46 protein-coding genes and 2 pseudogenes are annotated in these 47,779 nt (G+C 51.8%); 28 read left to right on the forward strand and 20 right to left on the reverse strand.

Annotated features, from left to right (window positions below; translation table 11 throughout):
• Nucleotides 1–201 precede the first annotated feature (201 nt).
• The gene (locus tag ACMV5I_RS23055) at nucleotides 202–663 is read right to left on the reverse strand and encodes a tyrosine-type recombinase/integrase (RefSeq protein WP_414825329.1); all 462 of its coding nucleotides are present in this window, start codon (nucleotides 661–663) and stop codon (nucleotides 202–204) included.
• Between the two features lie 280 nt (nucleotides 664–943).
• On the opposite strand from ACMV5I_RS23055, the gene ACMV5I_RS23060 reads away from it, so the two are divergent.
• The 4 genes from ACMV5I_RS23060 (at nucleotide 944) to ACMV5I_RS23075 (ending at nucleotide 2,973) form a co-directional block, all read left to right on the forward strand.
• Nucleotides 944–1,168 (forward strand): hypothetical protein, encoded by a 225-nt coding sequence (locus tag ACMV5I_RS23060; RefSeq protein WP_414825330.1) that lies wholly within the window; start codon nucleotides 944–946, stop codon nucleotides 1,166–1,168.
• 40 nt (nucleotides 1,169–1,208) lie between these two features.
• Nucleotides 1,209–1,631, forward strand: a complete 423-nt coding sequence (locus ACMV5I_RS23065) for an antiterminator Q family protein (RefSeq protein WP_414825331.1) — start codon at nucleotides 1,209–1,211, stop codon at nucleotides 1,629–1,631.
• A 376-nt stretch (nucleotides 1,632–2,007) separates the two neighbouring features.
• Nucleotides 2,008–2,406 (forward strand): hypothetical protein, encoded by a 399-nt coding sequence (locus ACMV5I_RS23070; RefSeq protein ID WP_414825332.1) that lies wholly within the window; start codon nucleotides 2,008–2,010, stop codon nucleotides 2,404–2,406.
• Between the two features lie 369 nt (nucleotides 2,407–2,775).
• Nucleotides 2,776–2,973 carry a phage holin family protein gene (locus tag ACMV5I_RS23075; protein WP_414825333.1) on the forward strand — a complete coding sequence of 66 codons (198 nt, stop codon included), beginning with the start codon at nucleotides 2,776–2,778 and terminating at the stop codon, nucleotides 2,971–2,973.
• Between the two features lie 8 nt (nucleotides 2,974–2,981).
• Here the strand turns inward: ACMV5I_RS23075 and ACMV5I_RS23080 are convergent, their stop codons facing one another.
• Nucleotides 2,982–3,479, reverse strand: coding sequence for a hypothetical protein (locus tag ACMV5I_RS23080; RefSeq protein WP_414825334.1), 498 nt, complete (start codon nucleotides 3,477–3,479; stop codon nucleotides 2,982–2,984).
• A 687-nt stretch (nucleotides 3,480–4,166) separates the two neighbouring features.
• Nucleotides 4,167–4,646 (reverse strand): hypothetical protein, encoded by a 480-nt coding sequence (locus tag ACMV5I_RS23085; RefSeq protein ID WP_414825335.1) that lies wholly within the window; start codon nucleotides 4,644–4,646, stop codon nucleotides 4,167–4,169.
• 234 nt (nucleotides 4,647–4,880) lie between these two features.
• Here ACMV5I_RS23085 and ACMV5I_RS23090 point away from each other — a divergent pair.
• The 7 genes and pseudogenes from ACMV5I_RS23090 to ACMV5I_RS23120 form a co-directional block, all read left to right on the forward strand.
• Nucleotides 4,881–5,095, forward strand: a pseudogene (locus tag ACMV5I_RS23090) (anti-CBASS protein Acb1 family protein); the annotation flags it as partial.
• Between the two features lie 157 nt (nucleotides 5,096–5,252).
• Nucleotides 5,253–6,125, forward strand: a complete 873-nt coding sequence (gene cho / locus ACMV5I_RS23095) for an excinuclease Cho (RefSeq protein WP_414825336.1) — start codon at nucleotides 5,253–5,255, stop codon at nucleotides 6,123–6,125.
• Between the two features lie 308 nt (nucleotides 6,126–6,433).
• Complete coding sequence (locus ACMV5I_RS23100) at nucleotides 6,434–6,913, forward strand: anti-virulence regulator CigR family protein (protein ID WP_414825337.1); 480 nt, start codon at nucleotides 6,434–6,436, stop codon at nucleotides 6,911–6,913.
• Nucleotides 6,914–7,134: 221 nt separating this feature from the next.
• Entirely contained in the window at nucleotides 7,135–7,557 is a 423-nt protein-coding gene (gene umuD / locus ACMV5I_RS23105) for a translesion error-prone DNA polymerase V autoproteolytic subunit (protein ID WP_368444044.1), read from the forward strand.
• Nucleotides 7,557–8,828 carry a translesion error-prone DNA polymerase V subunit UmuC gene (gene umuC / locus ACMV5I_RS23110; RefSeq protein ID WP_414825338.1) on the forward strand — a complete coding sequence of 424 codons (1,272 nt, stop codon included), beginning with the start codon at nucleotides 7,557–7,559 and terminating at the stop codon, nucleotides 8,826–8,828. The genes umuD and umuC overlap by 1 nt, the downstream gene beginning before the upstream one ends.
• 90 nt (nucleotides 8,829–8,918) lie before the next feature.
• On the forward strand, nucleotides 8,919–9,734 hold the full coding sequence (locus ACMV5I_RS23115; RefSeq protein ID WP_260514566.1) for a VanW family protein: 816 nt from the start codon (nucleotides 8,919–8,921) through the stop codon (nucleotides 9,732–9,734).
• 173 nt (nucleotides 9,735–9,907) lie between these two features.
• Entirely contained in the window at nucleotides 9,908–10,450 is a 543-nt protein-coding gene (locus ACMV5I_RS23120; RefSeq protein ID WP_414825339.1) for a fimbrial protein, read from the forward strand.
• A gap of 406 nt (nucleotides 10,451–10,856) precedes the next feature.
• Here ACMV5I_RS23120 and ACMV5I_RS23125 read toward each other — a convergent pair whose 3' ends face one another.
• The 3 genes from ACMV5I_RS23125 to ACMV5I_RS23135 form a co-directional block, all read right to left on the reverse strand.
• Nucleotides 10,857–11,840: a hypothetical protein gene (locus tag ACMV5I_RS23125; protein ID WP_414825340.1), complete on the reverse strand. Its 984-nt coding sequence runs from the start codon at nucleotides 11,838–11,840 to the stop codon at nucleotides 10,857–10,859.
• 64 nt (nucleotides 11,841–11,904) lie between these two features.
• The gene (locus ACMV5I_RS23130) at nucleotides 11,905–12,225 is read right to left on the reverse strand and encodes an AzlD domain-containing protein (RefSeq protein WP_021806744.1); all 321 of its coding nucleotides are present in this window, start codon (nucleotides 12,223–12,225) and stop codon (nucleotides 11,905–11,907) included.
• Nucleotides 12,225–12,893 carry an AzlC family ABC transporter permease gene (locus tag ACMV5I_RS23135; RefSeq protein ID WP_414825341.1) on the reverse strand — a complete coding sequence of 223 codons (669 nt, stop codon included), beginning with the start codon at nucleotides 12,891–12,893 and terminating at the stop codon, nucleotides 12,225–12,227. Before ACMV5I_RS23135 ends, ACMV5I_RS23130 begins: the two co-directional genes overlap by 1 nt.
• Before the next feature lie 113 nt (nucleotides 12,894–13,006).
• Between ACMV5I_RS23135 and ACMV5I_RS23140 the strand changes: the two genes are divergently transcribed.
• The 4 genes from ACMV5I_RS23140 (at nucleotide 13,007) to ACMV5I_RS23155 (ending at nucleotide 17,569) form a co-directional block, all read left to right on the forward strand.
• Entirely contained in the window at nucleotides 13,007–13,555 is a 549-nt protein-coding gene (locus tag ACMV5I_RS23140) for a helix-turn-helix domain-containing protein (protein WP_021181074.1), read from the forward strand.
• A gap of 480 nt (nucleotides 13,556–14,035) precedes the next feature.
• The gene (locus ACMV5I_RS23145) at nucleotides 14,036–14,965 is read left to right on the forward strand and encodes a sugar ABC transporter substrate-binding protein (RefSeq protein ID WP_414825342.1); all 930 of its coding nucleotides are present in this window, start codon (nucleotides 14,036–14,038) and stop codon (nucleotides 14,963–14,965) included.
• Between the two features lie 76 nt (nucleotides 14,966–15,041).
• The gene (locus ACMV5I_RS23150; protein WP_121607093.1) at nucleotides 15,042–16,526 is read left to right on the forward strand and encodes a sugar ABC transporter ATP-binding protein; all 1,485 of its coding nucleotides are present in this window, start codon (nucleotides 15,042–15,044) and stop codon (nucleotides 16,524–16,526) included.
• 17 nt (nucleotides 16,527–16,543) lie between these two features.
• On the forward strand, nucleotides 16,544–17,569 hold the full coding sequence (locus tag ACMV5I_RS23155) for an ABC transporter permease (protein ID WP_024485369.1): 1,026 nt from the start codon (nucleotides 16,544–16,546) through the stop codon (nucleotides 17,567–17,569).
• A 53-nt stretch (nucleotides 17,570–17,622) separates the two neighbouring features.
• Here the strand turns inward: ACMV5I_RS23155 and ACMV5I_RS23160 are convergent, their stop codons facing one another.
• Nucleotides 17,623–18,087, reverse strand: a complete 465-nt coding sequence (locus ACMV5I_RS23160) for an NlpC/P60 family protein (RefSeq protein ID WP_065685572.1) — start codon at nucleotides 18,085–18,087, stop codon at nucleotides 17,623–17,625.
• Between the two features lie 610 nt (nucleotides 18,088–18,697).
• Between ACMV5I_RS23160 and ACMV5I_RS23165 the strand changes: the two are divergent.
• From ACMV5I_RS23165 to ACMV5I_RS23175, 3 genes and pseudogenes are all read left to right on the forward strand, one after another.
• A pseudogene (locus tag ACMV5I_RS23165) lies at nucleotides 18,698–20,038 on the forward strand (nucleobase:cation symporter-2 family protein); the annotation flags it as partial.
• Between the two features lie 108 nt (nucleotides 20,039–20,146).
• Nucleotides 20,147–20,974 carry a carbon-nitrogen hydrolase family protein gene (locus ACMV5I_RS23170; RefSeq protein WP_414825343.1) on the forward strand — a complete coding sequence of 276 codons (828 nt, stop codon included), beginning with the start codon at nucleotides 20,147–20,149 and terminating at the stop codon, nucleotides 20,972–20,974.
• 93 nt (nucleotides 20,975–21,067) lie between these two features.
• The gene (locus tag ACMV5I_RS23175) at nucleotides 21,068–21,589 is read left to right on the forward strand and encodes a hypothetical protein (RefSeq protein WP_121607090.1); all 522 of its coding nucleotides are present in this window, start codon (nucleotides 21,068–21,070) and stop codon (nucleotides 21,587–21,589) included.
• Nucleotides 21,590–21,646: 57 nt separating this feature from the next.
• Here ACMV5I_RS23175 and ACMV5I_RS23180 read toward each other — a convergent pair whose 3' ends face one another.
• The 9 genes from ACMV5I_RS23180 to ACMV5I_RS23220 form a co-directional block, all read right to left on the reverse strand.
• A complete protein-coding gene (locus ACMV5I_RS23180; protein WP_414825344.1) occupies nucleotides 21,647–24,559 on the reverse strand; it encodes an HD domain-containing phosphohydrolase in 2,913 nt (970 codons plus the stop codon).
• A 224-nt stretch (nucleotides 24,560–24,783) separates the two neighbouring features.
• Entirely contained in the window at nucleotides 24,784–25,236 is a 453-nt protein-coding gene (locus tag ACMV5I_RS23185) for a hypothetical protein (RefSeq protein ID WP_202671386.1), read from the reverse strand.
• A complete protein-coding gene (locus ACMV5I_RS23190) occupies nucleotides 25,223–25,942 on the reverse strand; it encodes a hypothetical protein (protein WP_414825345.1) in 720 nt (239 codons plus the stop codon). The genes ACMV5I_RS23185 and ACMV5I_RS23190 overlap by 14 nt, the downstream gene beginning before the upstream one ends.
• 87 nt (nucleotides 25,943–26,029) lie before the next feature.
• Nucleotides 26,030–26,482, reverse strand: a complete 453-nt coding sequence (locus ACMV5I_RS23195) for a hypothetical protein (protein WP_414825346.1) — start codon at nucleotides 26,480–26,482, stop codon at nucleotides 26,030–26,032.
• The gene (locus ACMV5I_RS23200; protein WP_414825347.1) at nucleotides 26,469–26,843 is read right to left on the reverse strand and encodes a hypothetical protein; all 375 of its coding nucleotides are present in this window, start codon (nucleotides 26,841–26,843) and stop codon (nucleotides 26,469–26,471) included. Before ACMV5I_RS23200 ends, ACMV5I_RS23195 begins: the two co-directional genes overlap by 14 nt.
• 33 nt (nucleotides 26,844–26,876) lie before the next feature.
• On the reverse strand, nucleotides 26,877–27,155 hold the full coding sequence (locus ACMV5I_RS23205) for a hypothetical protein (RefSeq protein WP_414825348.1): 279 nt from the start codon (nucleotides 27,153–27,155) through the stop codon (nucleotides 26,877–26,879).
• Nucleotides 27,155–27,496: a hypothetical protein gene (locus tag ACMV5I_RS23210; protein WP_414825349.1), complete on the reverse strand. Its 342-nt coding sequence runs from the start codon at nucleotides 27,494–27,496 to the stop codon at nucleotides 27,155–27,157. The genes ACMV5I_RS23205 and ACMV5I_RS23210 overlap by 1 nt, the downstream gene beginning before the upstream one ends.
• Complete coding sequence (locus tag ACMV5I_RS23215; RefSeq protein WP_414825350.1) at nucleotides 27,489–28,421, reverse strand: DUF4123 domain-containing protein; 933 nt, start codon at nucleotides 28,419–28,421, stop codon at nucleotides 27,489–27,491. Before ACMV5I_RS23215 ends, ACMV5I_RS23210 begins: the two co-directional genes overlap by 8 nt.
• A 30-nt stretch (nucleotides 28,422–28,451) precedes the next feature.
• Nucleotides 28,452–30,485 (reverse strand): type VI secretion system tip protein VgrG, encoded by a 2,034-nt coding sequence (locus tag ACMV5I_RS23220; RefSeq protein WP_414825351.1) that lies wholly within the window; start codon nucleotides 30,483–30,485, stop codon nucleotides 28,452–28,454.
• Nucleotides 30,486–30,832: 347 nt separating this feature from the next.
• Here ACMV5I_RS23220 and aegA point away from each other — a divergent pair, with 347 nt between their 5' ends.
• From aegA to ACMV5I_RS23235, 3 genes are all read left to right on the forward strand, one after another.
• Nucleotides 30,833–32,842, forward strand: coding sequence for a formate-dependent uric acid utilization protein AegA (gene aegA / locus ACMV5I_RS23225; RefSeq protein WP_414825352.1), 2,010 nt, complete (start codon nucleotides 30,833–30,835; stop codon nucleotides 32,840–32,842).
• A gap of 20 nt (nucleotides 32,843–32,862) precedes the next feature.
• Nucleotides 32,863–33,390: a 4Fe-4S dicluster domain-containing protein gene (locus ACMV5I_RS23230; protein ID WP_414825353.1), complete on the forward strand. Its 528-nt coding sequence runs from the start codon at nucleotides 32,863–32,865 to the stop codon at nucleotides 33,388–33,390.
• A 206-nt stretch (nucleotides 33,391–33,596) separates the two neighbouring features.
• Nucleotides 33,597–35,228, forward strand: a complete 1,632-nt coding sequence (locus ACMV5I_RS23235) for a mucoidy inhibitor MuiA family protein (RefSeq protein WP_414825354.1) — start codon at nucleotides 33,597–33,599, stop codon at nucleotides 35,226–35,228.
• A 123-nt stretch (nucleotides 35,229–35,351) separates the two neighbouring features.
• Here the strand turns inward: ACMV5I_RS23235 and ACMV5I_RS23240 are convergent, their stop codons facing one another.
• The gene (locus tag ACMV5I_RS23240; RefSeq protein WP_414825355.1) at nucleotides 35,352–36,329 is read right to left on the reverse strand and encodes a LysR family transcriptional regulator; all 978 of its coding nucleotides are present in this window, start codon (nucleotides 36,327–36,329) and stop codon (nucleotides 35,352–35,354) included.
• A 145-nt stretch (nucleotides 36,330–36,474) separates the two neighbouring features.
• Here ACMV5I_RS23240 and ACMV5I_RS23245 point away from each other — a divergent pair, with 145 nt between their 5' ends.
• On the forward strand, nucleotides 36,475–37,638 hold the full coding sequence (locus ACMV5I_RS23245; RefSeq protein ID WP_414825356.1) for a mandelate racemase/muconate lactonizing enzyme family protein: 1,164 nt from the start codon (nucleotides 36,475–36,477) through the stop codon (nucleotides 37,636–37,638).
• Between the two features lie 34 nt (nucleotides 37,639–37,672).
• Here the strand turns inward: ACMV5I_RS23245 and chuY are convergent, their stop codons facing one another.
• Nucleotides 37,673–38,296, reverse strand: coding sequence for an anaerobilin reductase (chuY, locus tag ACMV5I_RS23250; RefSeq protein ID WP_414825357.1), 624 nt, complete (start codon nucleotides 38,294–38,296; stop codon nucleotides 37,673–37,675).
• A 12-nt stretch (nucleotides 38,297–38,308) separates the two neighbouring features.
• Entirely contained in the window at nucleotides 38,309–39,646 is a 1,338-nt protein-coding gene (gene hutW / locus ACMV5I_RS23255) for a heme anaerobic degradation radical SAM methyltransferase ChuW/HutW (protein WP_414825358.1), read from the reverse strand.
• A 425-nt stretch (nucleotides 39,647–40,071) separates the two neighbouring features.
• Between hutW and ACMV5I_RS23260 the strand changes: the two genes are divergently transcribed.
• From ACMV5I_RS23260 to ACMV5I_RS23275, 4 genes are read left to right on the forward strand one after another with little or no spacing between them, the layout of a single operon-like run.
• Nucleotides 40,072–41,187, forward strand: a complete 1,116-nt coding sequence (locus ACMV5I_RS23260; RefSeq protein WP_414825359.1) for an RNA ligase RtcB family protein — start codon at nucleotides 40,072–40,074, stop codon at nucleotides 41,185–41,187.
• Complete coding sequence (prfH, locus tag ACMV5I_RS23265; RefSeq protein WP_414825360.1) at nucleotides 41,184–41,801, forward strand: peptide chain release factor H; 618 nt, start codon at nucleotides 41,184–41,186, stop codon at nucleotides 41,799–41,801. The genes ACMV5I_RS23260 and prfH overlap by 4 nt, the downstream gene beginning before the upstream one ends.
• A gap of 50 nt (nucleotides 41,802–41,851) precedes the next feature.
• Nucleotides 41,852–42,565: an RNA ligase family protein gene (locus ACMV5I_RS23270; RefSeq protein WP_414825361.1), complete on the forward strand. Its 714-nt coding sequence runs from the start codon at nucleotides 41,852–41,854 to the stop codon at nucleotides 42,563–42,565.
• A complete protein-coding gene (locus ACMV5I_RS23275) occupies nucleotides 42,553–43,668 on the forward strand; it encodes an AAA family ATPase (RefSeq protein ID WP_414825362.1) in 1,116 nt (371 codons plus the stop codon). The genes ACMV5I_RS23270 and ACMV5I_RS23275 overlap by 13 nt, the downstream gene beginning before the upstream one ends.
• Before the next feature lie 86 nt (nucleotides 43,669–43,754).
• Here ACMV5I_RS23275 and ACMV5I_RS23280 read toward each other — a convergent pair whose 3' ends face one another.
• Complete coding sequence (locus tag ACMV5I_RS23280) at nucleotides 43,755–44,333, reverse strand: YiiX family permuted papain-like enzyme (protein ID WP_414825365.1); 579 nt, start codon at nucleotides 44,331–44,333, stop codon at nucleotides 43,755–43,757.
• Nucleotides 44,334–44,611: 278 nt separating this feature from the next.
• Between ACMV5I_RS23280 and ACMV5I_RS23285 the strand changes: the two genes are divergently transcribed.
• Together ACMV5I_RS23285 and ACMV5I_RS23290 are read left to right on the forward strand one after the other, a co-directional pair.
• Nucleotides 44,612–46,516, forward strand: a complete 1,905-nt coding sequence (locus ACMV5I_RS23285) for a methyl-accepting chemotaxis protein (protein ID WP_414825363.1) — start codon at nucleotides 44,612–44,614, stop codon at nucleotides 46,514–46,516.
• 235 nt (nucleotides 46,517–46,751) lie between these two features.
• Nucleotides 46,752–47,663: a transglutaminase domain-containing protein gene (locus ACMV5I_RS23290; protein ID WP_414825364.1), complete on the forward strand. Its 912-nt coding sequence runs from the start codon at nucleotides 46,752–46,754 to the stop codon at nucleotides 47,661–47,663.
• Nucleotides 47,664–47,779: the final 116 nt, after the last annotated feature.

Raw genomic sequence — 47,779 nt, forward strand, 5'->3', positions numbered from 1 at the left:
AAACTAAAGGATGGAAAACGAAGGTATTGAGAGGTTGATTTTGATGGATTATGAAGTTATCACATTGAATTTTATAGCTTTATTTATAAATGGACACATAAAGGAATCGTACTCGGTCTTTTTTTATTTTTTTGATTTATAACGATAAACTCCGTATAACTCGAATTTTACTCGAATTTCTATACTCGGTCTTTTACAACATCACGTATTCTTTCCCCTGGTGTCGAGGTATTTTTCCGTCATTTTTACCGACTTATGCCCTAGTAATTTCATCGCAAACTCCTTCCCTTTTTCCTTCTCATACAGTCGCCCGGCCAAGCTTAGGATCTCATGGAACGTTGGCGGCGAATCCTCAAGAACGAGCCCAGCCAGTTTCCTGGTCTTCACAAATGTTTTTGTTAAGCTGTCAGGATTAAGGGAGCTGTCCAGGCTGTTTTTCCTGATACCAGAACTGACCATAAAACCTGTGGCGCTGGCCTGCCTGCATCGTTCAATAACCGCTTCCAGTTTTAGCCCCAGTGCACACAGCTCCAAATCCAGAGGTACAGAGATCATGGCGCCAGTTTTTCCCTGGGTGATCTGCAGGTGACCATCAACAATATGTTCGAACCGGATTTGCGCCACGTCCTCCCGACGCTGGCCGGTGATCAGCGCGAGATCCATTGCAAGGCCAAACCAGGTGGGAGTGTGGCAGCTGCTTCACGGATCGCCATGTATTGCTCAAGCTCCAGGCGTTCACGCTTCACTGTAACTGTGGCTGCTCGTGTTGGTGTCACTGGGTTGCTATCGATATGGCTTTCAACAATTCACGTGCGATCGAGGTGTGCACTTTATAGGCCTCATTAACTGTTACAGCCTTGCTGATCGTGTCAGCGACTTTGGTCAGCTTCTCGTCCAACTCCTCGCGTAATCGGGTATGGATCAACACCAGCGGAAATCCAACATGTACGTGATGGCCAGGGAGCAGGGCAACACGCCACACACTTCGAAGTTCTTCCCCTATGCCCAAATCACCACCGAATTGGTGGTCATGGTGTTGCCGTACATGCGGGGCGGAAAACTTGGGAAAAAAATTACGGTACCGAGCGCCACCTACTGGCGCAAGTACTGGCAGAACTGGAGAGCAGCTATGAATACTGATGGCTTGAGGCTAACCGCTGCGCATTAATCATGGTTGCAACCCTGGCTATCACGCTTGGGGGACGTGGGTGTATACCGGGCGCCTTGAAAAGAGGCAGAGCAGCATTATTGCCGAGTACATGGCAACTGTAGAGCTGCGCAACTATCCAGACCGCCCGATCTGCAATGACGATGACGGCATGCTGATCTGTGGTGTTCTCGATGTCCTTTATGAGATAGACCGGCGCGCATTTGGCATGCTCCTGCTGCGTTATGTGCATGGGTCTTCAGATCGGGCTATTGCTCGGCATTATCACGCGACAGCAAAACCACGGCTTAAGGTGCGTAGAAATGGGACGGAAAGCTACCGGGTGCCATCGCATATAACATGCAGAAGGGAGGTGGCAAAAATCCTTTGCGCAACGGAATACCTAATCTATCAACCGTTGCAAGATGCGTTTATAAAACGCAAAAAAGAAAGAAAATGCAGGGAAGTGGTGCAAACGCGTTGACTTTGATGAACCAATGAGCCAGTGTTTCGATATACATTGCCGTATGTGTAAGCGTATTTAGACTAAACCCGCCAATAGTGCGGGTTTTGTGTTTCTGGAGACAGTCAATGCCACAGCATGTTATCGAAGAACTCACTTTCGGACCTGCCAGAGAATTACTAACAGCTGACCTTGATGGAAGAGACGTTTTAGTCCTCAATCCACATGATGGAGGGCATGGAAGCGAAAGAGCAGGTTAAGCAGCTTTTAATGCAGTTTGCTTCCGAGAAGGTGGAGGTTCACTGGCTAGTCACTTTCACCAAGAGTAGCAGGTTCCATATTGTAAGTTATTAACGTATTATTTATGCTAGATTTTTATTGAATAATGGAACTAATAATGAGTGAGTTTGATATCATTGTAGTGTCTTCATTGGTTATCACTTACATACCTGCTTTCTGGTTTTTGGGTATGAATGTTACAGCTCAGAGTATCGCGGAAGAGTTCGGTTATGACAAAACCTATGTGCGGTGGCTTATCCCTAAATGGGCAAGTAAATGCGGCGGTTTTGCTATTGCAATTCACTACTGTTTTGTACTGCTCACTCTTTTCTTAATGAACTGGGTATATGGGCTGGCGGCGTTTGGGGCTGGTGTAATTCCGTTTATACTTTTCCCTTCTATGGCGAAAATGTATCGCGGAATTTTTCGCAGAGGCGCATTCCGTGCTTACAAAATTGATCCAGCATCGGGAAAATTTTTGTTGGAAATATTGATGAAAACCAGAAAGTTTCGATAGAACACAAATCGTATCAAGTCAAAAGAACCCGCCTCTGCATAGTCCGGGGCTTTTTATTATGGGCTCACTTCGGTGGGCCTTTTTCATATCTACCGCCCGGCGTTTGCTGAGCGAACAAAGGAGTAATTATGAGCGAGCCGATTTCCGGTATCGGGGCAGCGGTAGTAACTGGCGTGACAATAGTAGGAGGTTTCCAACCTTGATCCTGTTGTTTTCGTCGGCTCCTTCGCAGGAGCGGTAGTTTTCGTTTTGTCCTCGAGTGACCTCTCGAACTTCAAGAAAGTATGGATGTTCGCCTGCTGATGTACCTCATCGCCAAATCTTCTGATCCAACTGCACTGGACAAAATTACCAGGCGAGGGGGAGTCCGTGAATGAATACTTGCTGGCGATTAACGCAATTGCCTGCGTTGCAACAGCCTTCCGCCTGATGGCCTATCGCCGGAACGGGGCAACGCATCGCCCGATGGTTACGGTCTTCGCCTGGTCCATGCCAGTTTTTCCTTTTCACGGCTGTGGTTACTGGATTGCGCCGATACTGAATAAAGTTGAGGATAAGATGAAGTAGGTATGATACTACTTATCACAAGATGAAGGGCCAACTCCGATCCCAAATAAAAAGGTTTGCCCTGTTCTATCGTAATATGTGATTCCAATCACCTTATTTTCTCTTCTTGCCATGATAAAACCTGCATCTGGTGTGTTCGGTGACACTGGTTCAAGTCCGCTATATTTGCAATATATTTCAGTTAATTTTTCATTTGTCAAATCAATAACTTCTATTACATTTTTAAGCGAATAGAAGTCATCATAAGAAAGCTTCATGCTTTTTGCGCTTATCTCTATTTTTTTCTTATCCTCGTAACCATAAAATAAACGATAGTCTAAATTTGAACCTCCAGCATGTTGAGCTATGGGCACTATGTATTCATTAAAAAAAGAAGCGTTAACACCAGAGATTTCGATTACGTCATCGTTAAGCTTCTCTTTTATTACCCCAATTAATGGGTAACTTGCAAAACCTACGCATAAAAAAGTTATGGCTATGGTGCAGCTTTTCTTGCTTATCTTCATTATCCTAACCCTGGGCTCATAAGTACAAGTAGCAAATAAGGTACCCTTAAGCGTAAAAACGAGCAACCCAAACTATTCCCACAACGGGACTTCTCACAGCAAGGAGGTGATCACTATGGCAAAGAAACAATACGGTATCATGCTACCATTCCCCAAGATGGTTGCCATGATGCGCAGTTCTGACAATCGGCACTTTGCCTACGGGATAGACTGACTAAGGCAATCACCATTTACCGTCACGGTGCTTACGAAATAGTGCCTATAGAAAGGGTGAGGTTTGTCGAGCCAACAGAAGAGGAAATGGAGTTATTGAACCAATCTGATAGCAGATTGTGACGCTCAATCCATAAGCTCGTTTCCGCATAGGCAGATAGTCAGGAATCGTTAATCCTGCTACCCCCTGAGTCAGTATTCACCTCCGGTGAACGCTCCGTGTTGCAGGGCAACACATGGGGGACGCAGTCAGCTATACGTTGCAGCCAAAGGTTGCACTTATGATTTGTGCGGGGTAGGTTAATATGCTCAATACTTGGAGGAATGGATTAGAAAATGGCCTTTCTAAATAATTATCTTTGCATTATGGCAGGCATTTTTTGCCTGCCATAATGAACTAGTATTTTTTGTGAACACCTCTTTACAGGTTTGAATATCGCTGAGTAACCGACAGACAGCTTTGTTTCCATTTTATTATTTTTTATTGACATCATCGTTCATGGTGAAATTTATTTTTTCTAGAGTGATCTCTGCTGAAATACTAATAAGTTCATGCTCAATGCTTTCGATTTTATTTACAGCTTTAACTAGATCTTCATAGAGTATTAATTCGTTTATTTTTTTATAACTTCCAATGGCTTCATCATAAACTCTATCTTCGGGTTCTTCATAAAAAACGAGGAATAAAGGGTTGTGAGCAATAAGGTTTCTCATGTCAATAAGCTCAATGATTGAGTCCATGCATGCTGTATAGCGTTGTGAGTACTTGTGATTAACGAATATATTACGTAAAAATTTAATTCTTGTTTTGAAAGGTAAGTTTGATGTGTATTTTAGAACTATTGGCTCAACATGTTTTTTCAGTAAAATATATGTGTGATGCTCTAGGCTTCCGAAGCCTAGAACGAACTTTCCAACTACAGGGGCCCATTTTTCAGTGTCAACGATGTTCATTTTTATCCTTTTAGTTTTCGTGGGGTGGGTATTTTTAATATGGTCTGCTACAGGATAATAACATCCCAGTAATGAATAATAGTAAGAAAAATAATTTCGAGTTTTTCATACTACTATCTATTCAATATCCTATTAGTAATATCAACTTTTTCGTGCATTCAATCAAGCATCACAAAGCAGCTTTTCTAGGTTGTTGCGTAATGTGCAAGTAAAGCCATCAGCAACACCTATTGGCTGGGCACCACGCAGTTGATCCACAAGGCGCACCTGCGGACATACAGCATTAAAAGGGCTGCGCAAGATTCTGGCGACCGGCGGCACGATGGAAGAAGGCCTGATGAAACATATGGATATGCTCCGCGAGTTTCAGACCATCGGAGGCATGACTCTAATGGACGAAGAAGATGAATTCCAGACGCACAGTTATTCGTTTGCTGGTATCGCCGACGTTATCCTGCGCTTTACCGAACAGGTTACCTGCATCCTCCTGGGGCTAATCCCCGTCTGGGTTCAGTACTGGCGACGGTGATCTGGAAAACTACTTCCCCCTTCAAACCCCCACCCAACACCGCTATACTGTATAAAAAATCAGTATGGAGAGTACGATTGACCAGACGTTCTGCCGCACCAAGGCTCGAGTTTGAAGCAGAAGCTATTTACCAATACCCGGAACACCTTCGCCAATGGCTTGAAGACTTGCCTGCTTTACCTGGGGTGTACCTGTTCCACGGTGAGTGCGAAACCATGCCGCTCTACATCGGTAAGAGCGTGAACCTTCGCAGCCGGGTGCTTTCACATTTGCGAACCCCAGACGAAGCGGCCATGCTGCGCCAGGCCCGGCGTATCACCTTTATCAGAACGGCGGGTGAAATAGGGGCGTTGTTGCTGGAAGCGCAACTGATTAAACAACAACAACCGTTGTTCAATAAGCGCCTGCGCCGCAACAAGCAGCTCTGCGCATTGCAACTCAATGATGACAAACCCACGGTGGTGTATGCCAAAGAGGTGGATTTTGCTCGGCACGCTGGGTTGTTTGGCCTTTTTGCCAACCGGCGGGCGGCACTACAAGCGCTGCAGTCTATCGCCGATCAGCATCAGCTGTGTTATGGGCTGTTGGGGCTTGAACCATTAAGCAAAGGCCGCCCTTGTTTTCGTTCTGCACTGAAGCGTTGTGCCGGGGCTTGCTGTGGTAAAGAAAGCCTGGCCGATCATCGGCAGCGCTTGGTCTCTGCTCTCGAGCAAAGCCGAGTGGTGTGCTGGCCGTGGCGTGGTCCGATAGCCTTGCGAGAGCAGGGGGCTGATATGGCGCAGTACCATATTATTCACCACTGGTTATGGCTGGGTGCAGTAGATAGCCTGGATGAAGCGAGGGAGTTAATGATTGCTGCGCCGGGCTTTGATAGCGATGGCTATAAAATTTTATGCAAACCCGTGATCGGTGGAGAGTATGAGATTATCGATCTCTACGAAAAAACCTGAGTTAACGGCTTCGCTCCAGCCAGCAGGCCTGCGCGGATGTTTGCATCAAAGGCGGACGCCAGAACCGATACCAATAGTGGCCGTTGAACGCCCCGAACTACCGCCAGAGCCAGAAACACTGACTGAAGTGCATCCTGCCAGCAGGATGACTAAAAGGGTACCTGCAATAATTTTCATAAAGCCCGCCTGATTAGCCCCGCAACGCATGAATCAACTTAGCACAAACCCACTATAAGATGAATCCATATTGCCCGGTAGTCAGGGGAGGGCTAGATTGATCGGGTATCCCCTCATTGAGGTTAGTTAAAATGCTCAAACATCGCTGGTCTGCCCTCGCACTTGCGTTGATCGTGTTCACATCCTCAGCCTCCGTTATGGCCAATCCAGGGAATGGTAACGGTAATGGAGGTGGGCATGGTAATTCTGCTAACCATGGAGACAATCCTGGGAAGGGTAATTCAGGCAAAGACCATTCAGACAAAGGCAAAAAAGCCAAGGGCGGTCATGACGATCTGGTTACCGTGAATATCAATTATGACCGCGTGCGGCCCCTGGCGGTAAACTATGGATTAACCGGGTATCAATCTTTACCTCCCGGCATTGCCAAGAACCTGGCACGGGGCAAGCCATTGCCGCCGGGGATCGCCAAGAAAATGGTGCCAGCTTCAATGCTGGGACAACTGCCATCTTATCCTGGTTATGAATGGTGTATCGCCGGGAATGATTTAGTTCTGGTGGCCTTAAGCACGGCTATTGTTGCCTCTGTTATCAATGGGGTATTTGACTAGTTACCGGCCAGCCTTGGGTAATTATTTCAACAATAGTTACCCAATAAATCAATTAGTTCCATGTCAGCGGCGCCTAGCTTAGCCGATGATGGGTATGGGAAAGAGAGGCCAACTTTCTTTCCTTACCGATCATAGCCATATCATTCACGGTGAAAATCTCTCTTCCTCCCATCATTCGGTATATCTATACTGTATAAAAAAACAGTATAGAGACATGCCCCATGAAACACTTTGCTCCAACACCAACTCCAGAGAAATTGTATCTGCCGCTGTTTTCCGATCGGGTGCCTGCTGGCTTCCCAAGCCCGGCGCAGGACTACGTTCATGCCAGGATCGATCTCAACGAATATTGCATCAGCCACCCGAATGCCACTTACTTTCTCTACGCCTCCGGTGAAAGCATGCTGGAGGCGGGCATTACCGATGGCTCGATGCTGGTGGTCGATTGCAGCATTGGGGCCGAACATGGCGATATCGTGATCGCCAGCGTGGGTGGTGAGTTCACGGTAAAGCGGTTATGTCTGCGGCCAGTCGTGCAGCTCGAGCCGATGAACCCCAACTACCAGCCAATCCCGCTACATGATGGCGCTGAAGATTTAGATATCGTCGGCGTCGTGGTGTCGACTATTACGAGGCTGAAGTAATGTACGCGCTGGCCGATGTGAACAACTTTTATGCCAGCTGTGAAATGCTGTGGCGGCCCGATCTGCGTGGCCGCCCGGTGGTGGTGTTATCAAACAATGATGGCTGCGTGGTGGCCCGTAACCAAGAGGCCAAAAAATTGGGGATGGCGATGACCGGGCCGTATTTCAAGGTCAAGCAGCAGTTGGAACGTGCGGGAGGCGTCGCTTTTAGCAGCAACTACGAGCTGTATGCCGATATGTCAGCTCGGGTGATGACGGCATTGGAAGAGTTGGTCCCCCGCGTTGAGATCTATTCTATCGATGAAAGCTTTCTCGATCTCTCCTCGGTGCCTAATTGCGGCAATCTGGAACTGTTTGGGCGGCAGATCCAGGACAAAGTGCGGAGCGAGACGAGGCTAAAGATCGGGGTCGGGATTGCGCAAACCAAAACGCTGGCCAAGCTGGCAAATTTTGCCGCCAAAAGATGGGTGAAACAAACCAACGGTGTGGTCGACCTTTCCAGCCTGGAGCGGCAGCGTAAGCTGATGAATAAGGTGCCGGTAGAGGAAGTCTGGGGCATTGGGCGGCGGATAGCAAAAAAGCTGAACGCGATGGGCATAGAAAGCGCGCTGCAACTGGCCGATGCCAGCAATACCATGATACGTAAACGCTTCAGCGTGGTGGTCGAACGAACGGTGCGGGAACTGTGTGGTGAACCTTGCCTGGAACTGGAAGAGTTTGCGCCAACCAAGCAGCAGATTATCAGCAGCCGCAGCTTTGGCGAACGCATCACCGAGTATGAACATATGCATCAGGCGATTTGTTTATATGCCACACGAGCGGCAGAAAAACTGAGGGCAGAACGGCAGTATTGTCGGCACGTTAGCGCCTGGATCAAAACCAGCCCGTTCGCCATTCACGAGGCTTATTACGGCAATTCGGCCAGCGTCAAATTGAATACGCCAACGCAAGACACCCGCGATATTATTGCCGCCGCGATGCGCTGCCTGGATGCCATTTGGCAACCCGGTCATCGTTTTGATAAGGGCGGCGTGATGCTGCAGGATTTTTTCAGCCAGGGCGTTGCACAGCTCGACATGTTCGATGAGTATCAGCCTCGGCATGGCAGTGAAGAGTTAATGAAGGTGATGGACTCCATCAATAACTCGGGCCGGGCCAAACTGTGGTTTGCTGGCCAGGGAACGCAGCAGGTGTGGTCGATGAAGCGTGAACTGCTGTCACCGGCTTATACCACCAGGCTGAGTGATTTGCCCCGTGCTCGGGTATACTGAGCGGCGATTTTCCCTGACCACTACGCCATAACGTGGTATTTAATTTTTTTGTTATTTTATCAGTAAGTTACTAGCTAATGGATTAACGCTATGCGCAGGCCTCTATCATCTTATCACCCGCTGCTTTATTGGCTGCGAGTTCGGCAAAAGCGGGTTTTTCGCCATCTTGCGTGGCAATGGTCATCGCGCCGGTACGCTAGTGAGAGAACGCCGGATCAGCGGCTGGATCACCGTTTTATCAAGCACACCTCGAAGCTGATCCGCAAGCTGGGCAATAGCGATATTGGCTTGCAGCACAATAAAGTGATTAATCTGCGGCTGGCGGTTGCGGCAACCAGCGGAATTATTATCAAGCCGGGTGAGTATTTCTCGTTTTGTAAGCTGGTGGGGAAACCGACTCGCGCGCGTGGTTTTGTTGAAGGGATGGAGCTGTCGTTTGGCGAAGCGCGTAGCGGTATTGGCGGGGGTATTTGCCAGCTCAGCAATTTAATCCACTGGATGGCAATCCACTCACCGTTGGTAGTGGCCGAACGGGCAAATCACAGTTTTGATCCTTTCCCGGACGAAGGGCGGATCTTGCCTTTTGGCTCAGGAGCCGCCATTTTCTACAACTATATCGATCTGGTGCTGCATAACCCGACTCAGGATAGCTTTCAGCTGGTGTTCAACGTTGCGGAACACCAGTTGGAAGGTGAGTTGCTGTGTTCGGCCCCCCGCACGGTGAAATATCATATCTACCAGAAATCCCACCGATTTATCCGTCGGCAACAGCGTGTCTACCGGCAGAATGAAATCTGGCGTGATATCTCCACCAAAGGGCAGGACTCGGTGGTGTTACATTCTGAACGGCTATACCAGAACGATGTGGTGGTAAAATATGATGTTGAAGAACATAGGGTTGAGTGAATATCGTCAAGCACGCGGAGCCTCAGCGCCTTGCCATTGACAGCACAACGGTAACAGAAGGAACCCTTATCATTAAGTGGGTAATATTTAGTTAAGCAGAACAAACCCTGCGAATTAAATCAGATGAAACATCAGTTTCACTCTGCTCTCTTATTAGGATAAGGATATTTACCATGAATAATACCGTCAATGGAACCATCAATTTTGCTGGACAAATCGTTGCCCAAAGCATGGGGATTGAAGAGGGTGGCATTATTTTACAGCGGCCACGCAATGCAGGCCTCACCGTCAGCGTTAACGGCAGCGAAACGCAAAATGGCTACGTGCAGCTTGGTGCAGTAAGCGAAGTGCAGCTGGCAAACCCGGGTGCTCAGGCCCAGGCAACCCGCTTTGACATCCGTGTTGCGGGCATCTCGGATCAATATACTCACGCTTTGGTGTTTTTTGAGGGGGGCGCGACGGTTGATGCTGCCACCGGCGGCCTGATTAATATGGCGGAGGCGGGGAACGTGCAGATCCAACTGCGTAACCAGCAAGGCGATATTGTTCAGGCAGGGAGTAACTCTCAACTGGTCAGTTCGGCGTTTGTCCCGGTGATGGATGGTGAGGTTTATGCCTCCTTTGCCGCAAACTTCTGCAGTACCGGCCGCGCAACGCCGGGCAATGTGGCGAGCAAGGTTGATTACACGCTCTACTTATTTGAGCTGGCTGCCTGATTGATCAATCGCGCTATCTAACCCACCGTTCGGTGGGTTTTAGACTGCTTTCCCCTCACCCCGACCCTCTCCCAAAGGGCGAGGGAGCCAGTGCGGAGTTGTGGTTAGGTGCAGGAATTAATCTGCGGCAAGTTTGGTCCTTTCTGGTGTAGAAACTGGGCACGGAAGCCAAGATGTGGCACGTTCGATCCCCTCTCCTTGGGGCTGTCTCTTATACACATCTCAAATTGCGGTCAAATGGCCGTAATTTGAGAAACATAGCAGGCTGATTTTAAAGAGAATTTTTTCGAGCAACAAATTGATGTGCTTAAAATAATTTCCTTAAAAAACAGAAAGATGCCGAGTTGTGTATAAGAGACAGCTCCTTGGGGAGAGGGTTAGGGTGAGGGGCAACTCGGGCCTACATTTATTGCGCCGTCAAACCATCAGTCTTCACCCAGCCCGTGGTTTTATCGCCGGTTTTGGGATGAAGATAACTCACAAACAAAAATCCCTTATAAGCCTGCCCGTGCGTGGCGGTAACGCTATCGCCATTGACGACAAATTTCCCGCCCTCATCCTGGCAGAGCTTATCCGGCGAGTCGTAAAAATAGAGTTTCTTGCTCTTCACCAGAAACTTCGCCGCAGGCGAGGCCGCTTTGCTTATTGCGGATTCGGCGCTGGTCTGCGCATCGTGGCAAATCTCGTCGAGCGGGGCCAGACGATCAACGTTGATCCAGCCGGAGGCATTGCCATAACCGACTAACAAATAGCCATTTTTCTCGCCTTCGACGGGCTCAAGCGCGGCATAACCCACCACTTGCACCTTGTCATCCGGGATCACAAATTGAGATTCATTGACGCACTGCTCGGTGGGGGCGGCGTGAAAATAAGCCCGGCCTTTACCACGCACCACATATTTAGGGGAATCGGCAATGATGGCGCCTAATTTCATCTGGTCCAGAATGGTCGCACAGCGCTGCTCTTTCTGTAGGCATTGCTGATATTGCTTGCCGTACTGTGGATTAAAGGTGAGCGGTTGCGGATGCTGTTCGTCGGCGCTGTTATCCAATAGCTGCCCGGTTTGCGGATCGTACATGACCCAACCAAGATGCCCGGCCCCTGGTGAATCAGGTGAGGCTGGCTTTCGGCTATCGAACAGCTGAATGGCCTGTATGCCGTTGGCCCGTGGTTCAATATTGATTTCCAGCTTGTCCGCTGGCACTTTCTCCGCCCGGATCAACGCCTGATTGCTGCTGGCTAACAGCTTGACCAACGGGGTCTGGCAGTCAAACAGCGAAGCTGGCCGCTCGGGGGTAAAACCCGGGCCCACAGGTGTCACGGCCTGTAGCGCTGTCCAAGGCGCAAGCAGCACTATTCCAACTACGGCTAAAGTGGCGAGCTTCTCCATTTCTATCCCATCTCCGGTGAGGCAGCATACCTGCCGGCCGCCATCATACCCGGCCAGCAGTGAGTTATGCCACACCGGCTACCCGCAACAGCGCCGTCACTGCCGCCGCAGCCAGCAGCACCACGATTAGCGGCGTTTTCCGCCAGGCTAATAATGCTCCCACGGCCACACCGCCTAAACGGGCATAACCGGCAAAATGTTGCCCTTCGAACAGTGTCGCGATCACTGCTACGGCCAGCAGCAATGTGGTGGCAGAGTCGGCGAGCAAGGCCTGAACCCGGTCAGAAAAGCTCAGGCTGCGGCCCAGCAGGAAACCGGCAAAGCGAAACGCAAAGGTGCCGCTGGCCAGGAGCAGAATGCCGATGATGAGTGTTTGGTTATCCATTATTTTTCTCGCTTTCTGATCAGTAAACCCAACAGTGAAAACAGCACCGGCATGCCAATCGGTACCAAGGGCACGCTAGCCAGGGCAATCAGGGTGCCGGAGCAGGCAGAAATGCTGGTGCGTAGTTTTTTCAGCGAACCAACAATCAAGGCCAGCAAAATGGTGGGGAACACGGCGTCCAGCCCGATGGCATTGATATCGGGAATAAAGCTACCGATGGTGCCACCAATCAACACGCCCAACGGCCAGCAGGCGGCGATCCCCAACCCACAGAGCCAGTAGGCTGCCCGTTTTTTGGTCAACGTCGGTTGGGAAATGCCGAACACCACGCTTTCATCATTCATGATATGGCAACCCAATAACTTAAAGCGGCTGCGCTCGATCACCTCTTTCACTGCCATACCGAACGGCAGGTGGCGTGCATTAACCAGCAGCCCGGCAGCCGCCGCAGCAAAGGGGCTACCACCGCTGGCTACGATGCCGATAAACAGAAATTCAGAGGCACCCGCCAACACCAGCAACGACAGCATCAGTGGGACCCAGAGCTCGAAACCCAGGCCGGTCGCCAATGAACCATAGGAGATCCCCACGATGCCGTCTGCCAGGCAGACCAGCGCGATCCCTTTGATCACGCCCTTATCGAGCGGGGGGAAAAAGTGTTTAGCCATACTATTTTTCTCACTGCCTTTCTCAAAACGAACGGTTGTTCTATTATAATGAACACTTCAATCTCGATTTACAAGTCGAACGATCGTTCGTTATAATGTGAGTTACGCAGCCTATGAAACAACCCATCAATATCATTGCGGAAGCTCTGGTGCGCGAGCGCCAGCGTACAGGCCTCTCGTTGGCAGAAATTGCCCGCCGGGCAGGAATTGCCAAATCCACGCTGTCACAACTGGAAGCGGGGAATGGTAATCCGAGCCTGGAAACGCTGTGGGCACTCTGCGTTGCGCTGGATATCCCCTTTGCGCGTTTGATGGAGCCGCAGCAGAGTAAAACGCAGGTGATCCGGCGCGGGGAAGGGGCTGCGGTGGTGTCGGAAGTGGCTAACTATACGGCAGTGCTGTTGGCAACCTGTCCGCCTGGCGCCCGGCGGGATATCTATCTGCTGACGACCCAGCCGGGAGCCGACCGTCTTTCTCATCCGCATCCGTTAGGCTCGGTAGAACACATCGTCATCACCCAAGGGCGCGCCTTGGTCGGGCTGGTAGAAGAGCCTGCCGAGCTGAATGCCGGGGATTATATTTGCTACCCAGCCGACCGGCCGCACATCTTCCGCGCCCTGGAGCCGGATACGCTGGCCGTGCTGGTCTCAGAACAAAACTAGCTCCGGCAAAAGCTTCCACCGATTCGCTAATTCCTCATGTAGGGCGCCACTTGTGCGCCCGCCCCGCTAACCCCAACCGTAATCCCTTCGAGCAAACGCTGCCAAACCAGACAGAACGGCGGTTACTTTGCGTCCATTTGTTAGATCCCTGTCATATTTTTGTTATTTGCTCATTCCAAAACGCACGTTTCGCTTGTTTGGGTTAAAAAATTTCATTAGTCTCATTTTTGAAATAAACGTTTAACAACTGAATGGGGTATTTAACAATTACATCAGGATTTCATTTCAACGCATTGTTTTAAAGTTAGTTTTTAATTATTTACAGGCATCTCATAACCAGTATTAACTGATGAGATGCCACGTGGAACAGGGTTTTAAGGCGATAATAACGAGCGGATTGTTGTTTGAATGTAAAAAATATTTTTCATTAGCCGTCAAATCAACAGGCCTCTTCATTCTAACGATTAAAGGGTACAGAACATGAAGCTGAAGAAATTGATCGTCACCTCGCTACTGATGTGCATGCTGCCAGCCTCGGTGTTAGCCAAAGATATCAAGATCGGCGTGTCGATGGCCTACTTTGATGACAACTTCCTGACCATCCTGCGTCAATCCATGCAGAACAAAATGAAGCAGGAAGGTAACGTCAGCGGCCAGTTTGAAGATGCCAAAGGCGATATCGCACAGCAGATCCAGCAGATAGAGAACTTCGTCAGCCAAGGGGTCGACGCCATCATCCTTAACCCGGTGGATACCCAGGGCGTCAAGCCAATGATCAAGCTGGCGGAGAACGCCCATATTCCACTTGTGTTCGTCAACCGCCGGCCAGAAGCCACCCTGCCAGCGGGTATGGCCTATGTAGGTTCAGATTCCAAACTGGCGGGCAAGCTGCAGATGGAAGAGCTGGCCAAGCTGATGAACGGCAAGGGCAACGTGATGATCCTGCTCGGTGAGCTCTCCAGCGAAGCCACTCGTGACCGGACCCGCGGCGTTGAGGAAGTGGTGGCCCAATATCCGAATATTCACATTATCGATAAGCAAACCGCCAAGTTTTTCCGCAAAGAGGCGGTTGACGTGACGACCGACTGGATCCTCTCCGGCCAGCAGATTGATGCCATTGCTTCCAACAACGATGAGATGGCGGTCGGTGCCATTCTGGCGCTGAAACAGGCGAAGAAAACCGGCGTGCTGGTAGCGGGTGTCGACGGCACCCCGGATGCCCTGGAGTTTATCAAGAAGGGGGATTTGAGCCTCAGCATCTTCCAGGATGCCAAAGGCCAGGGGGAAGGGGCTGTACAAACGGCCATTCAACTGGTCAAGGGCGAGAAGGTCGAAAGCAGCGTCATGATCCCTTACCAACTGATCACCAAAGCCAATTACCAAGACTTTGCCGACAAGAACAAAAAGTAATGACCAACCGGTCCCTTGCCTAACGTGAGGGGCATCGTTCACAGCTATCGGCAGGATAACGGCGGAGGTTATCAGTATGTATCCTTATGTGCTGGAGGCGGAAGGCATCAGCAAGCAGTTCCCGGGCGTTAAGGCGTTGGATAACGTGTCGCTCAAGATCAAACCGGGCAGCGTGCATGCGTTAATGGGGGAAAACGGTGCCGGTAAATCAACGCTGATGAAGTGCTTAATCGGTATTTATCGGCCCGATGCTGGCACCATCAAGGTCAAAGGGCAGCCGGTGACGTTTAACGATACGCTGGCGGCCTTGCACTCGGGCATCTCTATGATCCACCAGGAACTGAACTTGGTGCCGCATATGACGGTGGCAGAAAATATCTGGTTGGGGCGTGAACCCGCCAAGCTGGGTTTTGTCAATCACGAGGAATTAAACCGCAAAACCCGTGAGCTGTTGGCGCATCTCAAGATTAAATTAGATCCGGAAACCCAACTAGGTACGTTGAGCATCGCCAACCAACAGATGGTCGAGATTGCCAAGGCGGTGTCTTATAACGCCGACGTATTGATCATGGATGAGCCGACCTCGGCATTAACGGAAGGGGAAGTGGTGCATCTGTTTGCGATCATTCGTGAACTGAAGCAGCAGGGCAAAGGCATTATCTATATCAGCCACAAAATGGATGAAATCTTTGCCATCACCGACGAGGTGAGCATCTTCCGCGATGGTACCTCGATCGCCAGTGATAGAACCGAGAATCTGACCAAACAGTCGCTAATCACCATGATGGTGGGCCGCGAGCTGACCCAGATGTTCCCCAAGTTCAATAACAATATCGGTGAAGAGGTGTTGCGTGTGGCCGGGTTGCGGCGCAGCGGCTGGTTCCACGATATCTCCTTTGCGGTTAAGCGTGGGGAAATCCTCGGAGTTGCCGGGCTGGTGGGCGCAGGGCGCAGCGAAGTGATGGAGAGCCTGTTTGGTATGCACCCGGCCGAGGGGGGCGAGATTTATATTGAAGGCTTGCCGGTAAAAATAGATTCCCCCTCCAAAGCCATCGAGCAAGGGCTGGCATTCCTCACCGAAGACCGTAAAAAGTCTGGTCTGTTTCTTGTGCTATCGGTGGTGGAGAACATGAGCATCGTCAACCTTTCCGCCTATACCAGCAAAAACGGCTTTGTCAGCCAGACGCAAATGGCTAAAGACTGCATGGAGCAAATTAGCAAACTCAATATTAAAACCCCGACGATGGATCAGATTATCAATAACCTCAGCGGCGGTAACCAGCAGAAGGTCTTGATTGCCCGCTGGCTATTGGCGCAGCCGAAGATCCTGATCCTGGATGAACCCACGCGCGGTATCGACGTGGGGGCCAAGGCAGAAATTTATCGTCTGATCAGCGAATTGGCGCACCGCGGCGTCGCCATTATTTTGGTTTCGTCTGAACTGCCGGAAATACTCGGCATGAGCGATCGCGTCATGGTGATGCACGCCGGACGCATTACGGGGATCCTGGATAAAGATGAAGCAGACCAGGAAAAAATCATGGCGTTGGCCTCGGAATAACGCAAAGGTAAAACATAATGAATAACGTCAAAGTGGAAACTCAGCCAGTCAAAGCCTCGCTGTTTGCCGGTTTTAGCGGCAAGCTGCCGAAAGATACCGGCATCTTTATCGTCATGATCGGTATTGCGCTGATTTTTGAAATGCTGGGCTGGTACGTGCGCGATCAGTCGTTCCTGCTTAACCCGAACCGCCTGCTGCTGATCGTCTTGCAGGTGGCGATCATAGGCATCATCGCCGTTGGCGTCACCCAGGTCATCATTACCACCGGTATCGATCTCTCTTCTGGCTCGTTGATTGCCCTGACGGCGGTGGTGGCGGCCAGCCTGGCGCAAACCTCCGAAAGCATTTCGCCAATGTATCCGGGACTGCTGGATCTGCCCGCCGCGATCCCCATCGGGGCCGGGATTGGGGTGGGTATTATTTGCGGATTTATCAACGGATTTTTGATCACCCGCACAGGCATTCCACCGTTTATCGCCACCTTGGGGATGATGGTTTCTGCCCGTGGTTTGGCACAGTATTACACCAAAGGTAACCCTGTCAGTTTCCTGTCGGATGGCTTCACCTCGATTGGCCAAGGTGCCATGCCGGTGATTATCTTCCTGGTGGTGGCGGTGATTTTTCATATCGCCCTGAAGCACACCCGTTATGGCAAATACGTGTATGCCATCGGCGGCAACATGACTTCGGCCAGGGTCTCTGGGATCAACGTCAATAAATACCTGGTGACGGTCTACACCATTGCGGGTGGGTTGGCAGGATTAGCGGGCGTAGTGCTGGCGGCACGAGTCAGTAGCGGGCAGTCGAGCATGGGGGTGTCTTATGAGTTGGACGCCATTGCCGCAGCGGTCATCGGTGGCAGTAGCCTGATGGGCGGAGTGGGGCGCATTACCGGCACGCTGATCGGCGCGGTGATCCTCGGCCTGATCAAAAGTGGCTTTACCTTTATTGGTGTGGATTCCTACATTCAGGACATTATCAAAGGCATGATCATCGTGGCCGCTGTGGCTATCGATATGCGCCGTAACCGCAAGAAGCTGTGATCCTCGCCTTGGCCGCCGGTGTGATGACCGGCGGTTTGGCCTGGTGGGCAGGTTTATGCATCGCTACCATTGATACGCCGGGCCAGTTCGTAACGCTCGCCCCAGTACTGGTTATCCAGGCTGGAAACGGTGACGCCCATACTGGTAGAGGCGTGAATAAACTCACCTTCTCCGATATAAACGCCGACGTGGCGCTGACGGGGTGAGGTTTTGAAAAACACCAGATCGCCAGTGTTTAATTCACTTTTAGCTACTCGCGAGCCCAGTTTCATTTGTTCACCAGTGCTGCGTGGCAAACTGACGGCAAACTCATCTTGAAACACGCGCTGCATATAGGCTGAACAGTCGATGCCTTTGCGCGAGTTACCCCCGAATTTGTATCGAACTCCTTCCCATCGGTCATAATGCGACAGGATTTTTTTTAGCTCCTGAGTATTATTGTGGCCGGAACTGGCTGAAGCGGAAAAGCTCATGCAAAAAGCTGAGCAAGTGAGAAATACGGCAAAAAATTTAAGCATAAAAGATTTCTGAAAGAGCAACTGAACGTCTATCCCTGTAATGGAGTGGCCGGATCGCCTGACTCATTCCTTGTGAGTGATGGTAATATACACAGTTGTTGCTCAAAAATAAACCAAAAACAGGTTAATTATTAACCGTCACTATGCGGTTATCGGCTTGTTACTTTTGATGGCGTGTCTCTGGTTGGCTGTGGAAACCCAGGAAGGACGGGCAATCAAGGAATTAGCTACCGGTGGAAGATTTTGCCAACCAAAATTGCAACATGCGCTGCTATCGGTTTATCGGCTGGGTACGGTGGTGGGATCTCAAATTGAGACGAATCATATTGGTAATTTTATCAATTGCGCCATTTTCGCCGATGGTGAGTGTTATTTTTTATCTAATATAATGTTAATTAAATCGAAATAAATTAAGCCTCATCTGTGATGGTTTTCGCATTTAAAACTATCCCCTGCACAATACCACCTGAGAACAGCCCACTCTGCACACAATATGCATGCCCGGAACTCGTGCCGTACATCCATTATCAGGGGGGTTATCAGGCTGTGCCCTCGAATCGTAGCCATCAGGAATGACAACCTGATCAAGGCCGTACAGGAGTGAGGTTCCATGACCAACTTGAATACTATTTTGCCCGGAGAAAAGGCGCAGACGACTGAAAAACCGATTGATAAAGTTGAAGAGATTTTACCCATTGCCCATCTTTTTACCCTGGGGCTTCAGCATGTCCTGGTGATGTATGCGGGGGCGGTTGCCGTCCCATTGATGATCGGCGGCAGCCTGGGGCTGGATAAGCTGCAGATTGCTTATCTGATCAGCTCCGATCTGTTTTGCTGTGGCGTGGTGACGCTATTGCAATGCATCGGGATTGGTCGCTTTGCTGGTATTCGGTTGCCCGTCATCATGTCCGTCACCTTCGCTGCCGTCACGCCGATGTTGGCCATCGGTGCCAACCCCGAAATCGGCCTGACCGGTATCTTTGGCGCCACCATTGCGGCTGGAATTATCACCACGTTGCTGGTGCCGTTGGTGGGCCGTTTGATGCCGCTGTTCCCAACCCTGGTGACGGGGATTGTGATCACCTCAATCGGCCTTAGCATTGTACGGGTCGGGATAGATTGGGCCGCCGGGGGCAGGGGCAATGCCAACTACGGTAACCCGGCCTATATTGGCGTCTCGTTGCTGGTGCTGATTTTTATTTTGCTAATCACCCGGTTTAGCAAAGGCTTTATCTCCAATATTTCCGTGCTGTTGGGGATTGGCTTTGGCTTTGTGGTGGCCTTGCTGATGGGAGAAGTCAGTTTTTCTGGTCTGGATGATGCCGCCTGGTTTGCCATCGTGCGTCCCTTTGCCTTCGGTTGGCCAACCTTTGATCCGGCTTCGATTATCACCCTGACGATCGTCATGCTGATCGTATTTATTGAATCCATGGGCATGTTTATGGCGCTGGGGGAAATTGTCGGCCGCCCAACCACCAAGCAGGATGTGGTCCGTGGGCTGCGGGTTGACGGCCTGGGAACCATTATCGGCGGTATTTTCAATACGTTCCCGCATACCTCGTTCTCCCAGAATATTGGTTTGGTCAGCGTTACTCAGGTGTCCAGCCGCTGGGTGTGCGTGATGGCAGGCTTGATTCTGGTGCTGTTCGGCCTGATCCCCAAAATGTCTATTCTGGTGGCCTCGATCCCGCAGTTTGTCTTGGGGGGCGCGGGTATCGTGATGTTTGGCATGGTGCTGTCTACCGGCATCAAGATCCTGACCAGGGTCAACTTCAATACCAATCGCTATAACGCCTATATTGTCGCCATCAGCCTCGGGCTTGGCATGATCCCGATCGTGGCGGCTGATTTCTTTAACCAGATGCCAGCGAGCCTGCAACCGTTGCTGCACAGCGGCATTTTGCTCTCTTCAGTGGCGGCGGTGCTGCTGAATCTCTACTTCAATGGCTATCATCCGGAGGAATAACGCTGCCGTTTATTGATGATCTCCGTTAACAGTGGCTTGCCAGCCAGTGGCGATAACAGGTAAAAACACTGTTCGACTTAAAAGGAGTAATCAATGCGGATAACCTTGGCCCAATTTACCTGCCGTGAAGGGGACATTGCCCATAACCTGGCCGCCGTGCTGGCGCAAATTGAACGTTGCAGCGGCCAAACCGACCTGTTGGTGTTGCCAGAAACGCAGCTTACCGGTTTTACCCATCCTGATGGCGATACGGACTACGCGCTGCAACTGCAAGGCCCGGAGCTCGCGCAAGTGGTGGTGGCAAGCCAGCGTACGGGTATCGCCGTCGCAGTGGGTTTTCTTGAGCAGGATGGCGCGCAGTTGTTCAACAGCTCGGTGCTGATCACGCCGGAGCAGGGTATCTATCTGCATTATCGCAAAAGCCATTTATGGACCAACGAACGCGTCGAAGCACAAGCGGGCGATCGCCTGGTCTGCGGGCTGTGGCGTGGGCGGCGTATTGGTTTACTGATCTGCTACGACATCGAATTCCCAGAGGCATCACGAGCGTTGGCCCTGATGGGTTGCGATTTGTTGCTGGTTACCGATGGCAATATGGACCCCTATGGTCACGTGCATCGTAACGCTTTGCTGGCTCGCGCTCAGGATAATCAGATGTTTGTGGCGATGGCCAACCGCGCCGGGCATGGATGTGGGATGCAGTTTGCCGGTGAAAGCCTGGTTGTCGATCCTCTGGGGCGTGAGGTGGCCAGCCTGGGGCGCGAGCCGGGAATAATTCAGGCGGAGCTGGATTTTAGCTTGCTGGAAGCGGCTCGCCGCGAATATCGTTACCTGGAAGATCGGCGTTTGGCACTCAGTGGGGAGACGCAGTGGCAGCAGCGGGATGATGAACAACGCTGGTGGCCGCTAATTGCGCGTTAACACCGCTTGCTGAAAGGCCAATGGCTTAGGTAAAGTCATAGCCAGATTGGTCACTGTAATTGATAGACTTGCAGCACTCTAAGGAGCCGTACCATGCAATTCCCCGCCCTGAGTAAAAGAATCGTGCCATTGGCTGCGCTGTTGGTGCTGTCATTTCCCGCCGCTTGGGCAGCACAAAACGCCCCAGACCCGATCCCATCGGCGTTAATCGGCAACTGGAGCGTGACCAAGATCATTCCCACCCAGACCGTGAGCTGCTGGGATGAAAAGCAGGCACAGCAGTTGGTCGGTAATAGTATCAACTATAAAGCAGACGGTTTTACCTGGCATGAACAGCAACTGAGCAATCAGGGGGCGACTACCACCACGGTAGAGGCGCAAGAGTTTGTGGAAGATAACTCGGGTGATAATTGGTACGTCGATTTCCCGATTTTGGGCATCAGTACGCCTTCGGTGCAGCGAGTCATCATTCAGCATCAGGATGTCACCGTACCGGGGATCACCGATCAGGGGACTGAAGGCGTTCCCGGTGATAACGTGTTGGTAAAAGATCGTAATACGCTGCTCTTCTCCCAATGCGGCGTGTGGTTTGAGGCGCAACGGCAGAAAAAATAGCCAGATGTTTGACGGTTGGGGCGCCGCTGCGCCCCTATGTTGTGATGCTGCTGGGTATCAGTTCGTCGGTTGGCAATCGGGTATTTCGAGTTTGCGTAACAGTGCAGGAATATCGACGGTGTCTATTTTATCGGCTTGCAGATAGCTCAGGGCGTAGTCATGCCAAATACCAGACTCCAGGAACAGGATCATCAATTCGCGGTCCAGATGATGTTCATTCGCCATGCTGACCAGAATATTGAGTGCCTCAGATAACAGCTTGCCCGGTTTATAAGGCCGATCGGCCGCCGTCAGGGCTTCAAACACGTCGGCGATCGCCATCATACGCACCGGAATGCTCATCTGCAGGTGGGTCAACTGGTACGGATAGCCTTTGCCATCCATGCGTTCATGATGGCCACCGGCAATCACCGCCACGTTGGCCATAGTGCGTGGGAACGGCAGTTTTTCCAGCATGATGATAGTCTGCATAATGTGTTCGTTGATTTTATAGCGCTCTTCCTCACTCAGGGTGCCCCTTCGAATGCCCAGGTTGTAAATCTCCCCGTGGTTATAGAGTAAGGTCGGCTCTTTGAGTTTGAAGTGATAGCTTTCCGGCAGATGGCTTTTCTCATCGCGGTAAATGATATGTTCTTCTTTATCCGCCAGCAGTGGCTCCTGGGTAGGTAAGGGGACGGCAGGGCGGCGGTTTTTTCGCGCCAATTCTTCCCGGGCCACGCCTGCGGTGTCATCCAGAGTGCGGGTCCATTGATATTGTGCAATCTGTTGAATACGTGCGAGCGCGCTGTCAGACAGGAATTCGCCACCGATATTGCACTGGGCAATAAAATAGAAATCCTCATCCAACTGCTGCAACTCATCGCGTAGCCGTTGTTCTTCCTGCTCGGTAGCGGGGAGCGTAGCGTGCTTGCGCAGGAAACTAACCTCTTTTTCCAGCTTCAGCACCTCAAAGCGCATCCGCACCTCGTGAATACGGTCGTAAATCATCTCCAGCTTGGTGGCCTTATCCACTATGGCTTCCGGCGTGGTGATTTTCCCGCAGTCATGCAGCCAGCAGGCGGTGTGCAGTTCCTCCCACTCATTAGCGGAAAGGGTAAAATCAGCGAACGGCCCTTGTTTGGCCTCAACCGCTGCCTTGGCCAGCATCTTGGTAATGACCGGTACGCGCTGGCAATGGCCGCCGGTATAGGCGCTCTTGGCGTCGATCGCTCCGGCGATCAACTGAATAAAGGCTCCCATCAGATCCTTTTGCTCTTGCAGCAGATATTGCGTCTCTATCGCTACCGATAAGCTGCCCACCAGGGCATTAATCAGCTGTATTTTTGCTTGCCCATGTTCCGCGCCAGCTTCGGCAGGATTAAACAGCAGCAGGAACCCCATGAGTTGCTTATCATGAGTTTGCATCGGGACGGCCACGTAGCGTAGTGGCAAATGGGAGCCAAAGACCGTAAGCAGTTGGTCGGGGATATTCTCGTCAGTAAAGACCCCAGCAACGGTTTTCCCTGCCAGAATTTGCCAAAATGCGCTGGGTTGCTGCGGATCAAACTGCAACGATGCTACCTCCGAACTGGCCACTTCTTTTCCAGCCCAGTTGCAGGCTATGGGGGAAAAGCAGCCGGGCGTTTTGTCTGACAGGAGAATAATGCCGCCGCTCATGGCCGCGATTTTGCCAGTTTCATTGAGCAAGCCCTGCATCTGCTGCGGGAAATTATCCTTGGCGGATAACAGGCTGCCCATCGAGATAAACTGCTTGAGCGTCAGCTTCATTTTGGACATTGCTTTGTGCAGGTCGTCCACTTCTTCAATCACCGAGCGTTCTTCCGCCCGCTCATCAAAATGCAGATTGCTGATGGCATCGGCATCCTGGCGCAGGCGGATCAGCGGCCGGGAAATACGTAGGGAGAAATACCAGACCAGCGGCAGGCTGAGCAGCAGCAACGCAAAGGCGATCAGGGTCGAGCGGTTGCGGATGGCGTTGGCATCGGCGGTCAGATAGGCCGAGGGCGTGGCAATCACCAACTGGTAGCCTTGGCTTTGCCCCTTAAGATCCACAACGGCCCCAAACCAACTCTGCCCTTGTGCCGTAAATAGGTTGCCTGCGTCGTGATGGGGATCTAGCAACGTTTGCAGCACCGGGATGTGCGCAATGCTGTTGAGCCCATCCTGGCTTTTGGAGTTTTGCGCAGGCAGGCTGGCGATGGTTTCGTTGGCAGCGTTGATAATCGCCGCCTGGCTATCCGGCGGTAGGCTTTGTTGAAGAAACAGCGAAAGTGAAGCCAGCGAAACGTCTAAGCCGATCACGGCATGGCCATCTGGAGCCTGGATACTGTAGGTGAAGCCGGTCTCGCCGGTACCTTTGAAGGTATAAAGCGGTGAAGTAATCAGTTGCTGATTTTTTACCGCCAACTGATACCAGGTGCGCTCCCGGGGATCATAATTGTTATACGGCACGGTTTTTATCGCCATAACCTGCTGTTTGTCGTCCAAAAAGATATTCTGTGCCTGGGGTGATGTCTCTAAAAAGCGATAGCTTTGCGCCAGCCACTCGGCATCTTCCGGCGCATTAAATAAAGCTCGGTTGGCAGGGGAGAGGCGGCGCAATATAAAGAAATCGCCGTTGGGATAAGCGCTGTATACCGCGTTGGCATAATCATTTTGCTTGAGTATCTCGACCAGCGGGCCGATAAACGCCATGCGTTGTTCGAGCGTGGTGGCTTCTATTATTGGCATGCGTGCCAGCATATTCACCGACATTTTCATGCTGCGGGTAACGGAGTCCAGCTCCGCAGCAATGGCCTCCCCGGTTTTTTGATACTGCCGGTTGGTGCTGGCCTCGGTCAGTTTGGTGAGTTGGCTGTGGCTAAAAAACACGATCACGCTGCCGATGGAGACAATCAGCAAGGTAAACAGCGCGGCAATCTGGATATGTAGCGGATAGCGGCTTCTCAAACCGGTGATCTTTCCTGCCATAGTGCCCACCTTGGATGCCAATTTTTAGCTTTTATAAATTATAGACGAAACAGGGGATTATCTGATTGGGGAGGGCAATAAGTTATAGGGTTGATTTTTAAGTGAAATTTTTTGTTTTGTAGCTAAATAAACCAATGCGTTATTAAAAAATAAAGCTTTATGAAACAACGGCGACAAAGATAACACTTTTGTCGCGTGCGTTGTTCCTGAAACCCTTGAGGCTGTTACTTAACACCAAGCTTCTCCCTCAGTAGTGGCATATAGCTATCGATGTTATAAGTTTTATCCCCGGTGATGCTGGCGCAGGCGTTATGGGCGTAAATAAAATAGCTTACGCCCACTGTTACAGTTGGATCATCTGCGTAACGAGAGTCCGGAGTTAACAAACTATATGCGTTGTCCATCAGGTGAGAGAAATGATTCTCTTGGTATTGAATAGGGGTATAAAATAATATGTATGAAATGGCAATGGCAACACCAGAATGATCTTTTCTTATTTTGTCATAATTGCTCATCATACATGAATGGTAACGTTCGCAGTTCTTCAGTTCGCGAGCACTGCACTCATTAGTAGACATATCAACTAAGTGTCCTATTTGCCTGTTATCTATATACTTACCATTACATCCAAACACTAAAAGCATAGATGATAATGTAATATATTTAAATTTTTTCAACTTTATTTCTCTCGTCTAAAAACATTTGAAGGGCATCTGCATGGCCATAGTTGTTAGCTAAAGACTTTACTTCATTACCGTCTTTATCAACATTTAGATTAGTATTTAATGCCAGGTTGTAATCCGCACCTGGACAACTCTCCCAAGGGCCACCCGTTCGAGCGATTAGATTGGCGGAGCTTCCATCAGCAATCGAATAATCAATGTAGATATTATCCCAGCGTTTGACATTGTCGGGTTTGGGGCTTTTGCCCTTCCTGGATACCGGATCAAGCGTTACCAATAGTTCAATCGGAATATCGGGGTTTTCCTTCGCCAATAAAATAGCCCGGTCTCCACCCCAACTATGGCCGACCAGCACCACTTTCTGTCCGGCAGCATGCCACTCTTTCATTAGCGGTGCGACTTTCCCACCACCATGTTCGGAGTAGGCCACATCCTGTTTACGTTGGGTGATAACCTTGCCACTGTTATCCTTGGTGTCTCTACCATTTTTCTTCTCATAAGGAGCAAAAACAAACTTTAACAAGGGTTGAAAACTTGCGTCCATCGCGCCGCCAACAAACACCACCAACGTCTTTAAACAATTGGCGGTAATCTTACCTTGCTGCTCCTTTACGCTGGGCAAGATAATATAGTCGCCCGGGTTGTTATTTTTGTGCTTATATTCAAACCCCGGAAAAATAATTCCATCTGATGCGCACATTATCTTGCCTCCAAATGCTTACGTAACATCAATAGTTCCTTTCTGATGCGTCGTTGAGTTTAGGCCACCAACCCGTATCAGTTCAAGCTATTTAACGCCAAGCTCTTTCTTCAGTAATGGCATATAGTTATCTATGTTATAGGTTTTATCTCCGATGATGTTAGCACAGGAGTTGTGTGCGTAAATAAAATAGCTTACGCCAATGCTTAGGCCTAAATCATTAAGATCGGGCTTTTTGGGGTCTAAAAGACCATAGCTATCTGAAATTAAGTTAATATGGCTGTTAACCTCTCCAATACTTAATGCATTACGGCTAATAATTGAGGGGGCTCGAGATAGCAGTAATGGAGATTTTGATTTAACCTTGTCATACTGTTTAGATATACATGCTTGATAACGTTCACACTGTAAAAATTCATTTTCATTGCAATAAATTCGTGACATCTCAATAAGGTTGTCGATATATAGATAAGGTATATAGTTCTTGCACCCTGAAGCTAAAAAAACGGTTGCAATTATGATGATGTCAAATCTTTTCAACTTTTGGCCACTCCATATCAAACATTCTATCTGCGTTGGCATGTCCGGTATACGACATGTCAGGTAAAGTATTTAGCGCATGATTATAATCTGCACCAGAGCAATTCTCCCAAGGGCCACCGGTTCGAGCAATCATATTAGCGGAGCTCCTGTCAGCAATCGAATAATCAATATAGATATTATCCCAGTGTTTGACATTGGCGGGTTTTGGGCTTTTGCCTTTCCTGGATACCAGATCAAGCGTCACCAATAGTTCAATCGGAATATCAGGATTTTCCTGCGCTAATAAAATCACTCGGTCCCCACCCCAACTATGGCCGACTAGCACGATTTTCTGCCCGGCAGCATGCCACTCTTTCATTAGCGGCGGAACTTTGCCACCGCCATGTTCGGATTAGGCTACATCCTGTTTGCGCTGGGTGATAACCTTGCCAGTGTTATCTTTGGCGTCCCTGCCATTTCTTTCTTCATAAGGAGCAAAAACACCACTTAGCAGCGGCTGGTAGCTGGCATCCATCGCACCGCCAACAAATACTACCAGGGTTTTTAAACAGCTGGCGGTAATCTTACCTTGCTGCTCTTTTACGCTGGGCAAGATAATATAGTCGCCCGGGTTGTTATTTTTGTGCTTATATTCAAAGCCCGGAAAAATAATTCCATCTGATGCGCACATTATCTTGCCTCCAAATGCTTACGTAACATCAATAGTTCCTTTCTGATGCGTCGTTGAGTGTAGGCCACCAACTCAGCGAGCCGTACGTCTTCCTGATTAATGGGGTTATCAGCAAAATGAGCCTTAACCCAAGGATAGAGTGGGTCGTCAAAGACTTTATGGCCCAGGAAGAACTGTAATGCCAGGATAACCGCCTGCCCGTGGAACGTGGTGATCCCATGCTCCTGGAACCAATTTTGATTTTGAGCTAATAGGCCAAACATCTGATGTATGGGAACGTACTGCGCCCGCTCAGGGTAAAGTGAGCGTACATAATCCACCACGTGCTGCTCTTCAAACATATAGGGCAACTGGGTTAAGTTGCAGGATTTTTAGCCTTTCCAGCACTGCCAGGTAGAGCTCTAACCGCTCGCCCATGCTTCGTACAAAAACCAGCCCCAACTGCTGATTTAACACGGCCAACAGCCCTGGCTCCTCTACTGCGGTTGTCAAATAGGGTGCGACGATATGCTCAAGCTGGAGATCGGTATCAAAATGACAGCCTAAACTACAGGCTAAATCAAGGAATTGGCAACGATCGTTAAGACGCTCCAGCCGGTGCGTTTGGCATTTTTCCGCGATAAGCGTAATGACCCGCTGGACCTGTACATCGCCCAGCAGGCGAGCGCGCTTCGGATATTTATCGGTAAAGTAGCGCTGTAGCTGGCTAACCTGTTCGGTCTGGTTTTGCTGCTTTAACTTGGCGAGTTGCGCTTCTTCCAGCGACACGATCCCTGTCAGAATTGGAGCTGCCTGGGCAGGTAATTCAATCATCTGTTGCCGGACCCAAAGCGAGCTGAACACCCCCATCAGCTGATTTTGCTGGGACTCGGTGGAGGCCTCCAGGATTAACGGTAGAAACTGGGCGTCCCAATAGCGGAAAAATACCGTCGTCCTATCTGGCAAATTAATCTGCGTCAGGCCCCGTAAATGGTCGAGAATGCGCTGACGCGGCTGTTCACTGACTGCCAGCCATCCCCAGTCTGTTGAGGATGCTTCACTCACCCACGCTAAAAACGGGCTATTAATCGACAGCTCCACCAAATAGGGCATCACTTCGTGCCAATCTTTGTAGGACGTATAGTGATAAATCCCTTCTGCAACGCGGGAGCCATCCAGTTGATAGTAGTGTTTCAATGGCTGTGCATCGCTAACGCTGGACAACACCGCATACAACCGTTGTCCTGATGCGCAATTGGCCAGCCATTGCTGTAGTTGACTCTCCATATCTTCGTTTCCTCCGGCAAGCTGTCCCGATTAAATCGCGCAACCCTGTTGTTTACATCGCTCACACTCTTCGCAAAATGCTCGCGGTTGTTTAAACGCACTAACCTGTGCAGGATTTAGCGCAAAGGCAGGGACGCTGGCTGGGATAGGAATAACATCGGGCATTCTGCCACCCCATCCTCTGCCGGAGCCCGGGCTGCCGGTACCCACATTGAGCGTGGGGCCGATCATGACGCCACTGGGATCGATTTTTATAAAGCTGGAGCCGGCCTTTAAGGTGATCTCCGTACCGGTTTCTATCACTATTTTAGTGCCGGACTTCAGGTGAATTTCCTGCCCAACCTCCGTCAATAAGGCGTTGCTGGCGTTAATGTGGAAATTGCTATTCACGGTCAGGGAATAATCGCTTTCTACCCGGTCACGCTTTTCGCCATTAACCTGCAGAAAATCATTGTGGACAATCTGTTGTCGGCGATCGTTGCCTATCCGCCGGTTCTCGTCGTGATCGATACGTGCGGAACTGTCATGCAGCACTTCGGTTGTCATATTCTTTTGCGCATGCAGATAGAGCTCTTCCTGGCCTTTTTCATCTTCAAAACGCAGTTCGTTAAAACCTTCGCCCTTATGGGTTTGCGACCGGATCGACATCTGGGTTTTGGTGCCCGGCAGCTTGCCCGGGGGCAGGTTGCTGGCGTGATAGGTGCGGCCGATAATGACGGGCTGATCGGGATCGCCATTCAGAAACTCGACGATCACCTCATGGCCAACGCGTGGCACGGCCGACATGCCCCAACGTGGCCCCGCCCAGGGTTGTGATACCCGGATCCAACAGGAACTGCTGTCGTCGGTTCTGCCCGAGCGATCCCAGAGAAAACGGACTTTCACCCGACCGAACTCATCACAAAAGATTTCTTCAGTGGCTGGCCCCGTGACAATGGCGATTTGTGCGCCATCAATCCGTGGCTTGGGCAGTAAAACAGGGCGCCAGGTCTGATCGTGGGGAATAAACGCAAACTGGCTGGTTACGATAGTTCCCGTCCCGCCTGCGTGACTCTCAAGCGCTTGGGGTTGCTGCCCTGAATGGTTAGCTTGGGTGATTTGCCAACGCGTGTTGAGCGCCTCCAGAGGATGGTTTTCCAAGGTAAAGCGTACGCCGGGTTGCAGTGCCGGGCAGTTGCTTGCCCCTTCGCCCTGATGAGCATCGTTACGCAGCGCCTGGATGCGCCAGCGGGCAAAAGATTTACCCACCTGAGTGCTTTTAAAACGCCCAGGGAAATCGTAATGGAAATACCGACCGGGCTGATGCTCAGTATCGCGGGCATCATCGCCGAACTCTGCCAACCACAAGGGATCTTTAAAGGTGTAATCTTTCAACAGCACTTCGGAGAGGCGTAAACTTTCCCGGCGCTTAAAGGTGGTGACGCAGGGTTCCTCCAACGAGGTAGATGGCTGATCGGGATAATAGGGGAGCGTCGGCCCGTCATGCAGTGCGGCGCAATCATCGGAAAACACCAAGGTATGTTTGCCATTTTGGTGCTCAAAGAAATAGTAAATCCCTTCTTCTGCGGCCAGGCGGTTAATAAAATCGAGATCGCTTTCATTATATTGGACGCAAAACTCACGTACGGCATGGGGATAGCGCAACGCGTGGGCGTAGTCGCTGATCTTGTTTTCTTTTAACAGGGTTTCCAGGATTTCCAGAAAATTTTGTTGCTGGAAAATACGTGAACGGTGTCCCAAACCGGCGCGCCAGAGCGAGGGACGGATGCTAAACCGGTAACGCGTTTGATGAAGTCCGGTGTCCCCTTGCTCAATGGAAATAACGATGCCATTAACGACCCGTTGCACCTCGGTTTCACGCCAAATCGTCAGGGTCGCGTTACTATCCAGGATTGAACGGAACTCCACGCTGGGCTTGGCGCTAGCCACCTCAAGCTCTAGCGCGAACGGGATGGAGAATTGCTCATGCAGCGTAAATCCCACCACCACAAAAGCCTCTGCTGGCAGGTTGCCAACACTTACCGTAAACCTCAGCCCGCTGGCTTTATTGCTTATCCCTGGCATGCACTTCCTCCATTTATTACATGAATATATTCCGCTCAATTACAACAAAAAATCCATGAATATATAAATAATATTAATGTATCAATGGCGAAATAACAACCAGTAGTGCTGTGTAAATGCGATCCAATACGACAATGGGTGATTAAAGCGAAGAGTTGTCCTGCCTGGTTTAGAGCGGATGGGGGCATTACGCCATTTTCATGCGAAATGTCATGGAAATGGATCAAATATAACCACTATATTTACATGGTTATAACCTTACTGACACCTGCCTACGCCAGCCAAGATAAGGAGATAACGTCAACGAAAGCGTGTTTTTTCAGTCAGCCTGTTCGGAAAGGATACCTATGAATCAATTTATCGTTGCGGAATCAGAAGCCTGCATTGGCTGCCGGAGTTGCGAGGTCGCCTGTGTGACTGCGCATCATCAAGGGGCATACCCAAGCAAGCGCGAATATTTCACCCCAAGAGTCAAGGTTATTCAGGGCACCCATGGTAATACGGCCGTGTTCTGCCACCATTGTGAAGATGCGCCCTGTGCCAATGTTTGTCCAACCGGGGCCATTGAACAGAGTGATACCAGCATCCAGGTCAGCCAGGAGAAATGCATCGGCTGTAAAGCCTGTGCGGTCGCTTGTCCGTTTGGCATGATGACGGTAGTGACCGAAACGGTGCAGCCCGCCAATCATCGCCTGGCAGACAGCTATCAGAAGGTCGAGGCACAGAAATGCGACCTGTGCAGCGAGCTGAACCATGAGCCTGCCTGTGTACGTGCCTGTCCCACCCATGCACTAAGCCTGGTGGACAACCAAACGTTGCTGGACCAGCAGCGAGAAAAGCGGCTACGTGCAGCGGCGCGCGATCACCATAGCCAACTGTTTGGCAGTGCCGCTAATCAGAGTCCAGAAGCGAAAACCCCGAAGAAATCAACGCCGATCCGTAATCTACTGCAACAGCCTCGGGCACCTCGCTTGGAAGCCAGTAAAATCCCACTCGAGCTGCGCAAAACCAGCTTTGCCGAAATCTACCAACCCTTTAATGAGCAGCAGATCCAGCAACAGGCCGAACGTTGCCTGAGCTGCGGCAAGCAGAGTATCTGCTCCTGGACCTGCCCGCTGCATAACCAGATCCCGCAGTGGATCAAGCTGGCCAGCCAGGGGCGCATCTGGGAAGCGGCGGAGCTATCGCATCAAACCAGCAGCCTGCCGGAAGTGTGTGGCCGGGTATGCCCACAGGACAGACTGTGCGAGCAATCCTGTACGCTCAATGAGCACGGGGGAGCCGTCACCATCGGCAACATTGAGCGCTACATCACCGAAACGGCCTTTGAGATGGGTTGGCGGCCCGATATGTCGGCGGTGAAAGACAGTGGCAAGCGCGTTGCCATTATTGGCGCGGGTCCGGCGGGGCTGGGCTGTGCCGATATCCTGGTGCGCCATGGCATCAAGCCGGTGGTGTTCGATCGCTATCCGGAAATTGGCGGGTTGCTGACCTTCGGCATTCCGGCGTTCAAGCTGAAAAAGGACGTGATGGCCAGAAGGCGTGAAATTTTCAGCGATATGGGGGTGGAGTTCCGTTTGAATACCGAGATTGGCAAAGACGTCTCGATGGAAACCCTGCTCAATGATTACGACGCGCTGTTCCTTGGCGTGGGGACCTATAAATCGATGCGTTCCGGCCTGGAAAATGAAGGTGCGCCGGGAGTGTATGACGCCTTGCCATTCTTGATCGCTAACACGCAACAGCTAATGGGCTATGCCGAGAATCCGCAAAGTCCTTACATCAATATGGCGGGCAAGCGGGTGATCGTACTGGGGGGCGGTGATACCGCTATGGACTGCGTCCGTACCTCACTACGTCACGGTGCTGAACAGGTGATTTGTGCCTATCGGCGTGATGAAAAGAGTATGCCGGGGTCGAAAAAGGAAGTGAAAAATGCGCGGGAAGAGGGCGCAGAATTCATGTTCAACCTGCAACCGCTAAGCATCGTGATCGATGAGGAAGGTAAGGTCAGCGGCATTCAGATGCGGCGAACCGAAATGGGGGCTCCAGACAGCCAGGGCAGGCGGCAGGCGGTACCCGTTGAGGGTTCCGAACATGTCGTACCGGCGGATGCGGTGATCATGGCCTTTGGCTTTAGCCCGCATCGTATGGGTTGGTTGGCAGAACATAACGTGATGCTCGATAGGCAAGGGCGCGTGGTGGCGCCAACGGTGGCGGGTTATCCGTACCAAACCAGTAACCGCAAGATTTTCGCCGGTGGTGACATCGTGCGCGGCGCCGATCTGATCGTGACCGCCATTGCCGAAGGGCGCAAGGCGGCCGAAAGCATCGGTTATTACCTTAATGTGCTCTAACGCGGCTCAAGGAGAACGGTATGAATCAGTTTGTCATTGCCGATATGAAACAGTGCATTGGCTGCCGCACCTGCGAGATTGCCTGCGTGATGGCGCATCTGGGGGATAATCCGTTGCCGATGACGGCGGAAAACTTCAATCCTCGCTTACGGGTGATGAAAACCCTTAGCGTCAGCGTACCGATGCTGTGCCGCCAATGTGAGAATGCCCCTTGCCTGAACGCCTGCCCGAACGAGGCCATCTATAACCAGGATGGTAGCGTACAGGTGATCCAGTCGCGTTGTATTGGCTGCAAGAGCTGTATGGTGGCTTGCCCTTATGGTGCGATGGAGGTGGTGGTCAATCAGGGTTATGGCAGCAATGGTGTCGCGTACCAACGGGCTCAGGCGAATAAATGCGATCTTTGTCAGGGGCGCGAAGCGGGGCCGGCCTGTGTTGAGGTGTGCCCAACGGCGGCGTTAACCCTGATCCGGCCAGCAGACCTGCAAGCCATGCAGTTGGAAAAGCAACAGCGCGCGGCCCGTGGTTCTGCGCCGAACCTGCGGTAAATTATCCCTTACCTCACTACAACCCATTCTGCGTGATAACCGCGTGGAATGGGTTTTCTTTCATGATCCCCGCGACGTGGCTAAATGACACGTATATCGCTGCTTTCCCTTTGAACGCGATGATTTTTCAGAAATCTTACCACCAGGCTGCATGCTATAATTCGTCGATATTCTGCACGGAACCTCTTTGTTAAGGATAAATGACGATGACCCTCTTCCCAGGATTTAAAACCACGCTGTTGGCGGCCTCGGTGCTGTTGGCCTATACCGGCCTGGCGCAGGCGCAAAACGTCACGCTCAACGACGTGACGGTCTTTATTCGCGGTGCCGAGTTATTCAACAGCAGCAAAGTGACGCTACCGGCGGGGGAAAGCGAAGTCGTCTTTACCAATATTGCCAGCGGGCTGAACGAACAGAGCCTGATGCTTGATGCCGATAACGGCGTGGTCGTGCAATCTTTCAGCATAAAACGCGATTTTCTTACCGAACATGTGTCGCCTGAAGTGGATCAATTAACCAAGCAGATTGATGATGAGGTGCGCGAGCAAAGCAAACTGAACGTGCAGCGGGAAGTGATCCAGGCGCAGTTGGCGGTGCTGGAAAGTAACCGTGCGCTGGGTTCGGAGAAAGAGGGAGCTTCCGTTGAGCAGGTTAATCAAATGCTTGAGCTGGTGAGTCGCCGCATGAGCGAGGTGCTGCTGGCGGATATCGAGATTAAAGAGAAAATCGCCGCGATTGACAAGAATATCGAAAAGCTGAAGAGCCAGTTGGACGAGGCTCAGCAGAAGACTGGCCAAACGGTGAATCAGGTGGTGGTGAAGTTTTACACTGCGAAAGCCGTGACCAGTAACGTTAAGCTGTCTTATGTGATCCCAGATGCAGGTTGGGTGCCGACTTATGATGTGCGGGTCAACAGCATTACCCAGCCGGTCAAGCTGAGCTACAAGGCCAATGTGTTTCAGAACAGCGGCATCAACTGGGATAAGGTCAACCTGACGCTTTCCAGCGGCAACCCGAGCGAAGGGGCGCAGGCGCCGGAGCTACAACCTTGGTACCTCGATTTTTATCAGGACTACTCAAGTTCCAAGATGGCAAGGTCGATACCCAGACCGGCACCGGCTCCCGTTGCGGAAATGGCCGCTGGCGCGAATGCTCCAGAACTTGATGGAGCAATGGCCCCCAGAGCTAAAAGCTCCCTCTCTGACTATGTGGTCACCGACGCTGGCGGTGTGAATACCCGCTTTAGCATTTCCCTGCCTTATAACATTGCCTCCGATGGTAAAGGGCATTCTGTCACCATCAAGGATGTGGACGTTCAGGGCGACTATCGCTACGTGGTGGTGCCGAAAATTGAGCCTGATGCCTTCTTGCAGGTACAGTTAAAAGACTGGGAGCAGCTTAATTTGTTGCCGGGCAAGTCCAGTATTTTCTTCGAGGGTTCGTTTGTCGGCCAGGGGTATATCAATATCGCGGAGGCCAAAGAGACGCTGGATCTGTCATTGGGCCGGGACAAAAAGATTATCGTTAACCGCGAAAACGGTAAGCAACTGACCTCGAAGGCGGAGTTCTTTGGCAATTCGGTAAGCCAACAGTACTCCTTTGTCATCAGCGTGAAAAATACCCGCAAAGAGCCGATTAAGCTGGTGGTGATGGAACAGATGCCGCTGAGCCGGGATTCGGCGATGACTATCGACGGGCTGAAGTACGACGGTGCCAGCTACGATAAAGACACCGGTAACGTGCAGTGGGCACTGGATTTACCCGCGAATCAGTCCGAGAAATTCACCCTGTCTTATACGGTGAAGTATCCAAAGGATAAGCGCGTGAGCAATTTATAACTTTACCCCTCACCCTAGCCCTCTCCCACAGGGAGAGGGGACCGATTGAGCTCGTTAATTGTTCTGTGTAATACCTTACCTTTCTTGTTCTTGCCCCTTACTTTCCGAAGCAGCACAACCTTATCAAAGATGCCGGACAGCTCCCTCTCCCTGTGGGAGAGGGTTGGGGTGAGGGGCCAATTCAGCCTCCTTGGCAAATAGCTGCCATAGTGCCTCAACGGATTTAGCCATCTTGGTCACGGGCCGGTAGAGGCGTATCTCAATGGGCAGGCAAAGATCGTCGGGGCGGTCGGTGGCAACCACGATCTTGCCGCTATCAACGTCGGCCTCTGCCAGCGACTGCGGCAGCCAGGCGACACCTTCTCCAGCCGCCACCATGGCGAGCAACGTGGCGGCGAGATCCGAAGTAAAAGCGACTTCCATCCCTCGTTTGGCCCGGCTAATCACCGCGCTGTTGGAGATAATTCGCCCCAACCCCGAGTCATTGCTGAACGACAGGTAAGGGAATTTTTGCTCCCCGATTTTCCACATCGGCGTTGCGGAACCCGGCAGAGCCAGGCTGTAGGGCAGCAATCGATCCTCCCCCAGGCGCAGGCTAATAAACTTTTCCGCGTCGAGAGTCATCTGCATATGCGGATGATAATGGCAGAGTAAAAATTGCGCCTCCCCACGTGCCAACAGGTTCTCACAGGCTTTTAGCGTATCGGACAGCAGGCGGAAAGAGCCTAATCTGGCCATCTTTTCATTACGCCTGAGCAACGCCGGAAAGAAAGAGAATGAGAGGGCGTGGGTGGCTGAAAAGACTACGTCCGGCTGATATTGCCCGGTGGCATCCAGGGTTTCGCTCCTCAGCGTGTAGAGCGCTCTGATTAACTCGGGGGCCTGTTTGCAAAACACCTCACCGGCCTTGGTGAGGTGAACTCCCCGCCGATTACGTTCGAAAAGCGGTGTGCCGACCCACTCTTCCAGCGACTGGATGCGGCGGCTGAATGCCGGTTGGGTGACATAGCGAGCCTCGGCGGCCTTGGAGAAATTGAGGGTATCGGCCAGCGCTACGCAATCCTCAAGCCAGGTGAGTTCCAAGTGATGCCGATTCTGCATAACAGCTATCCTTTTTTCGCATTGGCCGGTGATGTTCTAGCCGCTTACTATGGCAAGAAACCGGCAGGGTGCCAATGCCTGACAGTCTAGGATGCGAAAAATGCATCAACGATACCCCTGCGAATCACGATCGTTGGAGAGAAAAATGCGTATTACAGACGTGGTGGAAATCACCAAACCGATTGCCTCGCCGATCAGGAATGCCTATATCGATTTCAGCAAGATGACCACCAGCCTGGTTGCGGTAGTGACCGATGTGGTGGTTGATGGCCGCCGGGTGGTGGGCTACGGCTTTAACTCCAACGGGCGCTATGGGCAAGGGGGGCTGATCCGCGAGCGTTTCCGCGATCGCATCTTGCAGGCTGAGCCTGACAGTTTGCTCAACCCGCAGGGCGACAACCTCGATCCGCACCGGGTGTGGCAGGCGATGATGATCAATGAAAAGCCCGGCGGCCATGGAGAACGCTCGGTAGCTGTGGGAACGCTGGATATGGCGATCTGGGATGCCACCGCCAAAATTGCCGGTCAGCCGTTATTCCATATGCTGGCGGACATGAAAGGCACGGTGGCTAATCCACGAGTGTTCGTCTATGCCGCTGGTGGTTATTACTATCCAGGCAAAGATCTCACCGCGCTGCGTCAGGAGATGCGTAGTTATCTGGATCGTGGCTACAACGTGGTGAAAATGAAAATTGGTGGTGCGCCGCTGGAGGAGGATCGCCGTCGTATCGAGGCCGTATTGCAAGAGATTGGTCACGAGGCGCGGCTAGCGGTGGATGCCAACGGTCGCTTTGATTTAGAAACCGGGATTGCCTACGCCAAGATGCTGCGGGAGTATCCGCTGTTCTGGTATGAAGAGGTGGGTGACCCGCTAGATTTCGCTTTGCAGGCCGTGCTGTCCGAGTTCTATCCGGGGCCAATGGCGACCGGAGAGAACCTGTTTTCACACCAGGATGCCCGTAATCTGTTGCGCTACGGCGGTATGCGCCCCGATCGTGATTATCTGCAGTTTGACTGCGCACTCTCCTATGGGCTGGTGGAATATCTCCGTACTTTGGAAGTGCTTGAGCAGTTCGGCTGGTCACCCTCCCGTTGTATTCCGCATGGCGGGCATCAGATGTCATTGAATATTGCTGCGGGGCTGGGGCTGGGGGGCAATGAAAGTTATCCTGATCTGTTCCAACCTTACGGCGGATTCCCGGACTCGGTGAAGGTGGAAGACGGCCATATTGTGATGCCTGAACTGCCGGGGATTGGCTTTGAAGGTAAATCGGAACTCATCAAGGTGATGCGTGCGTTGGCGGAGTGATTACGGCGCTGATGGGGCAGCGCCGCGTGGGGGATTACGCCGGTTTTAGACCCGGTTCAACCAGGCTATAGATCTGTTGATTGAGTGCGGGGGCATTTGCCAGTTGCTGGACATGTGCAGCAACGTCCGCACGCATCACAAAGCCATGAACTTCCTGCCCCTGGAACCGTTGCGCCTTGCCGGTAGCATTGCCGTTTAGCAGCCCCCCGGGGCGCAAGATGGCGTGATCCAGCGTGCTGGTCTGTAACCAGCTTTCCGCCAGCGATTTCTCGCGTACCGCCTGGCCAAACCCTGCTTTGGCGCGTGGTGATAAAAACGGCCAACCGTCGCCACAGCCCAACGAGGTGATGAGGATCATGCGCGATATCCCGCATTTCTCCGCCGTATCAATCACTGTCCGGTGGGCCAGATAATCCTGTGCGCCGCCCATTGAAGAGATGATCGTCGCGTTGGTACCCGCAGCTTCGCAAGCGCGGGTGACAGCAATGGCATCACAAGCATCACCGAGATAAACCTGTACGCCTTTCTCCCGCAGGCGAGCGGCGGCATCAGGATTACGCACCACCGCAACCACCGGACGCTGTTCCGCCAGCGCAAGTTCCAGGGTCAGCGCGCCGACCCCTTTGCCGCCAGCGCCAAAAATCAGCCATGGTTTCATCGTTCACTCCTGTTAGAGGGTGGCTACCGCAATACGCGGCAGATCCAGTTGTTGGAGCAGCTCATCAAGAGACTGCAGAATATTGCTTGCCCAGAAGCGCCCTTCGTTGGTCAGGCGCAGGCAGGTTGTAGTGTCGCGGGTTAACCCCGCAAGATGCCACTGTGCGAGCAGCGGCTTCAGCTTTTCCGCATCAGGCGTCAGTTCATCCAGCGGGATGCGCGCATTTTCCACGCCAGCCTGTAACGGCTGACGCCACTGGCTTCGGTTACCTGAGGTACGCATCATCATCATCAGCGGTTTGCGCCCCTCGGCGATAGCTTCATGCCAGGTGGTGAGGTTGCGTTCGATCATCCAGGAATAGCCGTTGACCGAACCCCCGCCGCCGGAGCCAAAGGCCAGGCAATCTGCGCCTTGCTTAATCAACAGGTTGTACAAATTGCGCTCTCGCGTGGTGCGCGCCCAGTGGCTGTTGCTGATACAGCGCCAGCCTGCCTGGTCCATGAAATCGCAGCCCTGCAAATAGAGATCGCGCCGCTCGGCAGGTGAGGGAACGGAGGTGCGGCCAGCTTCCACTGCTTTACCCAGCGGCGTATTGGGCAGCAGATTGAGGGCGTAGAGATCGACACCGTCCAGGCCGATATCGCGGGCAATCGCCAGATCTTCGCCCCAAAGTTTCGCATCCTGACCGGGTAAGCCGAATAGCAAATCGCAGACCACGGCAGCGCGGTCGCGACGAACTAGCCCTTCCATAAACGTAATGGCGCTTGCGCCGTCGGAGGTTCGGGCCATTTTTTTGCGGATTTGGCTATTAAACGACTGAATACCAATCGAAAAGCGATTGGCTCCGGCATCCAGACAGGCGTCTATCCGCTCATCGTCAAAGTTTAGCACCCGGCCCTCGATGGTGATTTCGCAGTCTGGGGCAAGCGGCAGACGTTCGCGTAGTGTGGTGATGATGCGAGCCAGATCCCGTGCGGCAAGCGCCGAAGGCGTTCCACCACCAAAATAGACGGCATGGATTGGCGCAGACTGATGCAGAGGGCTGTCTGCCTCCATTTCGATCTCGCGTAGCAGCGCATCGGTGTAGCGGGCGCAGCTGTCCTCCTCGAAACGGTTTTGGTAAAAGCCGCAGAAGGTGCAGTGGGTGGCACAAAACGGAATGTGTAGATACACCAGACGCTTACGGCTGGGCGTGGTCTGGCCGATGACGTTTTGCCAGGTTGATGCCAGCAGCGGTTTTTCCACGGGGATCGCGCCGCGCAACGGCATCATGGCACGGCGATCTTTAAACGGCTGATTGCCTGCCAGTGCAAAATGCGGGGTTAAATCCAGCTCAGTGTCATGTTTCAACTCAAGTTCCTTCAATGGGGCAGAACTGATGGAGGCAGGGCCGCATGGAAGCGCAGCTACTCACACCTGTCATAGTTTAACTGAAAATGATTACCATTTGCATTTATATACTGACAATCGTCAGCAGAGTCTATCCAGCAAGCCGCCAATTAAATGTAACGTTGACTTGGGTCAAACTTTTCGGCACCCCGAATTAAATTTTAATGGTCGATGCGAACAACCATTGCTAACGCTGGAGTTTATATGTACTATCGCCGCGTTTTCCCATTCATTCACTTTGCAAAGGAGGTACATCATGAATTATCAAGCACTGTTTACCCTTTGCGGGTCGTATCCTCAGGCATAATTTCCTGTTCTCCAGGTATTGCTAGGGCTACCGCCCGCCAAATCCAAAAAATTAGATAAAATATTAATCAGGATTGGTTATGAGCAATACTATTGGCTCCGTTACGCCGCGAGTTTCATTGATCGCGTCGGAACACACCTGGATTGAAGGAAATGCAATCCAACAATTAGAAATTACCGCCAAGCTGCCGGATATGGTGCGCGTGGTCGGGATGCCAGATTTGCATCCTGGCCGTGGTTACCCGGTCGGTGCCGCTTTCTTTTCACAACATCGCTTCTACCCGGCGTTAATCGGTAATGATATCGGTTGCGGTATGTCGCTATGGCAAACAGATTTGCTGGCGATGAAACAGTCGCTGGATAAACTGGAAAAAAACCTGGGCAATATTGACGGCCCGCTAGAGGAAGAAGAGTTGGGGGATATTCCGCCAGCGCTTGGCGATTATTCTCGTGCATTAGGCACCATTGGCGGCGGTAATCATTTTGCTGAACTGCTACGCATCGACGAAATATATCAACCGCAGGCCGGTCTCGATAAAAAACGTCTGATGCTGTTGGTGCACAGCGGTTCGCGTGGTTTGGGCCAGCTAATACTGGAACAGCATGTGCGCGCCCATGGGCATCATGGCCTGCTGGAAAATACCGATGCGGCCAACGATTATCTGCAACAGCATCAACAGGCGTTGGATTTTGCAGGCTTAAACCGGCAACTGATTGCCCAACGGATATTTCAGCGGTTACGCACTGCTGGCGATTGCCTGCTGGATATCCATCATAACCTGCTGGCGGCGGCCACTATCGAGGGCGTGCCTGGTTGGCTGCATCGTAAAGGGGCTACGCCGTCGGATGAAGGGCTGGTGGTGATCCCCGGTTCGCGCGGTGATTACAGCTATATCGTCCAGCCGCTACCTGCCGCCAGCAGTTTGTATTCGCTGGCGCACGGTGCCGGGCGAAAATGGATGCGTTCCGAGTGTAAAGACCGTTTATTGGCGCGTTTCAGCACCGAGCAGTTGGCCAGAACCCGCTTCGGCAGCCGGGTGATTTGTCGCGACCGCCAACTGATTTATCAGGAAGCGCCAGAAGCCTACAAGCCGATTGATAGCGTAGTGGGTGCCTTGCAGCAGGCCGGATTGGTCACGTTGGTGGCGCGTATGCAACCGGTGTTGACCTACAAAACCAGCGGGGGGCAGTCATGATCTTGTTACAGATTTCTGCCGCCCAGGGGCCGGATGAATGTTGCCTGGCTGTGAGTTTGGCACTGCGCCAGCTCCACAAAGAGGCTCAGGCCATGCAGGTGGAACTGTGTGAGGTTGAGCGGGAAGAGGGCCGCCTACCCGGCACGTTGCGTTCGGTGCTATTGACGCTTAACGGCGAAGCGGCGGAGCCATTGGCCGCCAAGTGGTACGGGACATTGCAGTGGATTTGCGAAAGCCCGTGGCGTACAGGGCGCTCCAGAAAGAACTGGTTTATTGGTGCAGCGCGTTTCTCTCCGGCAGCAGTGCCAAAAGAGAGCGAGATCCGTTTTGAGACGTTGAAGTCCTCCGGGCCGGGTGGGCAGCACGTGAATAAAACGGAGTCGGCTATTCGCGCCACCCATATCGCTAGCGGCATTAGCGTCAAAGTGCAGACCGAGCGCAGCCAACATGCCAATAAGCGTTTGGCGTATTTGCTGATCGCTCACCGTTTGGAACAGCTTGAGCAACAGCAACTGGACGAACAGCGTGCTGAACGACGGATGTTTCACCATCAAATAGTGCGCGGTTCACCGGTTCGGATGTTTAAAGGCGAAAGCTTTACGCCGCTCGCTTAATCAATATCGGCCTGATGGGGCAGGCTGGTAAAGCTATAAGAAGAAAAGAAATGGAAACACATAAATATGGTCGGACGTACCATTATCCGTTCTCACCGGGAACCACCAGTGACGATCGGATCAATAAACACTATTGGCAAGACATACCGTTAATCCCCTCACTGATCCATACGGAAAAGCTCGATGGTGAGAATAACTGCCTGAATCGATATGGCGTATTTGCACGCTCCCATGCGGCACCGACGGTTTCGGCCTGGACGCGCCAGATCCGCCAGCGTTGGCAACTGATTAAAAATGACCTGGGCGATATCGAGCTGTTTGGGGAGAATTTGTATGCCACCCATTCGATCGAATATCGTGGCCTGCAACAGGACTTTTATCTATTCGCCGTGCGCTGTAAAGACATGTGGCTGAGTTGGCAAGAAGTGCAGTTTTACGCGGCATTATTTGATTTTGCCTGTGTACCAGAAGTGGTACAGGACGTGCCGCGCCAGACGGAACAAGAATACCGCTCGGCAATATTGGAGCAGGTGCGGGGAGTAGGGAGTTTTGCGCCGCACGATGTGCATACCGGCTTGCCATGCACCATGGAAGGGATTGTCACCCGCAATGCGGCTGAATTCCCGGTGGCTCAGTTTTCCCATAACGTATTTAAGTACGTGCGTAAAAACCATGTGAAAACCGATCGTCACTGGAGAGTGAATTGGCAACGAGCGCGTATGGCGTACGAGTATCAGCAGGAGGATAAACCATGTGGTGCTTAAGTGAAGACAAGCAGTGGGGCAGGCTGGCGGATAAATTCCGTTGGGTGGCCGATATGCATCAGGTGCCACAAGATCCCCGTCATCATGCGGAAGGCGATGTGGCAATCCATACCCAGCGCGTGCTGGCGGCACTGACCGAGTCTGCGCAGTTTTTGGCGTTGCCAGAGCAACAGCAGGAGCTGGTTTGGGCTGCCGCCTTGCTGCACGATGTAGAAAAACGCAGTACCACGCGGGTTGCCGACGATGGTTCGGTGACCTCACCCAACCACGCTAAACGCGGTGAACTGACCACGCGCACGATCCTCTATCGGGATATCGTGACACCGTTTGAACTGCGTGAACAGGTAGCGGCCTTGGTACGTTTTCATGGTTTGCCGTTGTGGATCATGGGGCGGCCATCGCCGGAGCGGGCGCTGTTATTAGCGGCCTTACGGTTGGATACACGGTTGCTGGCGATGTTGGCACGGGCAGATGTGTTGGGCCGCGAGTGTGACGACCAAAACGGCCTGCTGGATAACATCGAGCTGTTCGAACTGTTTTGTCAGGAGCAGCAATGCTGGGGGCAAGCGCGTCCTTTTGCTAGCGATAACCAGCGTTACCACTATTTGACGCATCCGCAGGCTAGCGTGGATTTTGTTCCCTACGAGCAATTTCAGAGCGAAGTGACGTTACTCTGTGCGCTGCCGGGAATGGGTAAAGATCGCTATATCGCGCAGCATGCCGCTGGGATTGAGGTTATCAGCTTGGACAACATCCGCCGGCAACATCGGTTGTCTCCTACCGACAAAAACGCGACCGGCTGGGTCGTGCAGCAGGCCAAGTTGCAGGCTAAGACGTTGCTACGGCGGGGCGAACCTTTTGTCTGGAATGCCACCAATATTACCCGGCAGTTGCGTAGCCAGTTGGTTGAGTTGTTTATCGCCTATGGCGCAAGGGTGAAGATTGTTTACCTGGAAGTGCCGTATGCCCAGTGGCAGCGGCAGAATGCCGAGCGGGAGTACAGCGTACCAACTGATGCGATGGCGCGGATGCTGAGTAAATTGGAGATCCCGCAGGCGGACGAGGCGCATGAGGTGGAGTTGCGGGTGCAGGACGCAAGCTAACCTGGTTTGTGCAAGGGTGCCAGCGCGGAGCTAATGTGTAGCACATACAGTCCCCTATCCATGTGGATGGGGGACGTCACCGTAGATTAATTCGCGATCACCGTGACTAACTGCGGTGATTCAAACATCGCCTTCGGCGAAATAACCGATTCGTCCCACGGGATTTGCGTTCCGTAGCGTTCCTTCAGTTTCTTCTGCACGGCAGGAGCACCAAAGTTAAATTCACGCACTTTTTGCAGCTTGCCGATTTGTATCCCTAGTGCGCGATCGTAAATTTTCCACACCAACTCTGAGCAATATAACTTCTCATCAGACCAGGAAAACTGCATGTCGTAGGGCTTTCCTGCAAAGCTTTTGGCCTGCTGGCGTATTTTTAGCTGCGCGGACGGCGTCATCATTTGCTTGGAGTTCTTTAGCCGTTTGACGACAAAATGCTTTTTTTCTCCCCGATCGATCCAGGCGGCCAGAGGCGTGTATTTCACCGTCGATACCGCTTCGAATACGTAAGGTTTGCCATCTCGCAGCACAATGATGCCCATGTGGCTGTAACGCGAGCCGGTGGCCTGCTGTATCGCCAGGCTCTGTGCCGAGCGGGAAGTGTGGAAAATGATGTCACCATCCTGCACCGCAGGTAGCTCGCGAGCTTGGCTGACCAGCACGGTCATCAGGCCGATGGTGAGAAACAGAATAGCCCACAGGCGTTTGGTAAAAATCACGTTCAATCCCTCGAAGTTAGAATCTAGCCATTTTATCGGGGCTGTGTGAAGTGAGGATGAAGTGGTAGAGCAAAGCAGGGAGGTCGCATTGGCTGCCTTTATGCTTTAATAAAAATAATGCTATTTATCAATGCAATAATAACAATTCCATCATTGTGGTTAAAGGGTGCTTAAAGCAGGCCGATAGCTGTTCTATTGATGTTGTCAGCTAAATAGGACGAAACCGGATGTTAGGGATCTACCGTATATCGATGAGAATGAAGCTTTTCATTGCTCTGTTTCCACTGCTACTGGCTTTATGCTGGTTTGCCGGTTCGGGGATGAAAACCCGTATCAACACCGAACGTCAGATGGATGTCATCGTTCAGCTAACGGCAATTGCGCGTGGCGCAGGGGATGTCGTGCATGAGCTGCAAAAAGAGCGTGGTATGAGCGCAGGTTACCTGGGCTCTGGCGGCGGGCAGTTTCGCGCTGAACTAGCGGAACAACGTAAACTGACAGATGCGGCTATGGCGAAATTTAGCCAGCTGTTAGCTAAAACGGATCGCCGCGCATTGGAAGGGATTGATACATCGGCGATTCAGTTATTTAACGACCAAACCCAATTGCTGAGCGAGGTGCGCAATAACGTCAGCAATTTACACACCGCAGCACCACAAGCCATTGGTTTCTATACTAAGACCATCGCGCAGGTGCTGGATTTTGTCGGCGGTATCGGGCATTTGACGACATCGGGCAAAATCGGCCAAGAATTGTCAGCGTATTACAGCCTGCTTAACCTGAAAGAACAGTCGGGAATAGAGCGAGCATTACTCTCCGGCGTTTTCTCTGGCGATCGTTTTGGTGATGGGCAATTCCGCCAGTTGAGCGATGTGGTAGGAAAACAAGAGGCCTGGCTTTCTGCGACTCGTCGTTTCAGCACCGCGGAGCAGGCGGCGGCGCTTGATGGCGCATTACGCTCTGCATCGGCAGCCGATGCCCTTAAGTTTCGTGAGATTGCGATCGATAAAGTCGCCACCGGTGGATTCAAAGTTAATCCTACCGATTGGTTCAAGGCTCAGACTCTGCGCATTGAAGTGCTGCGTCAACTAGAGAATCAAACCGCTGACACCTTGCAAAAGCATGCTGCAGAGTTGTCACGCACGGCACGTAGCGAATGGATAACTTTCCTGTGTATCAGCCTTCTTTCCCTGGCAGTGGCCTTGGCGATAGCCATCGTCGTTGCGCGGAGTATCCATCTGCAACTGCAAGGAACGCTGAAAACGATTGGTGAAATGGAGGGGGATTTGACCCAACGCCTTAGCGTGCCGGGTAGTGATGAGTTGTCAGCATTGAATCATGCCTATAACCAATCCATTGAAAATATTCAGCATATCGTTAAAGAGATTAAATCCGGCTCGGAGGTGCTTCACCATGCTAGCGGTGATATCGCCGCTGGTAATCAGGATTTAGCGCAACGTACTGATGAACAGGCGGCATCTATCGTTGAAACTGCGGCAAGTATGGAACAAATATCCACGGCGATCGCCCAGACTGCAGATAACGCCCGCGAAGCTGAACAACTCACGCTGGCGATGGAGCGTGATGTCATGCAGGCGAATCGTGTGGCGAATGAAGCCAGCCAGAGCATGACGGAGATCCGTAATTCTAGTGAGCAGATTTCACGTATCGTGGCTTCTATTGACGACATTTCTTTTCAGACCAATTTATTGGCGCTCAATGCTGCGGTAGAAGCCGCTCGAGCTGGCGAGTCCGGCAGGGGATTTGCGGTGGTAGCGAGTGAGGTGCGTAACTTATCTCAACGTTGTGCTAAAGAGGCGAGCCAGATCCGAGAGCTGATTAATCAAAATATGGAAAAAATTGCAGAAGGCGTCGCCCGGGTTTCGGCTTCCGGGATCGCGCTAAAAGCGGCAGCAGATAACTCTGGGCTGATGAAGCAATATGTTAGCGATATCGCTCAGGCCGCCAACGAACAATCATTGGGGGTGGGGCAGGTTCATCTGGCTTTGAATCAGCTTGAACAAGTCACCCAGCAAAATGCGGCTTTGGTTTCCCAAGCGGCCAGTGCCAGTCAGGTACTGGACAACCAAGCGGCGGCGATGACCCAATTAGTGAATCGGTTTATCGTATAATGTTGTTGTAAGGACGGTGGGAGTAATCCCACCTCCGACTCGATCGTTCGCTCCGTAGCGTATTTTTATTATTCTTGAGACGTCTCCACTTTCCCTCATGCCGTTTACCGTATATTCCCTGATGTCTTTTTGTGTAAGCGGTATGTCGTTTTGTGCTGCCTGGGTGCATACTATTGCCCTCCCAAAGGCGGTGGGCAAGGCTTTGGCGCTATCTGATAATAAAAAAGGAACGGTGATGGAAAGGCGTAAATTTCTCAAGGGTGCGGCGGCGTTATCTTCTTTTGGGCTGATAAGCCCGGTCTGGTCTGAGTCGCGTAAAACGGATATCCCTGCGTCAACCTGCGTGGATAACAGAAGACGTTTTGTGATGACACAAACTTACCAGTTGAAAGCGCCAGCAGGCTCAGAAGGTAAGGCCAATCTGTGGATCCCGGTCCCCGTGGACACCGCCTTCCAGCAACTGAAGCACATTTCTTTTTCCGGCAACTATCAGCAGGCCTACCTCACGGCGAATAATACCTACGCAGCTAAAACGTTGTTTGCTTCCTGGCCGGACTCCAAAGGCCCGATGGAACTGAAAGTGGAAATGCTGATTGAAACCTTGGATTGGGAACCGCTAAAGAGCAACCAACTGGCCGAATGGCACCTCCCGCAAACCGATCTGGTGTTCCCCGCAGAAGTACAACCCTATCTTAACGCGACCCCACATATCCCGGTGGATGGGCTAGTGAAAGAAACGGCGTTAAAGATTATTGGCAGTGAGAAATCCCCTCTGCAGCAGGCGAGGCTAATTCATGAATGGGTAAGAACCCATATGCATCGCGACGATGCGGTGATTGGCTGCGGGACCGGTGATGTGGGCCAAATCCTTAAGGCCGGCAAGCTGGGCGGGAAATGTACCGATATCAACTCCGTGTTCGTCGCGTTGTGCCGTGCCTGCGGGATCCCGGCCCGTGAGATGTTTGGTATTCGCCTGGGCGCATCCCGCAAGTTGGGGAACTATTCGAAGAAGGCATTTGGTAGCGCTGATGAGCAAGGCGTGGCAAAAGTCAGCGGCGGGCAGCACTGCCGGGCGATGTTCTGGCTGGCAGGTTTCGGCTGGCTACCAGCCGATCCGGCCGACGTCACTAAAATGCGGCTTTGTTGAATAATTCGGATTTAGATAAAAGCGCCTCTCGTCACTGATTTCCTCAGGCAATCCGCACACTTTCTGGCATCCCTGCACGCGTCATTTTGTTTAAGGCACGGATCATGGCCATAGTT

It is taken from the genome of Serratia sp. T13T92, from assembly GCF_047530105.1.
Classification (GTDB): Bacteria; Pseudomonadota; Gammaproteobacteria; order Enterobacterales; family Enterobacteriaceae; genus Chania; species Chania fonticola.

Excerpts from the sequence above, each read along its gene's own strand:
- ACMV5I_RS23055 (WP_414825329.1), bottom strand. The coding sequence starts at position 663 with ATGGATCTCGCGCTGATCACCGGCCAGCGTCGGGAGGACGTGGCGCAA.
- ACMV5I_RS23060 (WP_414825330.1), top strand. The coding sequence starts at position 944 with ATGTACGTGATGGCCAGGGAGCAGGGCAACACGCCACACACTTCGAAG.
- ACMV5I_RS23070 (WP_414825332.1), top strand. The coding sequence starts at position 2,008 with ATGAGTGAGTTTGATATCATTGTAGTGTCTTCATTGGTTATCACTTAC.
- ACMV5I_RS23080 (WP_414825334.1), bottom strand. The coding sequence starts at position 3,479 with ATGAAGATAAGCAAGAAAAGCTGCACCATAGCCATAACTTTTTTATGC.
- ACMV5I_RS23085 (WP_414825335.1), bottom strand. The coding sequence starts at position 4,646 with ATGAACATCGTTGACACTGAAAAATGGGCCCCTGTAGTTGGAAAGTTC.
- ACMV5I_RS23100 (WP_414825337.1), top strand. The coding sequence starts at position 6,434 with ATGCTCAAACATCGCTGGTCTGCCCTCGCACTTGCGTTGATCGTGTTC.
- umuD (WP_368444044.1), top strand. The coding sequence starts at position 7,135 with ATGAAACACTTTGCTCCAACACCAACTCCAGAGAAATTGTATCTGCCG.
- umuC (WP_414825338.1), top strand. The coding sequence starts at position 7,557 with ATGTACGCGCTGGCCGATGTGAACAACTTTTATGCCAGCTGTGAAATG.
- ACMV5I_RS23115 (WP_260514566.1), top strand. The coding sequence starts at position 8,919 with ATGCGCAGGCCTCTATCATCTTATCACCCGCTGCTTTATTGGCTGCGA.
- ACMV5I_RS23120 (WP_414825339.1), top strand. The coding sequence starts at position 9,908 with ATGAATAATACCGTCAATGGAACCATCAATTTTGCTGGACAAATCGTT.
- ACMV5I_RS23125 (WP_414825340.1), bottom strand. The coding sequence starts at position 11,840 with ATGGAGAAGCTCGCCACTTTAGCCGTAGTTGGAATAGTGCTGCTTGCG.
- ACMV5I_RS23130 (WP_021806744.1), bottom strand. The coding sequence starts at position 12,225 with ATGGATAACCAAACACTCATCATCGGCATTCTGCTCCTGGCCAGCGGC.
- ACMV5I_RS23135 (WP_414825341.1), bottom strand. The coding sequence starts at position 12,893 with ATGGCTAAACACTTTTTCCCCCCGCTCGATAAGGGCGTGATCAAAGGG.
- ACMV5I_RS23140 (WP_021181074.1), top strand. The coding sequence starts at position 13,007 with ATGAAACAACCCATCAATATCATTGCGGAAGCTCTGGTGCGCGAGCGC.
- ACMV5I_RS23145 (WP_414825342.1), top strand. The coding sequence starts at position 14,036 with ATGAAGCTGAAGAAATTGATCGTCACCTCGCTACTGATGTGCATGCTG.
- ACMV5I_RS23150 (WP_121607093.1), top strand. The coding sequence starts at position 15,042 with ATGTATCCTTATGTGCTGGAGGCGGAAGGCATCAGCAAGCAGTTCCCG.
- ACMV5I_RS23155 (WP_024485369.1), top strand. The coding sequence starts at position 16,544 with ATGAATAACGTCAAAGTGGAAACTCAGCCAGTCAAAGCCTCGCTGTTT.
- ACMV5I_RS23160 (WP_065685572.1), bottom strand. The coding sequence starts at position 18,087 with ATGCTTAAATTTTTTGCCGTATTTCTCACTTGCTCAGCTTTTTGCATG.
- ACMV5I_RS23170 (WP_414825343.1), top strand. The coding sequence starts at position 20,147 with ATGCGGATAACCTTGGCCCAATTTACCTGCCGTGAAGGGGACATTGCC.
- ACMV5I_RS23175 (WP_121607090.1), top strand. The coding sequence starts at position 21,068 with ATGCAATTCCCCGCCCTGAGTAAAAGAATCGTGCCATTGGCTGCGCTG.
- ACMV5I_RS23180 (WP_414825344.1), bottom strand. The coding sequence starts at position 24,559 with ATGGCAGGAAAGATCACCGGTTTGAGAAGCCGCTATCCGCTACATATC.
- ACMV5I_RS23190 (WP_414825345.1), bottom strand. The coding sequence starts at position 25,942 with ATGTGCGCATCAGATGGAATTATTTTTCCGGGGTTTGAATATAAGCAC.
- ACMV5I_RS23200 (WP_414825347.1), bottom strand. The coding sequence starts at position 26,843 with ATGAAAGAGTGGCATGCTGCCGGGCAGAAAATCGTGCTAGTCGGCCAT.
- ACMV5I_RS23205 (WP_414825348.1), bottom strand. The coding sequence starts at position 27,155 with ATGTGCGCATCAGATGGAATTATTTTTCCGGGCTTTGAATATAAGCAC.
- ACMV5I_RS23210 (WP_414825349.1), bottom strand. The coding sequence starts at position 27,496 with ATGTTTGAAGAGCAGCACGTGGTGGATTATGTACGCTCACTTTACCCT.
- ACMV5I_RS23215 (WP_414825350.1), bottom strand. The coding sequence starts at position 28,421 with ATGGAGAGTCAACTACAGCAATGGCTGGCCAATTGCGCATCAGGACAA.
- ACMV5I_RS23220 (WP_414825351.1), bottom strand. The coding sequence starts at position 30,485 with ATGCCAGGGATAAGCAATAAAGCCAGCGGGCTGAGGTTTACGGTAAGT.
- aegA (WP_414825352.1), top strand. The coding sequence starts at position 30,833 with ATGAATCAATTTATCGTTGCGGAATCAGAAGCCTGCATTGGCTGCCGG.
- ACMV5I_RS23230 (WP_414825353.1), top strand. The coding sequence starts at position 32,863 with ATGAATCAGTTTGTCATTGCCGATATGAAACAGTGCATTGGCTGCCGC.
- ACMV5I_RS23235 (WP_414825354.1), top strand. The coding sequence starts at position 33,597 with ATGACCCTCTTCCCAGGATTTAAAACCACGCTGTTGGCGGCCTCGGTG.
- ACMV5I_RS23240 (WP_414825355.1), bottom strand. The coding sequence starts at position 36,329 with ATGCAGAATCGGCATCACTTGGAACTCACCTGGCTTGAGGATTGCGTA.
- ACMV5I_RS23245 (WP_414825356.1), top strand. The coding sequence starts at position 36,475 with ATGCGTATTACAGACGTGGTGGAAATCACCAAACCGATTGCCTCGCCG.
- chuY (WP_414825357.1), bottom strand. The coding sequence starts at position 38,296 with ATGAAACCATGGCTGATTTTTGGCGCTGGCGGCAAAGGGGTCGGCGCG.
- ACMV5I_RS23260 (WP_414825359.1), top strand. The coding sequence starts at position 40,072 with ATGAGCAATACTATTGGCTCCGTTACGCCGCGAGTTTCATTGATCGCG.
- prfH (WP_414825360.1), top strand. The coding sequence starts at position 41,184 with ATGATCTTGTTACAGATTTCTGCCGCCCAGGGGCCGGATGAATGTTGC.
- ACMV5I_RS23270 (WP_414825361.1), top strand. The coding sequence starts at position 41,852 with ATGGAAACACATAAATATGGTCGGACGTACCATTATCCGTTCTCACCG.
- ACMV5I_RS23275 (WP_414825362.1), top strand. The coding sequence starts at position 42,553 with ATGTGGTGCTTAAGTGAAGACAAGCAGTGGGGCAGGCTGGCGGATAAA.
- ACMV5I_RS23280 (WP_414825365.1), bottom strand. The coding sequence starts at position 44,333 with ATGACCGTGCTGGTCAGCCAAGCTCGCGAGCTACCTGCGGTGCAGGAT.
- ACMV5I_RS23285 (WP_414825363.1), top strand. The coding sequence starts at position 44,612 with ATGTTAGGGATCTACCGTATATCGATGAGAATGAAGCTTTTCATTGCT.
- ACMV5I_RS23290 (WP_414825364.1), top strand. The coding sequence starts at position 46,752 with ATGGAAAGGCGTAAATTTCTCAAGGGTGCGGCGGCGTTATCTTCTTTT.